This window comes from Methylobacillus pratensis (assembly GCF_054072455.1).
This window is the reverse complement of sequence record NZ_JBSUSR010000008.1, coordinates 54,924-112,594: the sequence shown is the minus strand read 5'-3', so window position 1 is coordinate 112,594 and position 57,671 is coordinate 54,924. Positions and strand designations below refer to the sequence as shown.

Here is a 57,671-nt window from a genome sequence, read left to right as displayed (position 1 = left end):
TCGAACCTCCACAGTGTTTCCACCACTAGGACCTGAACCTAGCGCGTCTACCAATTCCGCCATCTGGGCATCGAATATCGATGAGCCGCGCATTTTATAGGAAAGCTATACTTTGTCAACGAAAAAAAAGCAGATTAAAAAAACAAATGTGAAAAAAGCCGCTCCCCAGCGTAAGTCCAAAGGGGCTAGGGCTAACGATCCTTATGCCGAGCGGGAGCTGGCGAAATATGCCAACCCCTTGCCCAGTCGGGAATTTATCTTATCCGTGATGGAGGAGCAGGGCGTTCCTGTCACCGTGGAACAGCTCTATCAGTTAGTCGGCATCAAGAAATCCGAACAGGAAATTTTTGCGCGCCGCTTGGGGGCGATGGAGCGCGATGGGCAGATTATCCAGAATCGCAAGGGTGCCTTGTGTATCACTGGGAAGGTGAATCTTTTGGCCGGCAGGGTGCAGGGGCATCCTGACGGGTTTGGCTTCTTCATTCCCGATGGCGGGGGCGACGACTTATTCCTTTCTCCACGCGAGATGGGGCAGGTGATGCATGGCGACCGCGTAATGGTGCGTCCCGCCGGGACGGACAGGCGGGGAAGGCCGGAGGGCCGGATTGTCGAGGTGTTGGAGCGTTCGACCAAGACCCTGGTGGGGCGTGTGATCAGCAGCCACGGGGTGACCATCGTCGCGGCAGAAGATAAGCGTGTAAACCAGGATATCCTGATTCCTTACCATCTCGACATGGGGGCGAAGGACGGACAGGTGGTGACGGTGGAGCTGACGGAGCAGCCGTCGCCGCATGCCAAGCCGGTGGGCAAGGTGATCGAGGTGCTCGGTAATTATGCCGACTCGGGCATGGAAATCGAGATTGCCCTGCGCAAGCATCACCTGCCATATGAGTTTTCCGAGGCTGCGCTCAAGCAGGCGCAGAAGTATCCCAAGCAGGTGCGCGCGGCGGACTGGAAAGGGCGCATCGACTTGCGCGAATTGCCCTTGGTCACGATAGACGGGGAAACCGCACGCGACTTCGATGATGCAGTCTACTGTGAGCCCCAAGGGACAGGCTGGCGCCTGGTGGTGGCGATTGCGGATGTCAGTTTCTATGTCAAGCCGGGCGACGGTCTCGATAAGGATGCGTATGAGCGCGGCAATTCCGTCTATTTCCCGCGCCGTGTGATCCCCATGCTGCCTGAGGCCTTGTCGAACGGGCTTTGCTCGCTCAACCCCGATGTGGACCGGTTGTGCATGATCTGCGATATGCAGGTCAGCAATACCGGGCGCATCAAGCAATACAAGTTCTATCCTTCCGTGATGCGCTCCAAGGCGCGGATGACGTACACCAAGGTCTTCGACATGATCAGCAACCCGGAGGGCGAGGTTGCGCGCGAATATGACTGGCTGGTGCCTCATGTGCAGCATTTATATAAGTTGTACAAGGTCATGCTGGCGGCGCGCGAGAAGCGTGGGGCGATTGAGTTCGAAAGCAATGAAACCCTGATGGTGTTCAACGACAACGGCAAGATCGAGCGCATCGAGGCTACTTCGCGCAATGAGGCGCACCGCCTGATCGAGGAGTGTATGCTGGCTGCCAATGTCTGTGCCGCGGATTTCCTTGGCAAGCAGGAGCATCCTGCCTTGTATCGTATCCATGACGGACCGACCGAGGAAAAGCTGGAAGCCTTGCGTACCTTCATGGGCGAGTTCGGCTTTACCCTGGGCGGCGGTGACACCCCGCATGCCAAGGACTATGGCAAATTGCTGGCGCAGATCAAGGGGCGCCCCGATGAGCAGCTGTTGCAAACCGTATTGCTGCGCTCCATGCAGCAGGCGGTGTATAGCCCCGACAATATCGGCCATTTCGGTTTGGCATATGAGGCCTATGCGCACTTTACCTCGCCAATTCGCCGTTATCCTGACTTGCTCATCCATCGCGCCATCAAGGCGGCGCTGAATGGTGAAACCTACAAGGCTGGAGACTGGCAGGAGCTGGGCAAGCATTGCTCCATGACCGAGCGACGCGCCGATGATGCGACCCGGGATGTCGAGGCCTGGCTCAAGTGCTATTACATGCAGGACAAGATTGGCGAGGAATTCGACGGCACCGTGGCTGGGGTCACCAGCTTCGGCCTGTTCGTGGCCTTGGATGGCGTTTATGTGGAAGGCCTGCTTCATGTCACCGAGTTGGGGAACGATTACTTCAACTACGACAAAGTCAGGCATGAAATGCTTGGGGAGAGGACTGGCGTCCGCTTCCGTTTGGGGGACAGGCTGCGCGTCAAGGTGAACCGCGTGGACCTTGAAACCAGCCGTGTGGACTTCGGACTAGTTGCCAGGGAGGACCAAATACAGGCATCATCCGCTCCCGAAGCATCGCCCAGGCGCCGCCGTGGCAAGCCGGCTGCGGCTGTTGAGGCAGTCAAGGCAACGGCGGAACCTGTGGCGGAAAAGATCAGACGCCGCCAGCCTGCCGCTGCCAAGGTGATAGAGCCGCTGATCGAGGCATTGGTGCAGGATGTGGTGAGCAAGCCCAAGGCGCGTAGGGCCGCTGCAAAGCCGGCGGTGAAAAAGGCAAGGACGAAACCGCCTCGCGCAAGCAGCGGACAATCCCTCGCCAAAGTGACAACCAAGAAGAAAGCTAGTTGATTGAATGAGTGATGTACGTATTTTGTTCGGTTTTCATGCCGTATTAAGCCGTTTACGCCAGCATGGGGCGAGCATTCAGGAAATCCTGATCGACAAGGACAGGGTGGATGCGCGGATGAAGGATTTGCTGCATATGGCGGAACAGGCCAATGTGCGCATCATGCAGGTCGAGCGAGCCCGGCTTGACGGCATGGCCGGCGGTAATGCCCGCCATCAGGGCGTGATCGCCCGCGTGGTGGATACCCCAATCCCCTACAAGGATATCCACGACATCCTGGAATCCGACCTCAAGGAGCCGCCATTCTTCCTGGTGCTGGACGGAGTGGAAGACCCGCATAACCTCGGCGCCTGCCTGCGGGTTGCCGATGCGATGGGCGTGCATGCGGTGATTGCGCCCAAGGACCGTGCGGCAGGCTTGAATGCCACAGTGCGCAAGGTGGCTTGCGGTGCGGCGGAAACGGTGCCGTTCATCGCAGTGACTAACCTAGCGCGTACGTTACGCGAACTCCAGGAGGCCGGGGTGTTTATTGTCGGGGCTGCCGCAGAAGCCAATACGGACCTGCCATCTACTGACTTGTCGGGCCCTTTGGCATTGGTGCTGGGGGCGGAGGGTGCAGGTTTGCGCAGGCTGACCCAGGAAACCTGCGACAGTTTGATCAGCATCCCGATGTTCGGATCGGTAGAGAGCCTGAACGTCTCGGTGGCCAGCGGCATCTGCCTATACGAGGCGCGCAGGCAGCGTAGTCTGCAGCAGGTTTGACCAGGCCCGCCAATGGCGGGTTTTTTGTAAGAACGTCGATTATTCTCTTTGCAAACATGAGTGTCGCGAATCTGTCACCATGCATGCCGATACTAGATAGTGTAAGTGCCTGGTTTTGGCAGTTAAATACGCGGCAAATATTGTGCCCCAGCTTTATTTTAAGCCGCTAAAATGTTATTTTATCGGTCTTTCCGTAAGTTGTTTTCATCAAATAATTATCTTTGGAGTCATCATGGCTGTTGAACGTACCCTATCCATTATCAAACCCGATGCAGTTGCCAAGAACGTGATCGGCAAGATCTACACCCGTTTTGAAGATGCCGGCCTCAAGATCATCGCTTCCAAGCTGGTGCAACTGTCTCAGGCTGATGCTGAGGGTTTCTACGCTGTTCACAAAGAGCGTCCTTTCTTTAACGATCTGGTCAAGTTCATGATCTCCGGCCCTGTCGTTGTGCAAGTGCTGGAAGGCGAAAATGCCGTGCTCAAGCACCGTGTGCTGATGGGCGCTACCGACCCGAAGAAGGCCGATGCTGGCACTATCCGCGCCGACTTTGCCGACAGCATCGACGCCAACGCCGTGCACGGTTCCGACTCCCTGGAAAACGCTGCGAACGAAATTGCATATTTCTTCGCACAATCCAACGTTTACAGCCGCTAAGGTATAGCGCATGACGGTCAATCTCCTCAATCTCAACCAGGCAGCGCTCGCTGAATACTTCCAGAGTATTGGCGAGAAGCCGTTTCGCGCCAAACAGATGATGCGCTGGATGCATCATTTTGGCGTGAACGAGTTCGGGGATATGACCGATATTGCCAAGGCGTTGCGTGAAAAGCTCGCCAAGGAGGCCGTGATTACGCCTCCGTCAGTTCATCTCGAGCAAATATCGGAAGACGGTACGCGCAAGTGGTTGATTGACGTAGGCGCAGGCAATGGCGTTGAAACCGTGTTCATCCCCGAGGACGAGCGCGGCACGTTGTGCGTTTCCTCGCAGGTCGGGTGTGCGCTGGATTGCACGTTCTGCTCGACAGGACGCCAGGGTTTCAACCGCAACCTCAGCGTATCCGAGATCATCGGGCAGCTATGGGTGGCAAACAAGGCGCTTGGGCGCGATCCCAAGGGGGAACGCATCATCAGCAATGTGGTGATGATGGGCATGGGCGAGCCGCTTGCCAATTTCGACAATGTAGTGACGGCCATGAACATCATGCTGGACGACTCGGCCTACGGCTTGAGTCGCCGCCGCGTGACCTTGTCCACCTCGGGCATGGTGCCGGCGATGGACAGGTTGCGTGATGAATGCCCCGTGGCGCTGGCCGTTTCCCTGCATGCTCCCAATGACGCATTGCGTGACGAGATCGTGCCGATCAACCGCAAATACCCGATTGCACAGCTGATGGCGGCTTGCCAGCGCTACCTGGAAAAAGCGCCGCGCGATTTCGTCACCTTCGAATATGTGATGTTGGATGGCGTCAACGATACGGTCGAGCATGCCAAGCAGTTGCTGGATATCGTCAAGGACGTGCCATGCAAGTTCAACCTGATCCCGTTCAATCCATTCCCCAATAGCGGCTACGGCACTTCCAAGCCGGACAATATCCGCCGCTTCCGCGATATCCTCATGCAGGCGGGCTATATTGTCACGACACGCAAGACGCGCGGCGAGGATATCGACGCAGCCTGCGGCCAGCTGGCCGGCAAGGTGCACGACAAGACCAAGCGCTCGTTGCGCCGCATCAAGGTGGAGGCCATTGCGTGAGGAAATGCCTGGTGATGGCCGCCGGGTTGCTGCTTGTTGCATGTGCTGCCACTGAAACCAAGCAGGATAACGAGGCAAGCCGCGAGCGTGCCCGTGTGCATACCGAGCTGGGTGCGGGTTATTATGCCCAGAACCAGATTGCGGTAGCACTGGAGGAGTTCGAGCTTGCCGCGCAGATCAATCCTTTCTATGCCCCTGCGTACAACGGGCTGGGCCTGGTTTACGGCACCCTGCGGGAAGACGAGAAGGCCGACACGGCATTCCGCAAGGCGTTGCAGCTTGATCCGAAAAGCTCGGAAACCCGCAATAACTACGGCAGCTTTCTCTGCGCGCGCAACCGTATCGACGAATCCATTACCCAGTTTACCGAAGCGGTAAAGAACCCGCTCTACGTCACGCCAGGCGTGGCCTACATGAACGCCGGCACCTGCCTATTGCGCAAGAATGATATCAAGCAGGCCGAGCTTTATTTGCAGCATGCCTTGCAACTACAGCCGCAACTATTCCAGGCTGGCTATCAATTGGCGGTAATTGCCCACAGCCGGGGAGAATATGAAGCTGCGCGCAATTACTTGAATCCGGCATTGGAGAGCAATAGTCCCACCGCCGATATGCTTTGGTTGGGCATCAAGCTCGCGCGTAAAGCCAGGGACCGTGACAGCGAAGCCAGCTATGCCTTGCAGCTGAGGAGGAAGTTCCCCAACTCCGAGCAGACAAAACAATTATTGTCAGGACAGTAATAATGAGCGAGCAAAATTCTCCTGAACAGGAATTACAAGCAGCGCCATCCTATATCGACCGTATCGGGCCAGCCTTGGTCGCCGCGCGGGAAAACCTCGCTCTGGGGGCGGAGGATATCGCCACCCGCCTGCGTCTCAGCCTCCGTCAGGTCCATGCACTGGAAAATGACGACTTCGCTGCGCTGCCTGAAGCTGTGATCACGCGGGGCTTCATTCGCAACTACGCTCGCCTGGTCAATATCGACGCGGCTCCTCTGTTGCGCGTTTACAGCCAATATGTGCCCGTGCAGGATAGCCAGGCGATCAGTATTCCCTCGGCGAATATCGTGATTTCCGGGGAAGCCGGCATGTCATGGCGGCCCTATGTCTGGTTTGGGATACTGCTTGTCGTGTTACTGGCGGGCTGGGTGCTCTACGTCGACTTTTTCCAGAAGCACGATCCCAGCGCCGGATTGCCAGAAGCGCCTGTTGCCGACATGCTGGGTAACGAGGACGTAGCTTCTGACGAGCGTGTAGTGGAAAACCTTGCCGTGCCTGATCCTGTACCGCCAACCTCGCCAGAAGCGCCTGCAGCGCCGCTGCAACCTGTGCCCGCGCCGTCTACTGGGGCACAATCCCAGGCAGAATCATCGGCTCCTACAACCCCGCCTACTCCGGCTCCGCAGACAGCAGCGAGTGAGAATGCCCAAGCTCAGCCAGCCGCAGGGGAGGCACGCCTCAAGTTTTCAGTCAATGAAGCGACTTGGATCAGCATTGCGGATGGTAGCGGCAAGCAAATCGTGAACAAGACCTTGGCCGCCAACAGTGAGGAAGTCATTGCTGGCAGGCCGCCGTTCAGGATCGTGATCGGCAATATCACCGGCACCAAGCTTGAATACAACAACAACCCGGTTGACCTTGGGCCATATACCAAGGTCAACGTGGCCCGTCTGACACTGGAGTAGAGCTTGGATTATCAGACTCTCAGCCGGCGCGCCACCAAGACCGTGATGATCGGCCATGTCCCGGTGGGCAGCAGTGCCCCGGTGGTGGTGCAGTCCATGACCAATACCGATACCGCTGATGCCGCAGCCACGGTGCAGCAGGTGCATGAGCTCTGGCGCGCGGGCTCGGAGGTCGTGCGCATTACCGTGAACTCGCCGGAGGCCGCCGCGCAAGTGGGCACCATCCGGCGCCAGCTTGACGATATGGGCTGCAGCGTTCCATTGGTGGGCGATTTCCACTTCAATGGCCACCGCTTGCTGGCGCAGTATCCCGATTGCGCGGAAGCGTTGGCGAAATACCGCATCAACCCGGGCAACGTGGGCAAGGGCTCCAAGCGCGACGAGCAGTTTTCCGCCATGATCAAGGCGGCGATTGACTACAACAAGCCCGTGCGCATCGGCGTCAACTGGGGCAGCCTGGACCAGGCCAAGATGGCGCGCATGATGGATGAAAACTCAAAGCGTGCCGCCCCGTTGACGGCGGATGCCTTGATGCGCGAGATGCTGATCCAGTCAGCGCTGGAGAATGCAGCCGAAGCGGAAGAGCTCGGCTTGCCCAGCGACCGTATCATCATTTCCTGCAAGGTGAGCGCCGTGCAGGACCTGATCAAGGTATACCGCGACCTGGGCAGCCGCTGCGATTATCCATTGCACCTTGGGCTGACCGAGGCCGGCATGGGCTCCAAGGGGATTGTGGCGTCTACTGCCGCCTTGTCGGTGCTGTTGCAGGAAGGTATCGGCGACACCATCCGTGTTTCACTGACGCCGGAACCGGGCGAGCCACGCACCAAAGAAGTGGTGGTGGCGCAAGAGATCCTGCAAACCATGGGCATACGCTCATTTACTCCTTTGGTAACGGCTTGCCCCGGATGCGGGCGAACGACTTCCACGTTTTTCCAGGAGCTGGCGCAGAAAATCCAGCGCTACCTGCGTGACCAAATGCCGGTCTGGCGCAGCCAGTATCCCGGAGTGGAGAACATGAGCGTGGCCGTGATGGGCTGCGTTGTCAACGGCCCCGGCGAATCCAAGCTCGCAAACATCGGCATCAGCCTGCCGGGAACGGGGGAGGTGCCTGTCGCTCCCGTCTACGTCGATGGCGAGAAAACCGTGACCCTCAAGGGCGAGGGCATCGCCGACGACTTCAAGGTGATCGTGGAAGAATACGTGCGCGTCAACTATGCCGAGGGCGGGCGCTTGCGTCATCAGGATACGGGCAAGGGCCTGAAAACTATCCCGCTCAAGGCAATCTAGAAAATAACACTGAATCAAGCATCTATGTCCGATAAGTTTCAAAGCATCAAGGGTTTCTACGACATCCTGCCAGCGGATACCGCGCTTTGGCAGCGGCTGGAAGACGGTGCCAGGCGCGTCCTGGCGCAGTACGGCTACCGCAATATCCGCCTGCCTATCGTCGAGCCGACCGAGCTTTTCATCCGCGGCGTAGGCGAGCACACCGATATCGTCGAAAAGGAAATGTATTCCTGGGAGGACAAGCTCAACGGCGACCGCCTGACCTTGCGTCCCGAGGGCACGGCCGGATGCGTGCGTGCCGTGGTCGAGCACAGCCTGACTTACAATGGGCCGCAGCGCCTATGGTACATTGGGCCGATGTTCCGGCATGAGAACGTGCAGAAGGGCCGCCAGCGCCAGTTTCACCAGATCGGCGCCGAAGCGTTCGGCTATACTGGGCCGGATGTCGATGCCGAGCAGATTGCCATGCTGGCAAGGCTTTGGCGCGAACTCGGCGTGGCGGACGCGGTCGAGCTGCAACTGAACACCATTGGCGATGCATCGGAACGAGCCGAATATCGCCAGGTGCTGATCCGTTATTTCGAGCAGCATGCGGACATCCTGGATGATGACGCCAAGCGGCGCCTGCATGCCAATCCTTTGCGCATACTCGACAGCAAGAACCCGGCGATGCAGGCCATGATCGAAGCCGCTCCTAAATTGCTGGATAGCCTCGGCGAGGAAAGCCGTGCGCATTTCGACGGGGTCACCAGCCGGCTCGAGCAGCTCGGCGTCAAGTGGCTATTGAATACCCGCTTGGTGCGCGGCCTGGATTACTACAACCGTACCGTGTTCGAATGGGTTACGGACAAGCTGGGCAGCCAAGGCACCATTGCTGGCGGCGGCCGCTACGACACCCTGGTGCAGAGCCTGGGTGGCAAGGAAACCCCGGCGTGCGGCTTCGGTATCGGCCTGGAGCGCGTGTTCCTGCTGATGCAGGAGTGCGGCATTGAAGTGGTTCACAGCCCCGATGTCTACCTAGTGAATGTCGGCGATGCGGCGGGCAAGGCTGCCTTGCCTATTGCGGAAGCCTTGCGGGACAGCGGCTTGAACGTGAACCTGCATGCGGGGGGCGGCAGTTTCAAGTCGCAAATGAAGAAAGCCGACCAGAGTGGCGCCCCTTACGCCTTGATTCTGGGCGACGATGAGGTCGCCGCCGGCGAGGTTTGCCTGAAACCATTGCGCGAAAGTGGCGAGCAACGCAGAATGTCCCTGTCCCAGGCCATAGAGGCATTGCATACATGACCGAACTGCTGCGCATTGAAAATCTGACCATTGCTCCCAGGGCCGAGCCCGAGCGTTTGCTGGTCAAACATGTTTCCTTTGCGCTGGAAGCCGGCAAGACCACTTGCATCGTGGGCGAGTCCGGAAGCGGTAAAAGCCTGACGGCGTTGGCCGTCATGGGCTTGCTCTCGGATCAATTGCAGTTGAACAGCGGCAGCATCCATTTCAAGGGCCGCGATATTGCGCAGTCCAGTCATGCCCAGCTGCAGAAAATCCGCGGCAGGGAAATCGGCATGATTTTCCAGGAGCCCATGACTTCGCTCAATCCCGTCTTGACTGTCGGCTACCAGATAGGCGAAAGCCTGGCGCAGCACCTCAAGCTGAGTGGCGCAGCCCTCAAGGCGCGCGTTGCCGGCTTGTTGCAGCAGGTGGGTATCCCGCCCGAACGCGCCGGCAGTTATCCGGACGAATTGTCCGGCGGCCAGCGCCAACGCGTCATGATCGCCATGAGCATTGCGTGCGAGCCTGCCATGCTGATTGCCGATGAACCGACGACTGCACTCGATGTGACGGTGCAGGCGCAAATCCTCAAGTTGCTGGACGACCTCAAGACGCGCATGCACATGGGTATGCTGTTCATCACGCACGATTTCGGCGTGGTGGCCGATATTGCGGACAACGTCGTGGTCATGTTCCGCGGCGAGATCGTGGAATCAGGGCCGGTGCAGACAGTGCTGCAAAATCCGCAACACCCCTATACCCGCGCCTTGCTTGACTGCGTGCCCGATGCCGACGGCAAGAAGCCGCTCAAACCTATCGATTATGCCTGGTTGCAGGCAGGAGCCGCCTGATGAGCACCGCACCGGACCAATATATCCTGCTTGCCCGCGGACTCAACAAAACCTATACCCAGCGTAGCGGGCGTTTCGGTTTTGGCAGCACCAAGGTCAAGGCGCTGGATGACGTCAGCATTTCATTGCGTACTGGCAACACGCTGGCGGTCGTGGGTGAGTCCGGCAGCGGCAAATCCACTTTGGCGCGTTGTCTGTTACAATTGCAGCCCCTGGACAGCGGCGAAGTTATTTTTCAGGGCAATAACCTGGCAGGATTCTCGGGCAACGCCTTGCGGCGTGAACGCCGGCACTTGCAGATGATTTTCCAAGACCCGTTCGCCTCGCTCAACCCGCGCATGAAAGTGCGCGACATTGTGGCGGAAGGGCTGGTGATTCACGAAATCGGCACACCACAAGAGCAGCAGGACAAGGTCGTGCAGATGCTGGAGCGGGTAGGGCTGAGTGCTGCCGACATGAATAAATATCCCCACCAGTTTTCCGGCGGCCAGCGCCAGCGTATCGGGATTGCCCGGGCGCTCGTGCTGCAGCCCAAGGTCGTGGTGTGCGATGAGCCGGTTTCTGCGCTGGATGTATCGATCCAGGCGCAGATTTTGTTGTTGTTGCAAAGCCTGCAGCAGGAAATGGAGCTGAGCTATATCTTCATCAGCCATGACCTGCGCGTGGTGCGTCATATCGCGGATGATGTCGCCGTTATGTACAAGGGGCGCATCGTGGAACAGGGGAAGGTGGAGAGTATTTACGATTCGCCGACCCAGGACTATACCCGTAATTTGTTGAATTCTATCCCTGGACGCAAGTCCTTGGCTGCGTAATTTTAGGAAAGAGCATGGCATACGATTTGGAAGAACAGGATCAGCTGGATGCACTCAAGAGCTGGTGGAAGCGCAATGGCAATCTCGTGGCCGGCGTGGCGGCAATCGCCCTGGTCGGCTTTGGCGGCTATGAAGGCTGGAAGTACTACCAGCACCAGCAATCCGCGGCTGCTTCCGTGCAATACCAGAACATGGCCAATACCGATATCAAGGATGCCGCCAAGATCCGCGCGCTGTCTGCCGAGCTGATCGATAAATACTCCTCTACGCCATACGCGGGCCGCGCAGCCGTGGCCGTGGCCAAGCTCAACTACCAGGAGCAGGACCTCGAAAGCGCCAAGTCCCAGTTGACATGGGCTGCGAAGAATGCCAAGGAAGATGCGGTGCGGGCGATTGCATTGCTGCAGCTGGCTTCGATCCAGTACGAGGAAAAAGCCTACGACGAGGCGCTGAAGACTTTGTCTGAAAAGCATGACGAAGGCTATGCCGGATTGTTTGCCGACCTGAAGGGCGATGTACTCGTGGCGCAAGGCAAGACCGACGATGCCAAGGCCGCTTACAAGGATGCGCTTGCCAAGCTGGATATGCAAGGCGACTACTACAAATATACCGAGCACAAGCTGGAAGCACTCGGCAGCTAAGTGATTAAAGCTTAATAAGTGGAGCTAAGTTTGCGTTCAATTTCATTGCTGGTCGCCGCTACCCTGGTATTGGGCGGTTGCACTACGATTACCGACCTCAAGACCGATATATCCGAACGCATGTTCGGGCGTGACCAGGCGGATCCGCCAGCAGAGCTGGTCGATTTCAAGCCCACCTTGAAGCCGAGGATAGTCTGGTCTGCCAAACTGGGTGAGTCGGGCCTGGCGGATTTTATTCCGGCATCGTCTGAAGGCGCTGTCTATGCCGCAAGCGGCAATGGCGAAATTGCCAGGTTTGATGCCATCAGCGGCAAGCAGGTCTGGAAGATCAATGCCGGGGAACCCTTGACGGGTGGTGTCGGCGTGGGTAACCAATTGGTGTTGGTCGGGACGCCCAAGGGCTATGTATTGGCATATGACCTCGACGGCAAGCTGTTGTGGAAGTCCAAGGTCAGCAGCGAGGTCTTGAGCGCTCCGCAAGTGGATAACGGCGTGGTGGTGGTGCGTTGCGGCGATAGCCGGATATTTGGCCTGAACGCCAAGGACGGTGCGCGCAAATGGGTGTACGAGCGTGCCACACCTACTTTGACCCTGCGCAGCAGTGCGGGTGTGACCATCGCCGATGGCGCTGTCTATGCGGGTTTTGCGGGCGGCAAGCTTGTCGCATTGCGGGCCGATGATGGCAAGACGTTGTGGGAAGCCTCGGTAGCCCTGCCCAAGGGGACGACCGAGCTGGAGCGTATTGCCGACATTACCAGCCTGCCGGTCGTGGATGGCCCGCTAGTATACGCAGTGGCCTATCAAGGCCGGGTGGCGGCCGTCGAGCGTACCACCGGCCGGGTCACCTGGAACCGTGATATTTCGAGCTATACTGGCCTGGGCGCGGAAGAAGCCCGCGTCTATGTCTCGCATGCGTCCGGCGCCGTGTTTGCGCTTGATTATTCAAGCGGTCGTACTTTCTGGCGCCAGCCCGATCTCAAGAACCGCCTGCTGAGCGCGCCGCTGCCTATGGGCGGCGTGGTGGCCGTGGGCGATGTCGAGGGCTATATCCATTTCATGGACAGGGATGAAGGTAATTTCGTTGCCAGATTGCAAACGGAAAAAGGCGCCATCATGCCTCAGCCGGTTGCGATCGGCACCAATGGTTTCCTGGTCCAGACCCGCAAGGGCGGCCTGTATGCTGTTTCAGTAGTTCCGCAATGATGCTGCCGACCATCGTCCTCGTAGGCCGGCCCAATGTGGGCAAGTCGACCCTGTTCAACCGTCTGACCAAAACCCGCGATGCCCTGGTGGCAGACCTGCCGGGGCTGACGCGCGACCGGCACTATGGCCGCGGCGTGGTCGGAAGCAAACCCTACCTGGTCGTCGATACCGGCGGTTTCGAGCCATTGGTGGATAGCGGCATCCTCAAGGAAATGGCGCGCCAGACATTGCTGGCGATCGATGAGGCTGACGTGGTGATTTTCCTGGTGGACGGACGTAACGGCCTGGCGCCGCAAGACAAGGTGATTGCCGAGCGTCTGCGCAAGAGCCAGCGCCCTATCCTATTGGCCGTCAACAAGACGGAAGGCATGCAGCGCGCGATTGCCAGTGCCGAGTTCCACGAACTTGGCCTGGGCGATCCCTTGTCTATTTCCTCGGCCCATGGCGAGGGCGTGCGCGACCTTGTAGAGCTGGCCCTGGAAAACTTCCCTGAGCCGGATGAGGAAGAAGAAGCCAAGGCAAACCAGGTACCCAAGGTGGCGATCGTGGGCCGCCCGAATGTAGGCAAGTCCACCTTGGTCAATGCATTGCTCGGCGAGGAGCGCGTCATTGCATTCGACCAGCCCGGCACCACCCGCGACTCGATCTACCTGGACCTCGAGCGCAACGGCAAGCATTACACCATTATCGACACGGCAGGCGTGCGCAAGCGCGGCAAGGTGTTCGAGGCGGTGGAGAAATTTTCCGTGATCAAGACCATGCAGGCGATCGAGGAGGCGAATGTCGCCATTCTCGTCGTCGATGCGCAGGAAGGGATCACCGAGCAGGATGCGCACGTGTCGGCCTACATCCTGGACAGCGGCCGCGCCCTGGTGGTGGCCGTGAACAAGTGGGATGGCCTCGAAGAGGACAAGCGCGAGTGGATCAAGCGCGAGATCGACCGCAAGCTGCAATTCCTCGATTTTGCCAAGTTCCACTATATTTCCGCATTGCGCAAGAAAGGCTTGGGCGAACTGTTCAGCTCCGTCGATGGCGCCTATAAGGCTGCCATGGCCAAGCTTTCAACCCCGCAACTGACCCGCGTGCTCGAGGATGCGACCATGCAGCACCAGCCGCCGATCAGCAAGGGCATACGCCCTAAGCTGCGTTATGCGCACCAAGGGGGTAGCAACCCGCCTATCGTGGTCATCCACGGCAACCATGTGGATGGCATCAAGGACAGTTACAGGCGTTACCTTGCCGGTATATTCCGCAAGGCGTTCCAGTTGACCGGCACGCCGCTGCGGGTGCAGTTCAACCAAGGCAACAATCCTTTTGCCGAGCCGGAAGAGCGCAAGCAGGGGGAGGGCATCGTGAGCATGCGCAGGCGCAAGACTGCGGAACGTGCCGCCTTGAATGCACGGAAGAACGAGGATAAAGGGCGCAAGGTGAAGAAAAAGCCTGGCGTGGTGGCAAATGCACGGAATGTCAGAAAGCCGGCAGCAACCAAGAAGTAGATTGAACGTCTGCTAGGAAACAGAGTTAGCGAATCATTGGCCGGGCAATGCCCGGCCAAGTTTTTATGTGAACGTATTAAAAGCACCTGACAAAACTTAGCGAAGAGACTTGTCTAGGCGCTTTGCCGCAGGCAGTAAAAGCAGAGTGCGGCAAGGCAGGGAAACAACGCTGGGAGCGTTTTGTTAGCTGCCCTACAGCAGGCTTTCCCAGAACTTCCACCAGACGCGTTCGTCCTTGGGAACGTTGTTGCCGAGCATGGGACTGTTGGGGTAGTTCTGCGCCAGCACGCGCTTGGTGTCGTCGCGCAGGTCGTCCATGTTCATGGCGTCGTAGGCGCTGATCAGGATCACCAAGGCTTCCTCGATATGGGGCGTGTCGGGGTAGAACTCCATGACATATTTGCAGCGGTTGGCCGCAGCCACGTAGGCCTGGCGCTTCATATAGTAGCGGGCGACGTGCAGCTCATGCTGGGCGAGTGAATTCACCAGGTAGCTCATGCGCAAGGTGGCGTCCTTGACATAGCGGCTGTTGGGGAAGCGGTTCACCAGCTCCTTGAGGGCAAGGAAGGATTCGCGCAACGATTTCGGGTCGCGGTCGCTGATTTGCTGCTTGGTGAGTTTCTCGATGACGCCGCGTTCGTTGAAGGTGGCCAAGCCCTTCATGTAGTAGGCGTAGTCCACATTCGGGTGGTTGGGGTGCAGCTTGATGAAGCGGTCTGCCGCAGCCATCGTGGCGGCAGGATCGTTTTTCTTGTAATGCGCGTAAATCACTTCAAGCTGTGACTGGGTGGCATAGCGGCCATGCGGATAACGGGATTCCAGGATCTGGAAATACTTGATGGCTTTTTCATAGTCGCGGGTGGTCATGTTTTCCGTTGCAGCGGCATAGATACGCTGCACCGGCCAGCCCTTCGTTTCATCCAGCTCCGTCGGCGAGCCGAAAATCGCGCAGCCTGTGAGCCAGAGTACTGCAATTAACGCTAAACTATGCTTCATTTACAAAAATCCATGATTAAGGTTGTGGGTGCCGTTTAACACAATGCCGCCGCCTTGGCGCAGCGCATAATGATTGATTATAACCGATGAGCAACACCGCAACGCCTATTACTCTCACAATTACCCAGGAGCTTGGAGGCATGCGCCTGGACCAGGCGCTGCAACGCCTGATGCCTGAACATTCGCGTTCGCGCATACAGGGCTGGATCAAGGATGGGCTGGTCACCATCGCCGAAGAAACCCCCACAGCCAAATTCAAGGTGTGGGGCGGGGAGCAAGTGCAAATCACGCCGCAAGCGGCGCCGGAGGCATTGGCTTTCGAGCCCGAGAACATCCCCCTGGACGTGGTGTTCGAGGACGAGCATATTCTGGTGATCAACAAGCCTGCCGGGCTGGTGGTGCACCCCGCGGCAGGCAACTGGAGCGGCACCTTGCTCAATGCCTTGCTCTACCATGCGCCACAGCTTAAGGATGTGCCCAGGGCCGGCATCGTGCACCGATTGGACAAGGATACCAGCGGCCTGCTGGTCGTTGCCAAGACGCTGGCTGCGCAAACGAACCTGGTGAGGCAATTGCAGGCGCGCACCGTCAAGCGTGAGTATCGCACCATCGTCTGGGGGCAGGTGTGGCGCAACGGCAAGGTAGACCAGCCTATCGGCCGTCATCCGCACGCCCGTACCAAGATGGCCGTGAACCGCATGGGCAAGCCCGCAGTCACCCATTATGAAGTGCTGGACCGTTTTTCCGTGCATACCTATATGCGCTGCCTGCTCGAAACCGGACGCACGCACCAGATTCGCGTGCACATGCAGCACCTCAAGGCACCGATTGTCGGCGATCCGGTCTACGGCATACGCGGTATTCTGCCGCTACGCCATATCTCCGACAATCTCAGGAGCGTATTGCTCGATTTCAAGCGCCAGGCGTTGCATGCCATCCGGCTCGGGCTCAAGCATCCGGCGACCGGCGAACCGATGGAGTGGCAAGTCGAGCTTGCCGCCGACATGAAGGTGCTGCTGGAAGCGATCCGCGCCGAGAACGTGCCGCCGGAAGAGGCGGATGCGTTCTACGTCGATGACGACGAATTCGCCTATGAGTATGACGATGAAGAAGGGGATGACTGGTTCGAGGAGGACGAGGATGCTGAATGACCAAGAGCTGATCATTCCCGACTGGCCTGCACCGGCCAATGTCAAGGCGCTGCAAACCACGCGTGTGGGCGGTATCAGCAAGGCCCCTTACGATAGCCTGAACCTGGGGATGCATGTCGATGATGCTCCGCTGGACGTTGCGGCCAACCGCCAACGCCTGAATCGCTACGTGCCCACAGAGCCGGTATGGCTCAACCAGGTGCATGGCATCACGGTGGTGGATGCAGGCACTGCCAGCTGCGTGCCGGACGCCGATGCCGCTTTCGCCCGCACCCGCCACACTGTGTGTGCCGTCATGACGGCGGACTGCTTGCCCGTCCTGATCTGCGATAAGGCTGGCACCGTCGTGGCCGCCGTGCATGCGGGCTGGCGCAGCCTGCTGGATGGCGTGATAGAGGCGACGGTAGCCGAAATGGACAAGCCTGGCAGCGACTTGCTGGCCTGGCTGGGCCCAGCCATCGGGCCTGATGCCTTCGAGGTAGGTGACGAGGTGAGGGCGGCATTCATTGCGCGGGACGCAAAGGCTGAACAGGCTTTCAAGCCTGCATCTAACGGAAAATGGCTGGGCGATATTTTCCAGCTCGGGCGGCAGCGTTTGGCAAATGCTGGCGTGACAAAAACCTACGGCGGAGGCCTATGCACTTATCATGATGCCGGGCGTTTTTTCTCCTTCCGCCGCGACCAGGCTACAGGCCGCATGGCGAGCCTCATCTGGCTGGAATAGCGCTAGCGCCTAACAAAGCTCCCGGGGCTTGCATGACTGATTATTGCTCTTCCAGTAACGGAATGCCTTCGCCGCCCGCATAGAACACAATCAATACTGCAGGGCTATTGCCTGTATAACCACGGTGCACGGCATGCACCATTTCGGGGAGCGCCTGCCCTGGGCCAAGGTGCAATGTTTCGCCGGTGCCATGCTTTTCCACGGTGATTTCACCGGAAAGTATATAGGCGACGTTGGGCACGGGATTGCTATGCCATGGCAGGGAAGTGTTGGGCGGAATGGTAAAGCGCAGCACGCTCAGCTCCGGCTTGCCGCCCGGGTAATTGGCGTAGTTCTTGCCATCCCAGGCCTTGACGCTGCGCAGCACCGGCTCGACTTGCAGTTGTTGCTCGGAGGCGGCGATGGCCGATGTGCTGAGGAGATTGAGGCCGGCGATACAGCATAATGTCCAGAAGCTTTTCATGAGGCACCATTCCTTTCTTGCAGATTGCAATGTCACACATTGCTTATCAAGCAAGGAACAGGCCAGGAGAGTTGGCTAGATATTATGGCCGATGCGCCAGAGCACTCCGCTCGGGTCGGTGAAGACAAAATCGCGCATACGCCATGGCTGGTCGGTCACTTCTGAGATTTTACTGCCGTATTTCTCGGCTATGCCGGACTGCCGGATACGCTCATGCCAGGCATCCGCATCTTCCACCAGCAAATGCATCATGAAATTGTCTGCGTAAGGCTGTACGTAGAAATCCTGCAGCAGGAAAGCGCAATGTTCATAACAAAAATAGGCGATGCCGCCGCCTTCAGAACGCTTCTCGAAGCCGATATCTTGGTAGAACTGCTGGGAAAGCTTGAAATCCTTGGCTGGCACGAATGCCTTGATTTCAACGGTCTTGAGTGTGCTCATCTCGCTTCCTCCATTGGGAATGGTGCCGGCGTGCGGCGATCATGGGCGTGCCGCCATCCGGGTGGTTGAGCAGTATGCAGGGCAGATCGAAGCAGGCTTCGACCATGGCGGGCGTCATGATGGCTTCTACCCGGTCAATCGCTTGCAGTCTGCCGTCGCGCAGCAAGGCAATGCGGTCGGCATATTGTGCTGCGAGGTTGAGGTCGTGCACGATGGCGACTACTGCGACATCGCCCTTGTCCGCCCATTTGCGGGCGATCTCGAGGATGCGGTGCTGCTGGCGCGGATCCAGTGCAGCAGTGGGTTCGTCAAGCAGGAGCAGCCTGGGGCCTGCGCCTGGCTCCCATATCTGGGCCAGTACGCGCGCCATCTGTACGCGTGCCTGCTCCCCGCCCGAGAGGGTGGTATACACCTGTTCGGCCAGATGGGCCGCATCGACTTCCTGCATGGCCGCCATGGCGATGTGGTAATCCTGCGGGCGGTTTGCACCTTGATGGTGCGGATGACGCCCCAATAGGATGATTTCCAGTGCGGTGTAGGCAAAGCCCACTTCAGCCTGTTGCTGCATGAGCGCACGCTGGCGCGCCAGCTTGAGCAAATTCCATTCGGATAGGCGCTTGTCGTCCCAATGCACTTCGCCTTGGCTGGGCTTCAATTCCCCGGACAGCAGGCGGATGAGCGAACTCTTGCCGGCGCCGTTGGGGCCGCAGATCGCCACCAGCTCCCCCGGGGGAATCGTGAAGTTGATATCGCGCAGCAATGTCTTGCTGCCAATGTCGAGTCCGGTATTGATGACTTTCAGCATGGATATTCCTATACACCGATCTTACGGCGCATGCGGAACAGCAGCGCGAGGAAGAAGGGCACGCCGAGCAGGGCGGTGACGATGCCTACTGGCACTTCCGTCGGCACGGCAATCGTGCGCGCAAGCAAGTCCGACAGCAGCACCAGGATGGCGCCTACCAGTGCGGATGCCGGCATGACCAGGCGCTGGTCCGGGCCGATTGCCAGCCGTACTAGGTGCGGCGCCACCAGCCCGATAAAGCCGATGATGCCCGTCACCGACACTACGGCGCCCACGGCAAGCGCAATCGCGCCGATGCATACCTGGTTGAGGCGGCGTACGGAAACTCCCAATAGGCTGGCCTGCACTTCGCCGAGCGCAAGCGTATTGAGCGCGCTGGATTGCTTGAGCAGGATGAGGACGGAACTGCCGCTCAGGCAGGCCACCATGGTGACCATCGGCCAGGTGGCGGCGCCCAGGCTGCCCAAGGACCAGAAATTGAGCGAACGCATCTGCAGGTCCGAGGCGATAAACGTCATCAGGCCGATCAGCGCCCCGCAAAGCGAACTGATGGCAATCCCGGCCAACAGCATCAGGGCGATCGAGGTGCGTCCCTGGCGCGTTGAAATGACGAAAATCAGGATAGTGGCAATCAGGCTGCCGATAAAAGCGAAGATGGGGAGGGCGAACTCGCCGATCATATCGTGCAATGTCGCCATCCAGGCGCCGCCCAGCACGATGGCAAGCGCTGCAAACAGGGCCGCTCCACCCGAAACGCCTACCAAGCCGGGCTCTGCCAGCGGGTTGCGCAGCAAGGCCTGCATCGCAGCGCCGGATACCGCCAATGCCGCGCCGGTGAGTATGCCGAGGGCCAGACGGGGCAGGCGTATATTCCACAGCACCATGGCTTGCTGCATGTGCTCTTGCGGAATGGATTGCCATGCGGCAGACCCGGGCGGGCTGGTCAGCAGCTTGATGACGTTCAACGGCGCAATGCTGACCGCGCCTATGCCTGCCGCCAGTACGACGAGGATGAAAAGGGTCACGCCCAGACCGATCAATACACGGCTGCGTAATTGCAGGCTACGGCTTGCAGGCAAGGCCATTCGCAAGGAGGGTGCCGCTCCGTTCATTGCTTGCGAATGGCTTGCCCCAGCTCGACGAGCGCTGCGGGGAGGCGGGGAGTGAATCCGAGAATGTATTGCGTATCCATGCTGACAATCCGGTTGTTCTTGCCTGCGGGCGTCATATTGAGTCCCGGCGTTTTCAGGAAGTTCTGCAAACCGCCGCTGGCTTCGAGGCCCTCGTTGGTGGTGATGATCACGTCGGGCGCGGCTGCCACCAGCGCTTCGGCGGTCAGCGGCCTGTAGCCTTTGTATTGCGAAGCCATCACGTTCTCGGCATGCACCAGCTTGATGACGGCCGATGCTGCAGTATCGTCGCCGGCCGCCTGGGCGCCGCGCCCGGAATTGTTCATGACAAACAAGACGCGGGGATGGTCAGGCAGCTTCGCAAGCGTGGCTTCCGCCTCTTTCCATGCGGCCTCATATTGCTTGGCGAGTTGCTCCGTGCTGCTTGCGTTGAGCTGTTTGCCTATGGTACGGATATCCGCCGCCACTTGCTGTGGGGTATGCGAATTTTCCTGCAGCTGCAGCACCTTGATGCCGGCATTGCGCACCTGGTCGATCACGTTGCGGGGGCCTGCGCCAGCCTCGGCGATGATCAGCGTCGCACCGGTAGACACCAATCCTTCCGCGGACAAGGTCCGCATATAGCCTACCTTGGGTTTGCCGGCAGCCGCCTGGGGATAGACGCTGGTGATGTCATTGGCAATGACTTCGTCGCCCTTGCCCAGGGCATAGACAATCTCCGTCACGGCACCACCTATCGTCAGCAGCTTCTCAGCCGCAATAGCAACATGGCTACCGAACATCAAGCCGGTAGCAAGCAACAGGGCGCGGATTTTCATTACTTTCCTTTGATTATTTCAGTGTCGGCAGCTGAGCCACGATGTTGCGCCAAGCCTCGAGCTCGGGCTTGCCCGGCTTACGCTCGCCAAAGAACTGCGCCATGATTTCGCCATCCTTATTAAACACTTCCAGCGAAGTCACGATACCGTCTTCAGTCGGCTTTTTGACAACCCAGGTTTCCAAGATCAGGTCGGTGCGCAAGTGCAGGTTGAACGTCTCGTCCAGCACGTTGATCCAGGGGCCGAGTTCCTTCACGTTCTTGATCGGGCCGGTATGGATCTGGATATTGCCCGGATTGCCGACAAAGCACATGATGCTGGTGCCGTCTGCCGCGGCAGCTTCCAGCATTTGCTTGGTGGCATTGTTATCCACCTTGTATGCATGGTCTTTAGGCGCCAAGCGCAAACCTTGGGTACGGCCAACGCCGAATTTGCGCAACAGCATGAAGAAATCGTGCGTATCTTTCATGGCCAGCCAGGCAGCCTTGAAGCCTTCCTGGTCGATTTCACTGTCGGACTTCTCAGCGGAAGCAGGCTTGGCCGCCTCGACTTCCTGGCCCGGCGTCTGGTCGTCGCTGCGGTATTTTTGTACCAAGTCGTTCCAGGCATCCACATTGCTGAAATCCTTGAGGTGGATCTTGTGGATCGCCGTGCCGGTAGCGTCGTAGAACTGCAGGCTGCGCTGGGTGCCTTTTTCGGTTTCTTCGGTCACGGCGTAGCCATGCTTCCATTGCGAATAGAAAATGCGCAAGTCGATATCAGGACCAACTACCAAGCCGACATGGTCGAACGATACATTTTCATAGGCGCCGACTTTCTCATGCACGGTGCTTTCATTGCGGGTAAGCGCCATCACGCGGCCAAGCTTGGGCACATCAGCAATGATCTCGTTGAACGGCCCCTTGAGGCGTACGGTTTCACGACCAATTGCATTGGCGATGGCCTGGCCTTCGCTGATGCCGATAGCTTGCGCCGCTTCACGGTTGCGCAGCTTCTGTTCCTTCTTGGCATTGTGGAAGGCTTGGTATTGTTGTTCTGATATTGCTAATTGGTTCATCATGCATCTCCTAGGGGATTGAGATTAATAAGTCATTTCAACAATGAAGCGGATATTGCGCCCCGCTGCAGGCAAGCCCATTTGGTCAGCAAAATCGCCACCACCGTTGTAATTGTAGGCTTTATTCATTAGGTTCTCGCCAATCAGGCGTAAGCCTAGATACTGGCTGATAGTGTAATGTATGCCAGCGTTGAAGATTTCATAACCATCCTGCTTGAGGCCGCCTGCGATCAAACGCTCTCCGACTTTACGGTAGCTTACGTAAGTATCGATATTCTTTATTGCACCTGTTCCTAATGTAATGTTCAAGGTGTTGCCCGGGATTGTAGTGATTGAATGTTCCCACATATAAGCATTTGTAGGGTTGCCAACACTATTAGTATCATATGCAACACTTGACATTTTTCCCGAGTTGCGTGAATAGCCAATCCTGGCGTAGTTTTTTTTGAATTCAACGGCAGTCTCTACTTCCACACCGTTTCTTCTTTCCCAGCCATCTTGACGGATTTCACCATCACTTGTTTCCATCAGGGATCTCAAAGTATTTTTTGTAAAAATATGGAAAAAAGTCAGTTTGGAAACAACTTCTGCGGCAGTCCCCAGAAAACGAGGGGATCTATAACTAAATCCTGCTTCAGTCGATTCTGAAAGCTGAGGTTTATAAAGAGAACCACAAACCGGAGCTATACCAGCTGGGCGGTTGATTGGCATATAGTCTTCATTACAGGTAGTACCTGATGTTGAAAAGTAATGTGCCATCATTGGTGCGCGGAAGCCTTGACTATAATTTGCAAAGAACGAAAATTGATTGGGAATAAAATCGAAGTTAATCCCTAAGCTGTAACTACGCTGACGAAATTTTATCTCATCTTTTAAACCATCTAAGCGCATTTGCGTTTGCAAAATATCACCGGCCTCAGTTGTGTAATGATCGTAACGGACTCCAGGAATGATGCTAAGTCTGCCCCACTCGACTCTTGGCTGTACATATATTGCATTAAAAGATTGTGTTCCACTGGGAATTGAGTCAATTGCTGTGGCTGCAGGGTTATCAAAATATGCTTCGGCCACACGCTTATTTTTATTGTGTTGGAATCCAGCTAATAACTCTAATCCAAAATCGTTATGTCTGTAGAGCGTTGCATTATTAGAAAACTCTAATGCTGTATTAGTAAAGCTATAGTCTTCATATTTATTTCCGCGGCATTGTGTGCCAAAGCCACTATTAAGACTGGGAGTAGTATTTATTGTTTCATTTGCGTTATAAAGAGTAAACCCATCACACCGCCTACCGGCTGATGGATTAACATTTCCTCTCCATCCCTGTGGAATCGTGTCAATTACATTGGTCTTACTTTTACCAAGAACTACTTTGAAATCAATCCAGTCAATATTTTCTGGGTTGAATCTAATATTTTCAGTAAAATTTGTATCGTCAACGTCTCTATATACTTGATTGTAAGTGCCAGGCAATGTTGTGATTTGATCCCATAACACTAACGCACTATCTTTATATGATATGAATGCCGTTGTAAATTGCAGACTGTCAGTGGGATAAATACTGAATTTAACAAGTTGTGTTTCCAAGGATGTTTCTGAAAAATTTAGCTCTTGTTCACGGGAGATAGGTTCAGTTCCAACACTGAGAATGCTGCCTTTTGGCAGCATAAAGTTGTTGGAATTTCGATTGGTATAGTTGTACAGAATATCAATACGCTCATGCGGGCGAGCATAGGCTGTATACGAACGCATGTATTCATCATTATTGTTGCCATAGCCAAATTTGATCCTGGCTCCAACTGATTGTCCTGGACGGAGCAAATCTGCAGCATCCTTTGTTTCCATCAATACTGTGCCGCCTATCGAGCCCGAGCCGCTGGCAATCTGTGGGCCGCGCTGTACTTCAATGGATTTGAGCAGTTCCGGGTCGACAAAGGTGCCGCCCATACGATATTTCTCGAAGCTTTTGCGTACGCCGTCAACCTTGATCATGACATCGGCATTGTCCTGAAAACCACGGACGTTGAATGACATCCCAGCAATACGGGGGCCGCCAGATATTTCAACGCCAGGAACATCCCTTACAGCCTCGAAAATTGTCGCTGCTTGTGTTCTCTCCAGATCACGCGATGTGACGGTGGTAATGGATTGGGTTTTGTTGATGCGCTGGTCACGGATTCTCCCGGCGCTGACTCCGATTTCAGGCAACACGGTAGTTCCGGCTGGCAGGGGAGTGGACGCGCGAGGCAATTGAGATGGCGCGGAGTCTGTTGCTTTATTCTCATTGATGTCATTTTCTTCGACATCATGCGTTTCGTTATTTTCTTCCTCTGCAATTACAGCAGGCTCCTCCTGTAAGGCATTATGCTGTTCTTGCTCCTGTGCAAACAGGTGCTGGCTCAATGCCAGTAGGCATAGGCAAGATGCCAGCCTGGAGGAAGTGGAGAAAATGGCCATATTTAATAGTCAAGATATAAAATCCCCCGGCAATCAGGCTTTTTAATGGTTCTGTAGCCTGATTACCCCGTGGGGGAGCTATGATCACATCAATAGTAAGTTAAGCGATACTTTGCTTACGGCTACGACGGGCAGCAAAGCCCAGAACACCCAGGCCCATAGCCAGCATGCCGTAGGTGCTTGGCTCAGGAACGGCTGTCACTACGGCCAATGCCAGTTGATCTAGGCTCAGATGAGTTTCGGCAGCTCCGAAGTTGAAAACATAAATACCGGAAGCGGAAACATCGCTCCATTTCCAATAGGCTTCCTGTTCAATGCCACGGTCAGTGTTGATGTAAGTTTCGACCAAGGTTGCTGCAACACCATTCAGAGTCGCTTCTGTCTTCAACAATGTACCTGTGGTGGCTGTACGCAGATATACGTCGAATGTGCCTGTGACTGTAGCGTCTCCAAGCAGGGTAGCGATGAAGTTGCTGGGAGCAAGATAGTTATAAATATTCTTGGTGGTGGTGACCGAGGACAGCGTGCTGGTTTCGGTTAGGGTGGCATTTGTGCCGTATTCGGGAGATGCATTGTGAATAGCGAATGCAAAGTTATCCCAGGCAGCGTATTGTGCTACCAGAGCGTCATCCCATGGAGTCGCGGAATCCCACACGTTGCTGGTTGCAAATGCAGAAGTGGCAAAAGTAGTACTTGCTGCCAAGGCAATGGCAGCCATTTTGCTGGAAAAAGACATGATTTTGTTACCCCGATAGATATGAAAAGCGCTAACCCGCTATGAGCGCGGGTTAGCAATTTCTTGCTTCAGTTTTTGATGCAAGGTTAGTTGCTATATTTGCTTTTGCGTGAGCGGCGACCTGTATAGGCCAGTATGCCCAAGCCTAAAGCTAACATGGCATAAGTGCTGGGCTCAGGTACTGGAACTGTCGGATTGACAAGTACCGTTGCCAGTTGAATTTGGTCCAGGCTGACATGCGCCAGTGTGTTGGTCCATACGAAAGTATAAAGGTCGGCACTGCTCACATTTTCCCAGAGCCAGTAAACTTCCTGCTCTGCCGAAGGCTGGAGAATGCCTCGTTCGTCGGCGATGAAGCCCTGCGTATTGTAATAAAGTACACTGCTTGTGGCCGCAACACCATTAAGCGTCATGGTAGTGGTGGGTAGTAAACCTACCGTTGACATGCGGACATACACATCGAATACATCGCCGACACTGCCTGTCCCTGTCAATGTTGCGGTAAAGCTGCCTGGGCCTGTCCAACTGTAAATGTTGCCGCCATAGCCACCGCCTGTGAACAGCGAGTGGTTATTATTAGAAATCAGGGTAGCTTGCCCGCTGCCTTCATCATCCGGCGCGGAAATGCCGGTTCGTGGTGTGCTGACTCTGCCATTGATTATGGTATTTGTGATAAAAGTCCACCCAGCAAAATCATAGAGCTCTTGGCCGGCCCATGGCGCTGCAGTATCCCAAACATCGGTAGTGGCTGGGAAAATTTCATGTACATCGGCGTAAGCAGAAGGGGCAGCCAAAATACACAGAGCAAGGGAGATTCCGGAAATGCCTTTTGAAGAATACATAATTCAAAAACCTTTATGTTAGAAATGCCTTTAACCCTTCCCCGAGAAGGCGTTGGCATTCAACATCCTAAGTTACATCCACGGACCCTCACCGTCGGATAACCAAGAAATTGTTTATAAGCAACAATCCCTTAATAGCTGATTCTATTAATCAACTCTAATCTAAAAATTACTGGCTATTCTTTGCAGTATCTTGCGCTGGCTGGAAATCTACGACAAAGCGGTATTGTTTGCCGCAATCAATGATGATTTCTTTTTGCCCGCGACGCAGTAGGCGTATGTCCACCTTGAGGCTACCGAAGCCATCATGTTCAACCAACTCGTCTAGTAGGTTGATTAGGCAGGTCTTTACAGGCGCTTTTGCGGGCAGCATAGGGTTAAATCTATTCCAGTATTGTTAATGATACTTGCATACTAATAGCAACATTAAAACAAATGATAACAATTATCATTGGTTTATGCAATGGTAGCGACACATTTTTACATTTGAATTTAGAAGGTTATCTCGGTAATAAAGCGGATGTTGCGGCCAGCGGCGCGGTTGCCTTGGAATCCGCCAAGGTCCCCGCTTGCATTTAGGTAATAGTCCTTGTTTTTGATATTTTCACCAACCAAGCGAAAAGCAAGATTCGGGGCGGCGATCCAATATAGTCCTGCATTGAATATTTCGTATCCGTCCTGAATATTAAGCCCGGAAGTGCCTATATATGCCATGCGGGGAGATACTTTTCTATAGCTGATATTGAAACCCAGATTTTTTAGTATCTGAGTGCCCATGGTCAAATTGAAGGTTTTTGCGGGAATGCGATAAAGTTTTGCCGATTGATCTTCATTGTTGATTTCTGTGCCCCAGGTATTGGAAAAGGAAGCCCGGGCATAGAAGTCGCGGTATAGCAGACTCCCTTCGAACTCATTGCCTTTTCTTTTTTCCTTACCGTCTTGCGTTGCAATGCCTGTCGTTGGATCCATGCTGAATGAGCGTAACAGGTGATCAGTGTCTATCTCGAAATAAGTCAGTTTTGAAATCAATTGCACTTCACTATTGAATAGGCGTGGGTTTTCATAGCTCAAGCCAATTTCACGTGATTCGCTCTTCTGTAGTTTGTATACGTCTCCGCAGATATAGTTGGTAGATGGGGTGGCGCAGTTTCCTTCGCCGCCATCGTAGCCATTGTAAGGAAAGTCAGCTGCACTCGAATATGAGAAGTATTCGTTGGTGGATGGCGGACGGAATCCTTGGGCATAGTTTCCAAACAATGTCAGCTGCCTGGGAATCAAGTCAAAAGTCAGGCCAAGGCTGTAAGTTTTATGGGTAAAGCTGATGCTGTCGGACAGGCCTTTTTCTGCCAAGTGGTTTTTGACGCGAGGCTCCAGCGTTTTCATTTCATACCAGTCGATGCGAACACCGGGAATGATGCCCAGCCGGTCGATTTGCAGTCTTGGTTGGAGGTAAAAGGCGGAGTAGGTATTTTTACCGGAAACGCTCGCAGCCCAGAATCCGTCATTGCAAGAGTAGTTAGGATCGCGAAGGGGGTCACGGCAGCTGCTGTTCTGTGAATAGGTCCTGCTGATTTCCTTGCTGATGCTACGGTGTTGCAATCCGGTCAATAATGATAGGCTGAGCGTGTCTTGCTTGAAAATGGCAGCAGTATTGGCAATGTCAATCGTCGTACTTTTAAACTTTAAGTGATCATATCTCGTGCCTAAATTCCTTGTGCATTTTACATTGATCGCATAGTAGCAATTGTCGTCCATTTTTGTATGGCCTTTGCCCACGGTAGCGACGAGATTGATCCAAGGGTGGTTGGGATTCCAACGGATGGTTTCAGAGATACTGTAGTCTTCTATCGTGCGAACCACGTTGCCGAATAAGTCGGGATTTGCCCCTATTGCATCGTATTGTTGCAATCCGGACTCTTCCAGTAATACGGCTGATGTGGAAAGCTCGAGCGTATCCGTAGGGAAAATACTGATTTTCAGGAGTTGGGATATTGAGTCGACATTGGACGCTTCAAGCTTGCTGCCGTCAGCATGGGTAATGTCGTTGGAATTTCGATAGGCACGGTTATACAAAATATCAATCGCATCGTGAGGGCGTGCATACACAAGATAGGATTTCTGGAATTCATCGTTATTGCTGGCGTATCCAAATTTCAGGCGCGCCCCATAGCGTTGACCGGGCTTCAGCAGGTCGGCAGCGTCTTTTGTCCTAAGCAGGACGGTTCCGCCTATGGAGCCTGATCCACTTGAGATTTGCGGGCCTCTTTGCACCTCAATGGATTTCAATAGCTCCGGCTCGGCAAAGGTGCCGCCAAACCGGTATTTTTCAAAGCTTTTCGGGATGCCGTCCACGCGGACTTGAACGTCTTCATTATCTGCAAAGCCTCGCACGTTGAAAGACATGCCGCTTGGTCGAGGCCCGCCTTCAAATGTTACACCGGGCACATTTTGGACAGCCTCGAAAATAGTGGCTGGTTGCGCTCTTTCCAGTTCCTTGGCCTCTATGGTCGTAATGGTTTGAGTTCTGTCGATAGTGACGGCATCCTGCTTAATGCGGCTGGCACTGACGCCGACTTCCGGCAGTACTGTGGCTTCAGGAGGGAGGGGTTTTGAAGAGGAGTGCGCGGTGGATGGCTTTCCCTCATCCTCGTTGAATGTTGATTTATTTTCTGACGATTCCACTGCAGGGGTGGTTTGCTGTTGATCGGCAGCTAGTGCCGGCAAGCCTGTTAACACTGGCAAAAACAGCATGACTGCGCAGGCGATGCGAAAATAGCCAGGTTTTTGGAAGGTTTTCATGATGGGCTGCATTGAACTGAGGCATGGACGAGAAAAACCGGCAACTGACATTATGTCCAGTTGCCGGTACCGGTGAATGCCGGAAGTGTTATGACGATCAGGCGATGTTCTTGCGGCGGGAGCGGCTGCCCATGAAGCCCAGGATGCCTAGACCGATTGCCATCATGCCGTAGGCGCTTGGCTCAGGCACGGCAGCAACAGCTACAGTAGCAAGGGCCAGTTGATCCAGGCCTACGTGGGATTTTGCAATGGCATTGAAGTTGAATACCTGGTTTACACTGGTAATCGTGACATCTTGCCAAACCCAGTAGGCTTCTTCCACGTAGCCAGAACCCATGCCTTCAAATTCCACAACATCAAAGAATTGAGTGACTTTAGTCGCTGATACACCGTCAAGCGTGGCTGTAGGCAGGAAGGTGGAGCCATTGGTCTTGACCTTGAGATACACGTCAAAAACATCGCCAACGGCGCCAATGTTGGTCAACTGGAAGTTGTAAGTCGCATCGTTGTTGGTGAAGTGATAGAGATTTCCAGTGCTGGTAACAAATACTCCAGCTTGCGCATTGACGTAGCCGTTGCTGCCGTATTGCGGTGTTGCATCACGTCTGCCAACGAATGTATTCCATTCGGCATAATCGATAGCATCTGCAACGTCACCCCATGGATAGTTTTCGTACCAAACATTGTCGGCAGCGAAAGTATGGCTGCTGAAAAATGCGCTACCAGCCAAAGCCAAGGCAGCAAATGTGGTTGTCATTTTCATTGATTTATTCCTCGCTTGAGAGCACCTGACAGTCCCTTCCCCGAGAAGGCGCTAGTACTCAACTACATACAAAAAACCCCACGGACTCTCACCGTCGGGGCAAATGGATAACCTTCTTTATGAGCAAGACGATTATCCGGAGTCATGGCAGTTTCCTAGTAGGGGGGAGTTAAGGAATCTACCTGCAACTACAAATAATAATTATTAACATTAACATTATATAGGTTTTATAAAAAAAGCAAGGCTATGCACATAAAAATTGAGGGTGTCCCTTATAATTCATTCTTATGTCCATATTGCTCATGATTATTTTGGTGAGTGTCGCCGGCGGGGTGTTGAGCGTGCTCGCTGCGGCATTTTTTGCACTCAAGGCCAAGGCCGCCTGGGTGCCCATGTTGATCAGTTATGCAATTGGCGCGCTGCTGGGGGCGGTATTTCTCGAAATCCTGCCGCATGCATTTCAGATATCAAGCAGCCTTGAGGTGATGTCCGCCACCGTGCTGCTGGGTATCCTGCTGTTTTTCATGCTGGAGAAGCTGGTGCTGTGGCGTCATTGCCATGGTGAAGCATGCGAGATGCATGCGTCTGACGCGCATCAACATGACGGACATGATCATGGCCGTAGCGGCCTGATGATCATGATCGGCGACACTTTCCATAATTTCGTCGACGGAGTGTTGATCGCAGCTGCGTTCCTGGCGGATGTGCGGCTGGGATTCGTCACCGCAGTTGCCATTATTGCCCACGAGATTCCCCAGGAGGTGGGTGATTTCCTGATTTTGCTGCACTCGGGGTATAGCAAGCAGCAGGCATTGCTGTTCAATCTGGTCTCAAGCATGGCGACCCTGGTTGGGGCTGTGGGGGCTTATTTCGCGCTTGGCTTGGTGCAAGGCTGGATTCCCACCATTCTCGGCCTGGCTGCCGCCAGCATGATTTATGTGGCGGTCGCGGATTTGATTCCAGGCTTGCACAAGCGTACCGAATTGCGTGCGACTCTGCAGCAGGTGTGCCTCATCGGCTTGGGTGTGTCATCCATATGGCTTGCGGGTGAGTTGGTGCACTGATTGAGCAGTTTCTTCAATATCTAAGAAAGCACGTCCGGGCTTAATTTTTACTGAGTTGATATATGAGTTTGCAAAGCCCCAAGGTTGGTTTCGTGTCCCTGGGTTGCTCCAAGGCATCTTCTGATTCGGAGCGTATCCTGACCCAGTTCAGGGCTGAAGGCTATGCTATTTCCGGCAGTTATGACGATGCAGATCTCGTGGTCGTGAACACCTGCGGGTTTATCGACCGTGCGGTGGAAGAGTCCCTGGATGCCATTGGCGAAGCATTGGCGGAAAACGGCAAGGTCATCGTGACGGGGTGCCTGGGAGCAAAGAGCGAGGTGGCCAAGGCTGTACATCCGGGAGTGCTTGCGGTAACTGGGCCGCATGCCCTCGAAGAAGTCATGACGGCTGTACATGCCAATTTGCCCAAGCTGCATGACACCCGTACACCGACTTGGTGCCGCCGCAGGGGATACTCCTGACACCGCAGCATTATGCCTACCTGAAAATTTCAGAGGGATGCAATCATCGATGCAGCTTTTGCATCATTCCGTCCATGCGCGGCGACCTGGTAAGCCACCCGATAGGGGAGGTGATGACAGAAGCGGAAAATCTCGTGAACGCTGGCGTCGCCGAATTGTTAGTGATTTTCCAGGACACCAGCGCTTACAGCGTGGATGTCAAATACCGCACCGGCTTTTGGAACGGCCGTCCGGTCAAGACCCGCATGACGGAGTTGGCGCGTGCACTGGGAGATTTGGGCGCCTGGCTGCGCATGCATTATGTCTATCCCTATCCCCATGTGGATGAAATCATCCCGTTGATGGCGGATGGGCTGATCCTGCCTTATCTTGACGTGCCATTGCAGCACTCCAGTCCGCGCATCCTCAAGGCGATGAAACGGCCGGCCAGTAGCGAGAATAACTTGGTGCGTATCAAGGCCTGGCGGGACATTTGCCCTGACATCACTATCCGCAGCACTTTTATCGTCGGCTTTCCCGGTGAAACGGATGAGGATTTTGAACACCTGCTGGAATTTCTGCAGGAAGCCCAGCTTGATCGGGTAGGGTGCTTTGCTTATTCTGCAGTGGATGGCGCTGCAGCGAATGCGCTGGGCAATCATGTGCCGGAGCCGTTGAAGCAGGAGCGCTTGGCGCGATTCATGGAAGTGCAGGAGGCCATCAGTGCTGAAAAGCAAAAGCGCAAGATTGGGCGCATTGAAACTGTGCTGGTTGATGAGGTGGATGGTGACCAGGCGATCGGTCGTACGGCAGCGGATGCGCCTGAGATTGATGGGGTGGTTTATCTTTCGGGTGCCGATTGCTTACAGCCGGGCGACTTGGTGGAGGTGCAGATCGTCAATTCGGATGGACATGACTTGTGGGCAACTCCTCCCACACACTGAGTTAACTGATTCAATGCCTGAGTAAAAATGAGCTGATTTTCCTAAAGAGGTCATAAAAAAACGTGGCGCCATTTTCGTAGGCGCCACGTTTTAACTTCTGATTATGAGCGGCAATTTATGCAGCGTATGCAGTTCTACGGCGCCGTACTGCAAAACCTAATAAGCCCATGCCTCCCAGTAGCATGGCATAGGTTGAAGGTTCAGGAACGGCTGCAATAGCGGTAAAGCCTAATCCTGAGAGGATAAAGGCTGTGTTGGCGGGCCCCACGACACCGGTAAGCGGATCGGTATACCTGCCATAGCCAATAATATTTCCATTGTCGGAAATAGCCTGGGCCAGCAGCAATTCCCAGCCGGAGTTTTTAGGTAGGAAGTCATTTAGATCAAGGATGCCAGTTTCTTTTGAATACAAGAAGGCATGGGTCGCGTTGGTAGCAGCGTCAATATCTGAAACTCCGACAACCCATCCATGGTTATTGATGCCATAGCTGCTGCTGCCGTTGCCGCCGAGTGTGCCAATATCAGTAAGGGTGCCATCTTCATAAAAAAATGCGTGGTAGGAAGTATTGCCTGCATGCAATGAGCGACCGGCAATCTGGCCTGCATCATTAATAGCGCGCGCTTCAGACACACCAGTTTGCGTGCGTTCTGTACCACCAGGCAGGGCGCCCAGGCTGGTTATCTGGCCGTTTTCCCAGACATAGGCATAACTTTTGCCATCAGCAGCTACCGATTGGCCGACGATTTGCGCCTTGTTGTTGATATCGTAGGCGTAGGTAGTATGGAGAGCATTGTCTCCACCTAATGTTCCAAGGTTGGTAATTTCGCCATCAGAATAGATAAATGCATTGTAGCGACCTCTGCCGTTGGTACTTGAGCCTGCAACCTGTCCAGCATCGTTGATTGCGCGGCCAAGCGCCTGGGTGCCACCCAGGGTTGGGATGATCTGGAAGGCACCGTTGCTATAGATAAAGCCGGAGGTGGGGGTGGCGGCACCGGTGGTTGTGGTCTGGCCGGTAATAACGCCTGAGCTGTTAATGCCATAGGCATGGCTGGTTGCGCCCGCCAGGGTGCCGATATCTGTCTGGACATTGTCAGAAATCACAAAACCATGGCGCTGAACAGTATTGTTGCCGTAGTAATAGGTACCCACGACTTCTCCGGTTGCATTGATATTATGAAGCGTAGTGGGATGGTTATTGCTGAAAGCTTCTATTCTCGTAACGGTGGCTTGTGGGGCAGTCGCCTCTGCTACAGCTTGACCGGCCGCAAACAGCGACGCAAGAGCGATACTGATGCACGTTGCACGTGATATTAAATTCATAGTTAATTCCCCTCCAATAGATGGATATTCACTAAATGTCTTGCGGATAATGCTGCAAGCGTTTCATAGCCGATGCTTCTTATGAGCAGAAGGTCAGCCATACATTTATTATGCCACATTAAAAATAATAATTCTCATTTGTACTTTTATTCAATAATACGTCTGTTGATACGTAGAGAGGGGTTGGCAATATAGCGGAGTTATTTTAATTGGCTACTGGTGATTCTGTGGTGGGGTACTAAGGAGGAGTGAGTTGTAATGAGAATTCTGGGAGGGTGGCTATGAATTCGGCTGGTACGCGAGTGGGAAGATGGAGACAGTAAATAAAAAAACGTGGCACCATCCTCACAATGGTTGCCACGTTTTTGGGTCAAGAAGCTATATAGCTTGCTTTTTAGGCGTTCTTACGACGGCGGGCAACAAACCCCATCAGGCCAAGACCTGCCAGCAACATGGCATAGGTTTCTGGCTCAGGAACAGCTGCAACAGCAACAACCTGGTTGAATACATCGCTTTGAGTCAGGCGTGTAGCATAAGTTTGGGAATGCTCAACCACATCAAAGGTAATATTGAACGCAGTGATGTCGGAATAACTGCTCAGATCCCACTGGAAGGCATATAAATTGATATAAATAGGTTCGTCAACCAGTTCGCCGCCAGGGCCTGTCGGCATTTCAATCGAGCCATTGTAACCTTGAGCGGTCAGTTCGGCCCAGTTTGCTGTAATGGAGGCTGTTGTATTATCAGCAAATGTCAGGTTGAGAATAGGGGAGTATTCAATATTCTCTAATGCACCTATCTGGCGATTGGCTGCGTCGCCCCATGTGCTTGTCCCTGCAAGACTGGGCTGATAAAAATCATAACCATTGGCACTACCGATTTCAACCTGGAACACCACATTTGCTAAGTTATTGACAGGGGTAGGGTCAAATACAGCTAAAGTACCGCCTTTAGCATTGTAGTTATTGGAGAAAGAAAGCGCGTAAAGTGAGCCGCCAGCTGGGTATGGACCAAAACCGCTGCCTCCCCATGTAGTTGAGTTCCGAGTGCCGTCAGCATTGAACTTGCTCAGGCCACCAGTACCATTGTTGTTTGCTACCTTATTGAAGTAAGCGGCATTGCCATTGTTAACTTGAGAGGTAATCGGATTCGGCCATGCAGCACTGGATGATGTTGCGCCAGGATAGCCAGGATTACCGGGAAGAGATGTTGTTACACCATCTACTACAACGGTTTGTGGACCAATTCCAAAATTATACCAACCATTGTCTTTGGAGTTGCCAGCCAAAGTTTTTGAAACAGGAATAGCGTCCTGAATGCCTGTTGGGTCATCTGCATGAGCAGTTAGGGCAGACGTACCAAAGGCAACGAAAGCGGCAATAATGTATGACTTCAATTTGAAATTAGCTTGCATATCAAAAATCTCCCAAAAATAAGGCTAAAGAAAAGCCTTATCGGTGTCAGAAATCCGACACCCTCCCTCGCGGAGGCGTGGTCGATATAATGTCTAGAAAGCCACTAATACTCTATGAGCAAGCATTAATGGTTAACAACATTCATAAGGTTTATCATTAAGAGGATGATAACCATTATCATTATGGAATTGTGTTATGGAGAAGTCAACAGATTCTCCATGAAAATTTAATTGGCTTGTTGAAATAAATCGGGAATGATCGGGGCTGGGCGCTCCGAATCAGCGCGCTCTTCCAGGAAATCCAGGGTATGAGGGCATCGCGTGGGGTTGCGGATGGATTTGCGCTTCTTGCCGGTGGCGTGAATGTTGACGTAGGGCGTCTGGCTGATGCGCACATAGCCGGATGCTTGCAGCTTTGCCAGCGTGGTTTCAAACAGGCTGAGCGGATTGTCTATGTTCTGCAGGGTAATGGAACTCTTGCCGACTTTGAGCACGTTATACATGACAAACTTGTTGCCCGTCTGTTTGCCATAGATTTCGCCGCTGTGAATATCCACAATTTACCTTTCCCAATACTTTTCCAATCATATCGTTATGGCTGGAACTTTACAAGGTTGGTGAATTCAGCGGCCGGTTTGCGTCATCCTGCGGAACTGGATGTGTTGCTTGATGAAATCAATGGCCTGGGAACGGTAGCCTAAATTGGAGTTATCCTTGATCCACATGTGCATCACACCGCCGAAGAATAGCTGGGTATCCATGGCCAATGTGGCGGGATCAAGTTCGGGATGGATCAGGCCTTTTTGTTTGGCTTTTTCGTAAAGCAGTTGCGTTTTGTCTATGAAGCTTTGGCAGGTGATGAGTACTTGTTGCAGTACTTCATTGAACTCATCGACATATTCGCACTTTGCCATCATGATTTCGTAGGTTTGCCTGGTTGATGCGTCTGTTTCCAGCGTTTTAATCGTATTGCAAAAGAATTGCTCTATAGATGCCAAGGGGTCTTCTGATTGATCATCCAGTACGACAGCGTCCAATTGTTCAATGAAGGGCAGCATGGCCTGGTCGCGCATGGCTTGAAACAGCTCGATCTTGTTGGCGAAGTGCCAGTAGACGGCACCCCGGGTGACTTGTGCATGCGTGGCGATATGCTCCATGGTGGTGTGGCTCACACCCCGCTTGGCGAATACTTCGCGCGCAGCGGTAATAATACGCTGGCGGGTGAGTTCGGCGTCTTCCTTAGTTTTACGTGCCATGTGCTTTAAGATATCCCTAGCGAGAAAACAGTTTTACATACAAACATGATTGTATATAATATACATTCGTTAGTGAATGTAAGCAAGTAATTTGTTTATAAGACATGGGGTTATATATGAGGGTGCGCGTGATGAATCCAGTTCATACCAATGCAAGAGGGTTGAATTCCAGTAAAAAAATCGTGCTGGCCATGATGGCGGCTTTTGCCTTGGCCTCCTGTAGCAAGGGCGAGCAGCAGGCTGGACAGGCAGGCCCACAGGCCTTGCCCGTCAGTGTCGTCGAGCTGCAGCCCGCCAGCGTGCCTGTCTCTGCCGAGGCTGTGGCTCAAACCGAAGGCGCGCGCGAAGTGGAGATTCGTCCTCGCGTTGGCGGCATTCTGTTGAAGCGGTTGTATGAAGAGGGCGCGCCCGTCAAGGAAGGTCAGGTGTTGTTCCAGATCGATCCCGAGCCATACCAGATTGCGCTTGAGCAGGCAAAGGCTCAGTTGGCCCAGGCCCAAGCCAAGATTGCCCAGACCAAGCGTGAGGCAGATCGGCTAAAAGGGCTGTTGGAGTCGAATTCGATCAGTCAGCGGGAATATGACAATGCCGTCTCCGACGACGACGTGGCAAAAGCATCTTTGCTGCAATACCAGGCCAGCGTGCGCGAGGCGGAGCTGAACCTATCCTATACCAAGGTGACGGCGCCAGTCAGCGGCATTTCCGGCCGCTTCCAGTTCTCTGAGGGCGCACTGGTGTCTGCCAACGATAGTCTGCTGACCACTGTGGTGCAGCTGTCTCCTATCTGGGTGCGCTTCAGCCTTTCCGACAATGAGATTCAACAGCTTGGCGGCGCCGTCACGGAAAAAACGGTAAAGAAGATCACCTTGAAATTGCCGGACGGTTCCGAATATGACGAAGGCGGCAAGCTTAACTTCGCCGCAAGCCAGATTGATCCGGCCCTGGGCACGCAGCAACTGCGTGCGACATTCGCCAATGCGGATAAAAAGCTGCTGCCGGGCCAGTTCGTTCGCGCCAAGGTCGTGGTAGGGGAGCGTGATGGCGTCTTCCTGGTGCCGCAAGTGGCGGTGATGAATTCGCAGCAAGGCCGTTTTGTATATGTCGTGGATGAAAACAATCATGCCGCAGTGCGCCCTGTTGTGACCGGCGACTGGAGCGGCCGTGACTGGGTGATCCTCAAGGGCTTGAATGCTGGCGAAAAGGTGGTGATCGACAATCTGATCAAGATTCGTCCCGGCGCGCCTTTGCAGCCGCATCCTCCTGCCCAGGAAGGTGCGCCGACCCAAGGTGAGCCGCAGAAGTCCGCAGCCAACACCAGCGGCAAGCTGGCTTAAAAGAGGGCAATCATGACGAGATTCTTTATTACGAGGCCGATTTTTGCGTCGGTCGTATCGATCATTATTGTGCTTGCAGGCTTGGCCGCCGCCTTCCAGTTGCCTATCGCACAATATCCGCAAATTGCCCCGCCCACAGTCATGGTGACTGCCACTTATCCAGGGGCCAGCGCCGAAACCCTTGCCAAGACCGTGGCTGCGCCGATCGAGGAGCAGTTGAGCGGCATCGAAGGGCTGCTTTACTATCAATCCAGCGCTGACTCCAGCGGCACCTTGACCATTACCGTCACCTTTGAGACGGGAACGGATGTGGACCAGGCGACCTTCAACGTCAGCAACCGTGTCAATATTGCCACGCCGCGGTTGCCTGAAGATGTACGCCGGACCGGCTTGATCGTGCAAAAGCGGTCGAATGACATCTTGATGGCATTGATGCTGGTTTCGCCGAAGAAAACCTATGACCCGCTCTACCTGAGCAATTACGCCACGCTCAATGTGCTGGACGAGTTGAAGCGTATCAAGGGCGTGGGGGATGTGACCGTGTTCGGTACGCAGGATTACTCCATGCGTATCTGGCTGCGCCCGGACAAGATGGCGCAATTGGGCGTGACCACCAGCGATATTGCAGCGGCGATTGCCGCACAGAATGCGCAATACGCCGCTGGACGGATCGGCCAGGACCCTGCGCCGGATGACCAGCAGATCGTCTATACCGTGACAGCCAAGGGCCGCTTGATCGAGCCCGAGCAGTTTGCCAATATCATCGTCAAGGCCAATGGTCCGCGCGGTGTGCTTTACCTCAAGGATGTGGCGCGGATCGAGCTGGGCGCGCAGAATTACAATATCCGCACGACCTTGCAAGGCCAGCCTGGGGTAGGTATCCCGGTGTTCCTGCAGACAGGGGCGAATGCGCTGGATACCGCCGAGGCGATCAAGGCCAAGATGGAGGAGCTCAAGCAGCGCTTCCCCGAGGACATGGATTACCGCATTCCTTATGACACCAGCGATTTCGTCAAGGCTTCGATAGGCGAGGTGGTGCATACGCTGGGCGAGGCCATGATCCTGGTAGTGCTGGTGGTGTTCGTGTTCCTGCAGAGCTGGCGCGCTACCTTGATCCCGATCATCGCGGTGCCTATCTCTCTGATCGGTACGTTTGCCGGGTTGTGGTTGTTCGGCTTCTCGATCAACACACTAACGCTTTTTGCCATGGTGCTGGCGATTGGTATCGTGGTGGATGATGCGATCGTGGTGCTGGAAAACATCGAACGCCTAATGAGCCAGGAAAAGCTTTCCCCGTTGAATGCCGCCATCAAGTCGATGCAGCAGGTATCCAGCGCGGTGGTGGCCATCGTGCTGGTATTGTGCGCCGTGTTCATTCCCGTGGCTTTCATGGGTGGCATCGCGGGCGAACTGTACCGCCAATTTGCCGTGACGGTCGCTGTTGCTGTGGTGATTTCCGGTATCGTCGCGCTGACATTGACGCCGGCGCTCTGTGCGATCCTGCTCAAGCACGTTCATGGAGAGTCGAAGCTGTTCAGGCCTTTCAACCGCGGCTTCGATAAGCTGACCAACTTCTACACTTCCGTGGTCGGCTTGACCTTGCGTCACCGGATTATCGGGGCGATCGTGTTTGTTGGCATCATCGCGGCCGGGGTCTACCTGTTCCGCATCGTGCCGACCAGCTTCGTCCCTCCAGAGGACCAAGGTTATGTGGTGACTGCGGCCATCATGCCTGACGGCGCAAGCCTCACCCGCACCAGCAGGACCATGGAAAACGTACGCAAGGCGATTGCAGAGGACCCTGCGGTGGCCAGCCAGTTCGTGATCAATGGCTTCGACCTGATCGGCGGCGGCAACAAGACCAGTGCCGCGACCATGTTCGTGCGGATGAAGGACTGGGATGAGCGTACCACCACTGCCGAGCAGATTGTGCAGCGCCTGTTTGGCATTGGCATGATGCAGCCGGACGGCATGGCGATCGCGTTCAACCCGCCTGCCATTCGCGGGCTTGGTAGTTCCGGCAGCATGGAAATGTATATCCAGAGCCGCGAGGATACCGACCCGATTCACCTTTCCGAGGTGGTGAATAACTTCATGGACGCCTTGCGCAAGGAATCGCGCCTGTCCGGCATCAACACCTTCTTCCGTCCGACGGTGCCACAGCTGTCGATCGAGGTGGACGAGGCGAAGGCCTTGTCCCTGGGAGTGCCGATTGCGGATGTTTACGCCACCTTGCAAAGCACGATGGGGACTTTGTATGTCAATGACTTCAATCGTTCCGGCCGTACCTATCGCGTGCAATTGCAGGCGGAGCCAGCCTACCGCATGAAGCCTGAGGATATCGGGCGCGTGTATGTGCGGGCCGCCGGTGGGGAAATGATCCCGATGTCGGCGCTGAGCAAGGTGAAGGAAATCATTGGTGCCGAGCAGTTGGAGCGTTACCAGGGCCTGTTGGCTGCCAAGGTTATGGGCGGCGGCGCTTATGGCGTCAGCTCCGGCGATGCCATCAGGCTGATCGAGCAGATCGCCAACGATACCCTGCCTGACGGTTACCAGCTTGCCTGGACCAGCCAGGCTTACCAGGAAAAGCTCACCGGCAATGCGGCGATCTTTGCGTTCAGCTTCGCCATTATCATGGTGTTCCTGATCCTGGCCGCGCAGTTTGAAACCTGGGCGTTGCCGCTCGCGGTCATCATGGCGGTACCGTTCGCCTTGGTGGGCGCCTTGTTGGCGGTATTGTTCCGCGGCATGCCGAACGACATCTACTTCCAGATCGGCCTGGTGACATTGGTCGGCCTGGCGGCGAAGAACGCCATCCTGATCGTCGAGTTCGCGAGCCAGAAGCTGGAAGAGGGCTTGCCAATCAAACAGGCTGCCATCGAAGCCGCGCGCTTGCGTTTCCGCCCGATTGTCATGACCTCGATGGCGTTTGTGCTGGGTATCGTGCCGTTGGTGATTGCAACAGGCGCAGGTGCTGCCGCACGCCGCTCCATGGGGACGGGCGTGTTCGGCGGCATGCTGCTGGCAACCTTTGTTGCCACGATCTTTATCCCGATGTTTTTTACCTGGTTGTCTGGCCAGACCAGCAGCCGCGTGCATCACGATGACCAAAAGGAAACAGCATGATGGTACGTCACAACATAATTTATGCTGCCGTTACATTGGCTTTGGCCGGCTGTATGGTAGGGCCGGATTACCATCGGCCCGATACGAAGCTGCCAGCCAGTTTCAATGCGTCTGAAGCTACGCAGGCGGATACTCAGGCCGCATTGAATCTGGATAAATGGTGGGAAACATTCCAGGATCCGGTCTTGAACGAGCTGATGGACAAGGCATTTGCCGATAACCTGGATATCGTCAAGGCGGTGGCCAGGATTGAAGAGGCCGATGCCGCCATGCGCGAAGCGGGCGCTGCCTTGTTTCCGCAGATTGACCTGAGCGGAAACGGCGTGCGCCAGAAGGTTACAGAAACCGGCGCCTTCCCGTTGCCATCCTATGTGCCTGCGATTCGTGAGAATTACAACCTGCAGCTGGGAACCAACTTTGAGTTGGATTTCTGGGGCAGGTTGCGCCGTGCGCGTGAGGCTGCAAGGGCCCAGGCCTTGGGCACATATTTTGCCAAGGATACGGTCAGCCTTTCACTTTCCGGACTGGTGGCCAGCAACTATCTCTTGCTGCGCAGCCTGGAGGCGCAGATTGCCGTGTCGCGGGACAGCTTGAAGAGCCGCGAGGAAAGCTTGGCGTTGACCAAGCGGCGTCTCGAGGGAGGCGTTGCCTCCATTCTTGACGTGCATCAGGCCGACGTAGCCAACTCCAACCTGGTGGCGCAGATTGCCGACCTGGTGCGCCAACGCGAAATCGTGCAGCACCAGCTTGCCGTGCTGACGGGAGACCTTGAGCTAAAGGTGCCGGAAGGGGATATTCACCAGTTGCCAGCGCCTCCGATCCCTCCGGCAAACCTGCCTTCCAGCTTGCTGGAGGCACGTCCCGATATCCGCGAGGCCGAGCAGACCCTGATCTCTGAAAATGCCCAAATCGGGGTTGCCAAGGCAGCCTTGTTTCCAACCATCAGCCTGACGGCGACCTATGGTGGCGAAAGTGCGGCATTGAATGAAATCATGCATGCGCCGTCGCGTATCTGGTCTGCAGGGCTGGGTTTGAGCCTGCCTATTTTCAGTGCGGGCAAATTGTCTGCCCGCGTTGACCAGGCAACCGCAAGGCAAAAGCAGGCACTGGCAACATACCAAAGCTCTATCCAGACTGCGTTCAAGGAAGTGAACGATGCCTTGGTGACGGTCCGCCAGAGCCGCGAGCGCGAAGACGCCTTGAATATCAGCCAGGATGCAGCGAAGAAGGCATTGCAGGTATCTGAAAACCGCTATAAGTCGGGATATTCGGCGTACCTTGATGTGCTCGACTCGCAGCGGGTTTACAACGATGCCGCATTGGCGTTCATCCAAAGCCGCCAGGCAAGATTGACCGCGACCGTCGATCTTTTCAAGGCCCTGGGCGGAGGGTGGAAAACCGCCCAATACGATCAGCCTGAAAAGCAGGCAAGTAGATAGCGACGCAATATCAAGCGCTATAAATCACGGAAAACCGGGCATGTCCCGGTTTTCTCTTTTCAAGCGATTGAATTCCGCTGTCGCCTTGGCGCCATGTTAAAATTCCCCGTTTATATCCATTGCGATTCCCCATGACAGTTCGTACCCGTTTTGCCCCCAGTCCTACCGGTTTCCTGCATATCGGCGGCGCCCGTACCGCCTTGTTTTCATGGGCTTATGCCCGCAAGCATGCAGGTCAGTTTGTGTTGCGCATCGAGGATACCGATGTGGCGCGCTCGACGCCGGAGGCCGTGCAAGCCATTCTCGACGGCATGAACTGGTTGGGGCTGAGTTGGGATGAAGGCCCGTTCTACCAGATGCAGCGCATGGACCGCTACAAGGAGGTCATCCAGAAGCTGCTGGATGAAGGCAGCGCGTATTACTGCTATTGTAGCCGGGAAGAGTTGGACGAAATGCGCGAACGGCAGATGCAGGAAGGCAAGAAGCCACGTTACGATGGACGCTGGCGGCCGGAGGCCGGTAAGGCATTGCCCGCGGTGCCGGCGGATATTCCGCCCGTCGTGCGGTTCAAGAATCCGCTCACGGGCAACGTGGTCTGGGACGACCTGGTCAAAGGGCAGATCAGCATTGCGAATGAGGAGCTGGACGATTTGATCATTGCGCGGGCGGATGGCACGCCCACTTATAATTTCTGCGTGGTGGTCGATGATTGGGATATGGGGATCACCCAGGTGATACGCGGCGATGACCACGTCAACAACACGCCGCGCCAGATCAACCTGTTGCAGGCCCTTGGCGCTTTCATCCCGCAATATGCCCATCTTTCCATGATCCTCGGCGATGACGGCCAGAAGCTGTCCAAGCGCCATGGCGCCGTGAGCGTGATGCAATATCATGAAGACGGCTATTTGCCGGAGGCCGTGTTGAATTACCTGGCGCGCCTTGGCTGGTCGCATGGCGATGACGAGATTTTCAGCATGGCCCAGTTCTGCGAGTGGTTCGGGCTGGACCATGTGACGCCTTCTGCCGCCCAGTTCAACACTGAAAAGCTCAATTGGCTCAATGCCCACTATATCAAGCAGGCAGACTTGCAGCGTTTGGCGGAGGACATTGCCGAGCGCCTGGCGAAAGCTGAAATTGCCGTCAATGCAAACGTGGACTTGCAGGCGGTAATCGCGCTATACCGCGATCGCGCCAATACGCTTAACCAGCTTGCCAGCAGCATTGCCTATTTCTACCGCAAGCCCGAGATTGATACAGCCGCATCGGAAAAGCATGTGACTGCCGAAATACTGCCGGTCATGAATGCCTTGTTCGAGCAGCTGCAGTCGGTGGAGTGGACGCAGGAAAAGCTGCATGAGGCGATTGAGGCCGCCGTTACCAGCAATGCGCTCAAGTTTCCCAAGGTGGCGATGCCGTTGCGCGTGATGCTGACCGGTGGCGCCCAGTCGCCCAGCATCGATGCGGTGATGGCGTTGCTGGGCAGGGATGAAAGCCTGGCGCGCATGTATGCAGTCTTGCAGGCATAGCGGTCAAATAGAAAAAGCCTGTAAAGAGTAGAACAATTTGGTTTCTATATAGTCCTAGTGTCAAGTTGATGACGCTGTCTCTGGATTGAATTGACAACAGGGCACTTGTTTTTCAGCTTGCAGGCCCCACTAATTGAAAGGCAGGGAATTGCCGGCTATTGGTGGCAGGCGCTAGCTTGGGGAAAGTTTTTCACGTAAAGTTACCTTTAAGAATAAAACTCCCTATATATACAACTACAAGGTAAAGGAGCATCAAAATGAGCGTTAAAGGGCAGATGTTACAAGACCCCTTTCTGAACACGTTGCGCAAGGAGCACGTGCCTGTTTCGATTTATCTCGTCAATGGGATCAAGCTGCAGGGGCAAGTGGATTCCTTTGACCAATACGTCATCCTGCTCAAGAATACCGTCACCCAGATGGTATACAAGCACGCTATTTCAACCATTGTGCCAGGTCGTGCGGTTTCTATTCCTCATGGGCCTTCTTCCTCGTCCGAGAGTTAATTTTTGCTAAGTATTTGTTCATATGTTTGACCGGCCAGTCGGTGGAGATGCTTCCGTACTGGTAAGCGTGGATTTTGGCGATCCTGGATATGAGGAAAGCCTGCAGGAGTTGCGGCAGCTCGTCATTAGCGCGGGCATGTCGATTGCAGGGGCGGTGGAAAGCCGCCGTCCCAAACCCGACCCCAAGTTCTTTGTCGGCAGCGGCAAGGCGGATGAATTGCTCGCCATGATGAAGGCTGTGGATGCCAAGGTCGCAGTATTCAATCATGACCTAAGCCCCTCCCAGCAACGCAATCTTGAGCAGCTGCTTGAGGCTCGCGTCATCGACAGGACGGGTTTAATCCTCGATATTTTTGCCCAGCGCGCGCAAAGCCATGAAGGCAAGCTGCAGGTGGAACTTGCCCAGCTTGAGCATTTGTCCACGCGCTTGGTGCGCGGCTGGACCCACCTTGAACGCCAAAAGGGCGGTATCGGCGTTCGCGGCGGCCCTGGCGAAACCCAGCTCGAGCTCGACAGGCGGATGCTGCGCATACGCGTCAAGCAATTGCGCGAAAAGCTTGCCAAGCTGAAGCAGCAGCGCGGCATGCAGCGGCGCGCTCGCCGGCGTTCCCAGGTCCTGTCCGTATCCCTAGTAGGCTATACCAATGCTGGCAAGTCCACATTGTTCAACCGGCTGACCCAGTCCGGCGTCTATGCGGCCGACCAGCTGTTCGCCACTCTGGACACCACTTCTCGCAAGCTCTACATTCCCGACGGCGGCCCGGTCGTGATGTCGGATACGGTCGGGTTCATCAAGCATTTGCCGCATGCGTTGGTCGAAGCCTTCGGTGCGACGCTGGAAGAGGCGGTGCAGGCCGATTTGCTCTTTCATGTTGTCGACGTGGCCAGCGATAGCCGTGATGAGCAGATTGAACAAGTCAATCTTGTCCTGTCCGAGATCGGCGCCCAGGATGTGCCCCAAGTATTGGTGCTGAACCAGATTGATCGTGTTGGAATCCAGCCGGGGCTTGATCGCGACGAATATGGTAGAATCTCGAAAGTGCGTGTTTCTGCCAAGACAGGGGAAGGGCTTGACCTCTTGCGTCAAGCTTTGCTCGAACATCAGCAGGGATTGCAGGAAAAGCTGGCGCAATCCTATCTAAACGCATAATTTTTTGATTTTTCGGAGTGATGCATGGCTAACGATCCCGGTTGGGGCAATCGTAACAACGATGGTCCGCCCGATTTGGATGAAGTATTCCGGCAGTTCAGCCGCAAGCTGAATGGCTTGTTCGGCAAGAATGGCGGGACGGGCGGCGAACCTAATCCCGAGGCAAGGACAATCCCGGTATTGCCTGTACTGGGTCTGGTGGCCGTTATCTGGTTCGCGACTGGCTTCTATATCGTGGACCAGGGGTCCCGCGGTGTCGTGTTGCGTTTTGGCAAGCATGTGGAAACCACCATGCCCGGCCCGCGCTGGCACCTGCCGTACCCAGTCGAAAGCGTCACCGTGGTGAATATGGAGCAGGTACGCACCATAGAAGTGGGCTACCGCTCTGCCGAGGGCGGCTCCGGCCGTGGCCGAGAACTGAGGGAATCCCTGATGCTGACGGACGATGAAAACATCATCGATCTGCAGTTCGCCGTGCAGTACAACCTGAAGAACGTAGAAGAAACCTTGTTCAACAACCGCTTTGCAGAAGAGTCCGTGCGTGGCATTGCCGAAACGGCAATTCGCGAGATCGTGGGCAAGAGCAAGATGGACTTCGCGCTATACGAAGGGCGCGAGGAAATTGCTGTGTTGGCCAAGCAATTGATGCAGGAAATCCTGGACCGTTACTCCACGGGTGTGAATATCGTCAATGTCACGATGCAGAACGCGCAGCCGCCAGAGCAGGTGCAGGCGGCGTTTGACGATGCTGTGAAGGCTGGCCAGGATCTTGAGCGCCAGAAGAATGAAGGCTACGCCTACGCCAATGACGTGATTCCGCGTGCGCGCGGTACTGCTTCCCGCCTGCTGGAAGAGGCTGCGGGTTACAAGCTGCGTGTCGAGAACGAGGCCAAGGGTAATGCCAGCCGGTTTGAGCAAGTGTTGGCGCAATACCAGCGTGCTCCTGAAGTCACGCGCCAGCGTCTATACCTCGATGCGCAAGAGCAGATCATGTCCAGCGTCAGCAAGGTCGTGGTTGACCAGAGGGGCAACAACAGCCTGCTCTACCTGCCGCTCGACAAGCTGCTGTCAGCTTCCGGTGCGAATCCCGCTGCCGCATCCAGCGTGCAGCCCGTGGTGCCGAGCAGCACTTCCGAGCTTGACGTCAATATCCAGCGTTCACGGGACTCATTCCGTAGCCGAGACAGGGAGAGCCGATAATGCGAAATCTTGGAACAGTGCTCTTGGGCCTGATTGCAGCCTTGCTGCTGCTGAGCCTGTCTGCCTTCAGCGTAGACCAGCGCGAATATGCATTGGTGTTCCGCCTGGGCGAAATTGTATCGGTGAAAAAGGAGCCGGGGCTTTACTTCAAGGTGCCATTGGTAGATAACGTGCGCTATTTTGACAAGCGTATCCTGACCTTGAACTGGGTGGAGCCAGATCGCTTCCTGACCAGCGAAAAGAAGAACGTGTTGGTGGATTCGTTCATCAAATGGCGTATTGTCGATCCTGCAAAATACTATGTTTCCGTGAAGGGCGATGAGCTGCAGGCGGAGCGCCGCTTATCTCAGACTGTCAATGACGGCCTGCGTGCCGAGTTCGGTAAACGCACCATTCATGAAGTGGTGTCCGGCGAGCGTAGCAAGATCATGGAAATCCTGCGCCAGCGCGCGGACCGTGATTCACGCCAGATGGGCATCCAGGTGCTGGACGTGCGCTTGCGCCGCGTGGACCTGCCTCAGGAAGTGAGCGAATCCGTCTACCAGCGTATGGAAGCCGAGCGTAAGCGGGTTGCCAATGAGCTGCGCTCCAGGGGCGCCGGCGAGGCGGAAAAGATTCGCGCCGATGCGGACAAGCAGCGTGAAGTAATCATTGCCGAAGCCTTCAGCGAAGCGCAGAAGATCAAGGGTGAGGGCGATGCCAAGGCTGCGGAAGTCTATTCCCAGGCGTATAGCAAGAACCCTGAATTCTATGCGTTCTACCGTAGCCTCGATGCGTACCGCAATAGCTTCAAGAGCAAGAGCGACGTCATGGTGCTTGATCCGGGTTCGGATTTCTTCAAATACATGCGTAACTCCGGCCGCGCGGGTAGCGCCGCCAAGTAAGCAGGAACGCCCATCTTGACTTCCAGCTTGCTGCTTGCCTTTGGTTTGGTGCTGGTGATCGAGGGTATATTGCCCTTGATCGCCCCGCAAACCTGGAGGCAGACCTTTCAGCGCATGGTGGAAATGAAGGATGGGCAGTTGCGTTTCGTCGGACTGGCATCCATGCTGGCAGGCCTGTTGATCGTGCTATTGGTGCACTAGCCCTAAACCTTATAGAAAATAATGCGTAACTGGTTACTTCCTGAATACATCGAAGATGTACTCCCGGCCGAGGCTGCCCGCGTCGAGCAATTGCGCCGCAGCTTGCTAGACTTGTTCAAAGTGCACGGTTATCAATACGTGATTCCTCCCATGATGGAATATATGGAATCGCTGACGACCGGTATCGGCCATGACCTTGATATCGCCACCTTCAAGGTGGTCGATCAATTGACCGGTAAGCTCATGGGCATCCGGGCGGATATTACGCCGCAAACGGCCCGTATTGACGCCCATATGCTGAACAACCAGGGCGTGACGCGCCTGTGTTATGCCGGCAGCGTCCTGCGCACCTCGCCAGACGGCCTCGCGCGCAGCCGCGAGCCCTTGCACGTCGGAGCTGAGCTCTATGGACATGCAGGCGTCGAGAGCGATATCGAAATCCAGAGGCTGATGATCAAGGCTTTGCATGCGGTTGGTTTGGATACCTTATATATCGATGTCAGTCATGTCGGCATCTTTGCCAGCTTGCTTGAAAATGCCGGGATTGGCGAAGCACAGGAGCAGGAGCTGTACGCGGCCTTGCAAAGCAAGGACCAGTCGGCGGTACGCGAGCTGGGACGTGATTTAAACCCGGATACCCTGGAAGCCTTGTCCAGCCTGACCGAGCTGAGCGGCGATATCAGCGTGCTTGAGCAAGCTGCCAAGCGTTTGCCGCAGACAGCAAGAATCCAGCAGGCGCTGCGTGACCTCAAGGCGGTCGGCGCAGGGTTGGCCGATTTGGACGTCAAGGTATGCTTCGACCTCGCTGAGTTGCGCGGCTACCACTACCATAGCGGCATCGTCTTTGCTGCCTACGCGCAAGGATATGCCGGGCCGTTGGCGCGGGGCGGCCGCTACGACGAGGTCGGCGCTATTTTTGGTCGGGCCCGGCCAGCGACCGGGTTCAGCCTGGACTTGCGCGGCGTGGTCAGCTCATTGCCTGTTGCCGAAGCGGCGGGCGCCATTTTTGCGCCGGATGTTGCAGATGCTGCGCTGGCCTTGGCGGTAGAGGGTTTGCGCGCGCAAGGGCAGGTGGTCATTCAAGATTTGCCAGGGCAGGAGCCCTATCGTGCGGAGCTGGGTTGCGATCGCATCCTGGTCCAGCAAAATGGAGAGTGGGTCGTAGTGGCCGCTCCCGAGTTATAAATCTATCTATTGGATCTATTCATGAGTAAGAACGTCGTTGTTATCGGTACCCAGTGGGGGGATGAGGGTAAAGGTAAGATCGTAGACTGGTTGACAGACCATGCGCAGGGTGTCGTGCGTTTTCAGGGCGGCCACAACGCGGGCCATACCCTGGTTATCGGTCAAGGTGCCTCGCAGAAGGAATACAAGCTCAACCTGGTTCCTTCCGGCATTGTGCGCGAAGGCGTCAATTGCTATATCGGCAACGGCGTGGTACTCGATGCCAACCATCTTTTGTTCGAGATTGACGGCCTGGAAAAGGCCGGCCTGGAAGTGCGCAACCGCTTGAAGGTCAGTCCAGGCTGCCCATTGATCCTGGATTACCACGTGCGCCTCGATAAGGCGCGCGAGGCTGCGCGCGAACCTGGCCGCAAGATCGGCACCACAGGCAAGGGCATAGGCCCGACTTACGAAGACAAGGTCGCCCGTCGCGCCTTGCGCGTTTACGACCTGTTCTATCCCGAGCGTTTTGCGGAAAAGCTCAGGGAAGTGCTGGACTACCATAACTTCGTATTGACCAAATACCTCAACACCGAGGCAGTGGACTATCAACAGCAACTGGACGACGCCTTGTCCAAGGCACCTTTGCTGCAGCCGTTAGTAACGGATATTTCGGCTGCGCTCTACGAGGCCAACAAGGCCGGGCAGAACCTCTTGTTCGAGGGCGCGCAAGGCACATTGCTCGATGTCGATCACGGTACCTATCCGTACGTGACGTCCTCCAATTGTATCTCGGGCCAGGCTGCGGCTGGCACCGGCGTCGGCCCAAGCATGCTGCATTATGTGCTCGGTATCACCAAGGCCTATACCACCCGTGTTGGTGGCGGTCCTTTCCCAAGCGAGCTCGACATCGAAACCGAGGATTCGCCAGGATTCCAGATGTCCGACAAGGGCCGTGAGATCGGTACCGTGACCAAGCGCAAGCGCCGTTGCGGCTGGTTCGATGCGGCCGCCTTGCGCCGTTCCGCGCGCATCAACGGACTGACGGGTTTGTGCATTACCAAGCTCGACGTGCTGGATGGCATCAAGGAACTGAATATCTGTACCGGTTATGAACTGGACGGCAAGCCTGTCGATTTGCTGCCGGTGGGAGCAGACGATGTAGCACGTTGCCAACCGGTTTACGAGACATTGCCGGGCTGGGACGAGAACACCTTCGGCATCAGCCGCTGGGAAGACCTGCCGCAGAATGCCCGCAACTACCTCAAGCGCCTGGAAGCATTGTGCGAGGTTCCCGTGGATATCGTCTCCACAGGTCCTGAGCGCGATGAAACCATTGTGTTGCGCCATCCTTTCGGAGCTTAAGGCAGGCGTGAAAACGGTAGAAAAGCCAAGGCTGGCCTGGGCAATCACTGGCTCAGGCCATTACCTGCGGGAGTGCCTGGAGATTATAGATGGCCTAGAGGACGTGGATTTATTCCTGAGCCGTGCGGCGGCCGAGGTGCTCCAGCAGTACGGTTTCAAGCACCGCGTCGCCAAGGTGTTCCAGGACAAGACGGCCAGTTCGGTACCGGTGGAGATGTTCTATTACGGCAGTTACCATAGCGTCGTCATCGCACCGGCAACCTCCAACACCATTGCCAAGATGGTATATGGAATTTCTGATACCCTTGTGACCAATGTATATGCCCAGGCGGGCAAGTGCGGTGTGCCAAGTATCGTGTTCGCATGCGATACCGCGCCCGAAGTGGAGTCGGAGGCGCCCCGGGAGAATATGGTCAAGGTATTCCCGCGCCGTATTGATCTGGACAATATCGCAAGGCTCCAGACCTATGAAGACACCTCGGTGGTCAGTGATATGCAGCAATTGCAAGCAGCAATTCAGGCTAGGCTCGCATGTCTGAAAACATCCTATTCCTGACAGGAAAGCTCGCAGAAAAAAGCCTGCACAAAGTGCTTGAAGACATGCAGCCTACCGAGTTCAGCTATCGCATAGCACAGCTCGGCGTCTCGGTTGCTGCCTTGTTGACGCCCCAGCTGATCATGCGGCGCTTACCCGATGCGGGAGATGCCGACCGCATTATTGTGCCAGGGCTGTGCAAGGGCGATTTGGAGCTGCTTGTGGAAAAATACGGCGTTCCCGTTGTACGCGGGCCTGATGACCTCAAGGATTTGCCGCAGTTTTTTGGCCGGGGAGGGCGCGAAGTGGATTTATCCAGATTCGATGTCAAGATTTTTGCCGAGATTGTCGAAGCGCCACAATTGACCGTGGATGGCGTAGTGGCGCGTGCGCGGGAGTTTCGCCGCCAGGGCGCCGATGTGGTCGATCTCGGGTGCCTGCCCAACACACCTTTCCCTCACCTCAAGGATTCCATCCAAGCGTTGAAACAGGAAGGTTTCAAGGTCAGCGTGGACTCGTTGAACACAGACGATCTGCTGTTGGCCGGCAAAGCGGGTGCGGACTACTTGTTGAGCCTGACGGAAAAAACCTTGTGGATTGCCGACGAGGTGGCGTCCACGCCCATCCTGATCCCCACCACGCCAACCAACCAAAGGTCGCTTTACCGCGCCATAGAAGGCATGCTGAAGCGCGGCAATCCCTTCATTGCGGATGCGATCCTGGACCCCATTCCGTTTGGCTTCACCGATTCCATCGTGCGCTACCAGCGGCTCAGGAAACGCTATCCAGACATCGAGATCATGATGGGGGTAGGGAACCTGACCGAGTTGACCGATGCCGACACCACAGGCATCAATGCGATGCTGTTCGGCATCATTACCGAGCTCAAGGTCAATGCCGTGCTGGCGACCTCCGTCAGTTCCCATGCCGTGTATGCGGTGGCCGAGGCAGACGTCGCACGCCGCATCATGTATGCGGCGCGGGAGGAGAACCGCCTGCCGAGGGATTACAGCGACGGCCTGTTGGGGCTGCACGATAAGCGCCCTTTTACCTACACGCCTGAAGAAGTGCAGGAGCTCGCCTCCCAGATCAAGGACCCGAGTTTCCGCATCATCATCAGCCGGGACGGCATGCATGTCTTCAATCGCGATGGCATCCATTGCGATACCGACCCTTTCAAGCTCTATCCCTACCTCAACGTGGACCAGGATGGTTCCCATGCCTTTTACCTTGGCGTGGAACTGGCGCGCGCGCAGATCGCCTGGCAGTTGAAGAAACGCTATAGCCAGGACGAGGAGCTGGAATGGGGCTGCGCCACGTTGGCGAAAGATCCGGACGGCAGGGTGGAGCACCGGGATGCCGCCCTGAAGGAAAAAAGAGAGAAGCGGGCCGAGCAAGGCAATGAAGATGCAACTTGCGGACCGCGCAAGGTTGAAAAAGAAGTCAAAGCCGAACAGCCTGCTGAGGAGGTCACTTGCGGGCCTCGTAGAATAGGGAAAGCGCCTGAAGCATGATTTATGAAAGCATATTGACCTCGCTCAGTAGTGCGGGGGAAGCGCATATTGCCCCTTTCGGGGTGAGGGAGCGCAACGGATTGATATTGATTGCGCCATTCAGGCCTTCCGTGACTTTGGAAAACCTCTTGTCGACGCGACATGCCGTCTTGAATTTCACCGATGACGTCCGGGCTTTTGCCGGCGGTATGACTGGACGCCATGATTGGCCGCTTACTAAGGCCAGCAAGGTCAACGGCGTAGTATTGGTATCCGCGTTGACGCACCGTGAGCTGGAATTGGTGGAAATCAAGGACGATGAGACGCGCCCCGAACTCTATTTCCGCGTGGTGCATGAAGAAATCCACGCGCCATTTCGCGGCTTCAACCGCGCGCAAGCTGCCGTTATCGAATTGGCGGTACTGGTAAGCCGACTGCATATGCTGTCCGTGGAAAAGATCGAGGCTGAAATTAATTATTTGAAAATTGCGATTGAAAAGACGGCTGGCGAGCGTGAACTGGAGGCCTGGCAATGGCTTGTCGACAAGGTCGAGAACCACAAGGCGGCAATGACGGGAGAAAACCAGGCATGAGCAAGCTGCTGGTAAGCGTGACTTCCGCAGAAGAGGCTTTGCTGGCCTTGGCAGGAGGAGCGGACATCATCGACATGAAAAACCCTTCACAAGGCGCGCTCGGAGCCTTGCCCTTGTCGGTCGTCGCTGAGGCGGTGGCTGCTGTTGATGGCAGAAAGATCACCAGTGCGACGACTGGCGACTTGCCCATGGAGCCTGCGGTGATTTGCGAGGCTGTCGTGCAAATGGCGGAAACAGGCGTCGACATTATCAAGGTAGGCTTTTTTGGCAATGAGCATGACAACATCGCCTGCCTCAATGCCTTGCAGCCCTTGATTGCCGAACGCAAACTGGCGGTGGTCGCAGTATTGATGGCCGACCTTGCGCCCCAGTTCGCCTTGGTGCCTTTGTTGCGGGAGGCAGGTTTCTGGGGCGTAATGCTGGATACCGCCAACAAGGATGGCCGCAATTTGCTTGCCCATTTGGATATGGGAAGCCTGGCGGTTTTCCTACAAATAGCCGAAGGTATGCAAACAGGTCTCGCTGGGTCATTGAAAATTGAAAATATTGAAAATATAATTAAAGTGAAACCTTCGTACATAGGGGTGCGTGGTGCGGTGTGCGTAGGGTTCGATCGTGTTGCAAAACTCTGTAAAGACAGGGTGTCTGCCTTAAGTGTGTTGTTGTATAATTGCAACAAATCGGTTGAAAGTGCCGATCTAGCTTGATTTCCTCGACTAGACCCATTGCGTGGCTTTTATGCATTGAGTATAGTCAAGTCGTCCGTTAGTCATCAGGAGTTAAATCGAATGAAAAAAAATCTGATTGGTCTTGCAGTTGCTAGCGCATTCGCGTTTGCGGCATCGGTAGCGAGTGCTGACGATGTAGCATACAGCGGTGCTTGGTATGCATTGCCAGGTGTTAATGTGTTGAATGCTGATAGCGATGCTAGGGCTGAAAACCAAAGTGTTGGCGGTTTCCTGAAGTTTGGTAAGGAAATCAGCGAGCACTGGGATGTTCAAATCGGCTTGAGCCACAACCGTGCCGACGAAAACCGTGCTGAATTCAGCGATGGCAAATATAGGCAGACTCTGTTCGGTGTTGACGCACTGTACTTCTTCAGCCGTGACAAGTTCCGTCCTTTCCTCCTTGCCGGTGTGGGTGCAGCGCGTAACAAGATCGACTACACTGAAACTGTTGGTGGTGGCGACTGGGGTGGCAAGAAGACCTCTTGGATGGCTAACGTTGGTTTCGGTGCACAATACTTGTTCAACGAATCCTTCGGTTTGCAAGCTGACGTACGTCAAGTATGGAGCCGTGGCGAGACAGGTCCTGTAGGCGATCGTGATACTACTACTCTGAGCAATACCTACCTGAATCTTGGTGCCATCTTCCGTTTTGGCGCTCCTAAGCCAGCTCCAGTAGTTGAGCCAACTCCAGAGCCAGTTGCAGTTGCTCCTGAGCCAGCTCCAGAGCCGGCTCCTGAGCCAGCTCCAGCTCCAGTCGGCCCTGCAGAGCCAGCTTTCGAGAAGGTGACATTGTCTTCTGAAGTTCTCTTCGGTTTCGACAAGGACAACCTGAAGGAAGAAGGCAAGGCAGCACTGAATGCTGACGTTGTTGAAAAGATGAAAGCTCACCCAGAAGTCGAGCTGGTTCTGATCACTGGCCATACTGACCGTATCGGTGATGACGCTTACAACCAAAAGCTGTCCGAGCGTCGTGCCAACACTGTCAAGAAGTACCTGGTTTCCCAAGGTATTGAAGAGAGCCGCCTGCATGCAGTCGGTAAGGGCGAGTCCGAGCCAGTTGCCGAGTGCGCTGGCGTACGCGGCAAGAAGGCGATCGAGTGCTTGCAGCCTAACCGTCGTGTGATCGTTGAAATTGAAGTACAACGCGCTAGCGAGTAATCTAGCTTAAGCGTTGAAAAAGCCCCGCCTAGCGGGGCTTTTTCATATATGGCCATTATGAATCAGAATTCCCAATCCTTTTCCGCTGAGCAATCGGCATTGCACGCCCTAGAGGCGCGATGGGTCTTGCCCGGCCTTCCCTTGGGCAAGGTGCTGGAGCATCACAGCGTAATTGTCGAGGGTCAACGCATCCTGGATATCCTGCCGACCGAGCAGGCTAGGGAGCGCTATCCGCTGGCACAAGCCGTGTTGCTGGATGAGCATGTGTTGATACCCGGTTTGATCAACCTGCATACCCACGCAGCAATGAGCCTGATGAGAGGACTGGCGGACGATCTGCCTTTGATGCAGTGGTTGCAAGATCATATCTGGCCTGCGGAGAAACGGTTTGTTTCGGAGCGTTTCGTGCGCCAGGGCACTTTGCTTGGGTGTGCCGAAATGCTTGCAGGCGGGACGACCTGTTTCAATGATATGTATTTTTTTCCGCAGGCCGTGGCAGGGGCCGCTGTCCAGTCAGGCATGCGTGCGAATATCGGCTTGGTGGTCATGGAGTTTCCCACCAGTTATGCGCATGATGCGGAAGATTATTTGCAGAAAGGCCTGCAGGCAAGGGACGATTGGCGCGATAACGAGCTATTGAACGCCAGCCTGGCACCACATGCGCCTTATACAGTCAGTGACAACACCTTTGAGAGCATCCTGACTTATGCTGAGCAGCTGGGATTGAACATCCATACGCATCTGCATGAGACGCAAACGGAAATTGAAGACAGTATTAAGCAATATGGGGTAAGGCCGTTACAGCGATTGGAAGCGCTCGGTTTGCTGGGGCCCAACTTAGTGGCTGCGCACGGGGTTCACTTGAGCGAGGCCGAGATGGCTTCCCTGGCTGCCCATGGCTGCAATATCGCGCATTGCCCAGCATCAAACCTCAAGCTTGCCAGTGGCATTGCTCCTGTGCATGCACTCTTGAAAGCAGGGGTGAATGTCGCGATAGGCACAGATGGCGCGGCAAGCAATAACCGCCAGGACATGTTTGCAGAAATGCGCTTGGCTGCATTGCTGGCTAAGGGCTCAAGCGGGGATGCTGCCAGCGTTCCGGCGGCTGAAGCGCTGGCAATGGCGACGATCAATGCAGCGAAGGCTTTGGGCCAGGAAGCGGATCTAGGCTCGTTGGAGCCTGGAAAATATGCGGACATGGTGGCGGTCAATCTTGCCGCGATCGAGCTGCAGCCTTGCTTCAATGTGATTTCCCACCTCGTGTACAGTGCCGGACGTGAGCACGTGAGCCATGTATGGGTGGCGGGAGAGTTGAAGTACCAGAAATTGCAAGGGCAGGCGGGCGTGTATGCCAATATCGAGCCTGCTGAGTTAAAGGAGATCAGTACCGAATGGCAAACCCAACTGAATCAGTATCTGGCGTGAACGTAGACCAGGCGGAGTTGCAGAAATTTGCCGAGCTTGCCCATAAATGGTGGGACAAGAATAGCGAATTCAAGCCATTGCACGAAATCAACCCGTTGCGCCTCAACTATATAGACGAGCATGCAGGCTTGGCAGGCAAGCGTGTGCTGGATGTCGGTTGCGGCGGCGGCATCCTGTCCGAGTCTATGAGCGAGCGTGGCGCCGACGTGACGGGTATCGACCTGGGAGAAAAGGCGCTCAAGGTAGCGCAGCTGCACCAATACGAAAGCGGTGCCAAGGTCGACTATCGCCTGATCTCGGTTGAGGATCTGGCGCAAGAGGAGCCAGAGAGCTTTGATGTAGTGACCTGCATGGAGATGTTGGAGCATGTGCCGGACCCTGCGGCCGTGGTGCTGGCATGCGCGCGCTTGGTCAAACCTGGAGGCAAGGTATTCTTTTCGACGATCAACCGCAATCCCAAGGCTTACCTTTTTGCGGTGCTGGGCGCCGAATATGTGCTGAACCTCTTGCCGCGCGGCACCCATGAATATGAGAAATTCATCAAGCCCTCCGAGTTGGCTGGCTGGGCGCGTGCCGCTGGCCTCGACGTCATTGCTTCGAAAGGAATGGGCTACAACCCGTTGACCAAGCATTACAAGTTGAACGACGATATTTCCGTCAATTACATTCTGCAAACGGTCAAGTAGCCATGAAAAACCTTGTATTGTTCGACCTTGATGGCACCTTGGCCGATACGGCGCCCGATCTCGGGCTCGCGCTCAATTTGCAGCGCAAACGCCACGGACTGCCTTTCCTCGACCAAGACATTATCCGTCCTTATGCATCCCATGGCTCCCGGGGGCTGTTGGGTGTCGGGTTCGACATCACGCCTGAGGATGCGAATTTTGCAGCCATGCGCGACGAATACCTGGCACTGTATGATGAAGTGTATACGCGGACGCCCATCTTGTTCGATGGCATGGAAACGTTGTTGCAGAATATTGAAGCGGCCGGAATCCGCTGGGGCGTCGTGACCAATAAGCCTAGGCGCTTTTCCGCCCCCCTGCTTGCCGCGCTGAAGCTGGACCAGCGCCTGGCTTGCCTGGTATGCGCAGATGATGCGCCGCGACCCAAGCCCCATCCCGACTCGTTGTGGATGGCTTGCGAGCAGGGCGGCGCACAGCCAAGCGATTGTATTTATATTGGGGATGCGCAGCGCGACATTGCCGCGGGAGTCGCAGCGGGCATGCCTACCGTGGTGGCGCTCTATGGGTATCTTGACGAGGCGGACCGCCCGCTCGAATGGGGCGCGGATTATGCCGTGCACGATGTAGCCGAGATAGAAACCTGTTTGGCTGACTGGCAGCAGCGGCTAGCTAACCGCACTCTAGAGGCGGAGCCCAGCCAGTTTTAACGTACGTTGCGGCGCTCCAGCATGGCTTGCGCGAGGGTGCCGCTATCCACATGCTCGATTTCTCCGCCCATCGGCAGGCCCCGCGCAATACGGCTGACCTTGATGCCGCGGGCACGCAGCAGTTCGCTGACATAATGCGCAGTCGCTTCGCCTTCCACAGTGTAGTTCGTGGCCAGGATGACTTCTTCCACTTCGCCATCCTGCGCGCGCTTGAGCAGCTTGTCCAGGTGGATGTCGCGCGGACCGATGCCATCTAATGGCGATAGCCTGCCCATGAGGACAAAATACATGCCTTGATACGACTGGGTTTGCTCCAGCATCATGAGGTCACTCGGCATTTCCACGATGCACAGCAACGAATGATCGCGCGCAGGGGAGGCGCAAAGCGGGCAGATTTCCTGTTCGCTGAAGTTGTTGCACAGGCTGCAG

The 57,671-nt window shown here is 55.3% G+C and carries 53 protein-coding genes, 1 tRNA gene and 1 pseudogene (2 of these 55 cut by a window edge); 36 read left to right on the top strand and 19 right to left on the bottom strand.

Annotated features, from left to right (window positions below; translation table 11 throughout):
* Window positions 1-69 (bottom strand) — tRNA-Leu (locus tag ACW4YW_RS14925); it reaches 18 nt to the left of the window's first position.
* Window positions 70-112: 43 nt separating this feature from the next.
* Between ACW4YW_RS14925 and rnr the strand changes: the two genes are divergently transcribed.
* The 13 genes from rnr to der all read left to right on the top strand — a co-directional run bounded on the left by rnr (window position 113) and on the right by der (window position 14,395).
* On the top strand, window positions 113-2,635 hold the full coding sequence (rnr, locus tag ACW4YW_RS14920; RefSeq protein ID WP_457138272.1) for a ribonuclease R: 2,523 nt from the start codon (window positions 113-115) through the stop codon (window positions 2,633-2,635).
* 4 nt (window positions 2,636-2,639) lie between these two features.
* The gene (gene rlmB, locus ACW4YW_RS14915; RefSeq protein ID WP_457138271.1) at window positions 2,640-3,395 is read left to right on the top strand and encodes a 23S rRNA (guanosine(2251)-2'-O)-methyltransferase RlmB; all 756 of its coding nucleotides are present in this window, start codon (window positions 2,640-2,642) and stop codon (window positions 3,393-3,395) included.
* 232 nt (window positions 3,396-3,627) lie between these two features.
* Window positions 3,628-4,053: a nucleoside-diphosphate kinase gene (gene ndk / locus ACW4YW_RS14910; RefSeq protein WP_457138270.1), complete on the top strand. Its 426-nt coding sequence runs from the start codon at window positions 3,628-3,630 to the stop codon at window positions 4,051-4,053.
* A gap of 10 nt (window positions 4,054-4,063) precedes the next feature.
* Entirely contained in the window at window positions 4,064-5,152 is a 1,089-nt protein-coding gene (gene rlmN, locus ACW4YW_RS14905) for a 23S rRNA (adenine(2503)-C(2))-methyltransferase RlmN (RefSeq protein ID WP_457138269.1), read from the top strand.
* On the top strand, window positions 5,149-5,892 hold the full coding sequence (gene pilW / locus ACW4YW_RS14900; RefSeq protein ID WP_457138268.1) for a type IV pilus biogenesis/stability protein PilW: 744 nt from the start codon (window positions 5,149-5,151) through the stop codon (window positions 5,890-5,892). The genes rlmN and pilW overlap by 4 nt, the downstream gene beginning before the upstream one ends.
* Window positions 5,893-5,894: 2 nt before the next feature.
* Window positions 5,895-6,836, top strand: coding sequence for a helix-turn-helix domain-containing protein (locus tag ACW4YW_RS14895; protein ID WP_457138267.1), 942 nt, complete (start codon window positions 5,895-5,897; stop codon window positions 6,834-6,836).
* A gap of 3 nt (window positions 6,837-6,839) precedes the next feature.
* The gene (gene ispG, locus ACW4YW_RS14890; protein WP_457138266.1) at window positions 6,840-8,126 is read left to right on the top strand and encodes a flavodoxin-dependent (E)-4-hydroxy-3-methylbut-2-enyl-diphosphate synthase; all 1,287 of its coding nucleotides are present in this window, start codon (window positions 6,840-6,842) and stop codon (window positions 8,124-8,126) included.
* Window positions 8,127-8,150: 24 nt separating this feature from the next.
* On the top strand, window positions 8,151-9,410 hold the full coding sequence (hisS, locus tag ACW4YW_RS14885) for a histidine--tRNA ligase (RefSeq protein ID WP_457138265.1): 1,260 nt from the start codon (window positions 8,151-8,153) through the stop codon (window positions 9,408-9,410).
* Window positions 9,407-10,240: an ATP-binding cassette domain-containing protein gene (locus tag ACW4YW_RS14880; protein ID WP_457138264.1), complete on the top strand. Its 834-nt coding sequence runs from the start codon at window positions 9,407-9,409 to the stop codon at window positions 10,238-10,240. Before hisS ends, ACW4YW_RS14880 begins: the two co-directional genes overlap by 4 nt.
* Window positions 10,240-11,055, top strand: a complete 816-nt coding sequence (locus ACW4YW_RS14875; protein WP_457138263.1) for an ATP-binding cassette domain-containing protein — start codon at window positions 10,240-10,242, stop codon at window positions 11,053-11,055. Before ACW4YW_RS14880 ends, ACW4YW_RS14875 begins: the two co-directional genes overlap by 1 nt.
* Window positions 11,056-11,069: 14 nt before the next feature.
* Window positions 11,070-11,696: a YfgM family protein gene (locus ACW4YW_RS14870; protein ID WP_457138262.1), complete on the top strand. Its 627-nt coding sequence runs from the start codon at window positions 11,070-11,072 to the stop codon at window positions 11,694-11,696.
* Window positions 11,697-11,726: 30 nt separating this feature from the next.
* Window positions 11,727-12,899: an outer membrane protein assembly factor BamB gene (bamB, locus tag ACW4YW_RS14865; protein WP_457138261.1), complete on the top strand. Its 1,173-nt coding sequence runs from the start codon at window positions 11,727-11,729 to the stop codon at window positions 12,897-12,899.
* Window positions 12,899-14,395 (top strand): ribosome biogenesis GTPase Der, encoded by a 1,497-nt coding sequence (der, locus tag ACW4YW_RS14860; protein WP_457138378.1) that lies wholly within the window; start codon window positions 12,899-12,901, stop codon window positions 14,393-14,395. The genes bamB and der overlap by 1 nt, the downstream gene beginning before the upstream one ends.
* Before the next feature lie 192 nt (window positions 14,396-14,587).
* Here the strand turns inward: der and ACW4YW_RS14855 are convergent, their stop codons facing one another.
* Window positions 14,588-15,391, bottom strand: a complete 804-nt coding sequence (locus tag ACW4YW_RS14855) for an outer membrane protein assembly factor BamD (protein ID WP_457138260.1) — start codon at window positions 15,389-15,391, stop codon at window positions 14,588-14,590.
* 86 nt (window positions 15,392-15,477) lie between these two features.
* On the opposite strand from ACW4YW_RS14855, the gene rluD reads away from it, so the two are divergent.
* The gene (gene rluD / locus ACW4YW_RS14850; protein ID WP_457138259.1) at window positions 15,478-16,542 is read left to right on the top strand and encodes a 23S rRNA pseudouridine(1911/1915/1917) synthase RluD; all 1,065 of its coding nucleotides are present in this window, start codon (window positions 15,478-15,480) and stop codon (window positions 16,540-16,542) included.
* A complete protein-coding gene (gene pgeF / locus ACW4YW_RS14845) occupies window positions 16,532-17,266 on the top strand; it encodes a peptidoglycan editing factor PgeF (RefSeq protein WP_457138258.1) in 735 nt (244 codons plus the stop codon). The genes rluD and pgeF overlap by 11 nt, the downstream gene beginning before the upstream one ends.
* 40 nt (window positions 17,267-17,306) lie before the next feature.
* Here pgeF and ACW4YW_RS14840 read toward each other — a convergent pair whose 3' ends face one another.
* The 12 genes from ACW4YW_RS14840 to ACW4YW_RS14785 all read right to left on the bottom strand — a co-directional run bounded on the left by ACW4YW_RS14840 (window position 17,307) and on the right by ACW4YW_RS14785 (window position 29,577).
* Complete coding sequence (locus ACW4YW_RS14840; RefSeq protein WP_457138257.1) at window positions 17,307-17,729, bottom strand: cupin domain-containing protein; 423 nt, start codon at window positions 17,727-17,729, stop codon at window positions 17,307-17,309.
* Window positions 17,730-17,804: 75 nt separating this feature from the next.
* Window positions 17,805-18,170 (bottom strand): VOC family protein, encoded by a 366-nt coding sequence (locus ACW4YW_RS14835; protein ID WP_309565419.1) that lies wholly within the window; start codon window positions 18,168-18,170, stop codon window positions 17,805-17,807.
* A complete protein-coding gene (locus tag ACW4YW_RS14830; RefSeq protein WP_457138377.1) occupies window positions 18,148-18,963 on the bottom strand; it encodes a heme ABC transporter ATP-binding protein in 816 nt (271 codons plus the stop codon). Before ACW4YW_RS14830 ends, ACW4YW_RS14835 begins: the two co-directional genes overlap by 23 nt.
* 20 nt (window positions 18,964-18,983) lie before the next feature.
* Window positions 18,984-20,060: a FecCD family ABC transporter permease gene (locus ACW4YW_RS14825; protein WP_457138256.1), complete on the bottom strand. Its 1,077-nt coding sequence runs from the start codon at window positions 20,058-20,060 to the stop codon at window positions 18,984-18,986.
* Window positions 20,061-20,083: 23 nt separating this feature from the next.
* Window positions 20,084-20,923 (bottom strand): heme/hemin ABC transporter substrate-binding protein, encoded by an 840-nt coding sequence (locus tag ACW4YW_RS14820; RefSeq protein ID WP_457138255.1) that lies wholly within the window; start codon window positions 20,921-20,923, stop codon window positions 20,084-20,086.
* Window positions 20,924-20,936: 13 nt separating this feature from the next.
* Window positions 20,937-21,983, bottom strand: a complete 1,047-nt coding sequence (locus ACW4YW_RS14815; RefSeq protein WP_457138254.1) for a hemin-degrading factor — start codon at window positions 21,981-21,983, stop codon at window positions 20,937-20,939.
* A gap of 21 nt (window positions 21,984-22,004) precedes the next feature.
* Window positions 22,005-24,383 (bottom strand): TonB-dependent receptor domain-containing protein, encoded by a 2,379-nt coding sequence (locus ACW4YW_RS14810; protein WP_457138253.1) that lies wholly within the window; start codon window positions 24,381-24,383, stop codon window positions 22,005-22,007.
* A gap of 154 nt (window positions 24,384-24,537) precedes the next feature.
* Window positions 24,538-25,173 carry a PEP-CTERM sorting domain-containing protein gene (locus ACW4YW_RS14805; protein WP_457138252.1) on the bottom strand — a complete coding sequence of 212 codons (636 nt, stop codon included), beginning with the start codon at window positions 25,171-25,173 and terminating at the stop codon, window positions 24,538-24,540.
* A gap of 86 nt (window positions 25,174-25,259) precedes the next feature.
* A complete protein-coding gene (locus ACW4YW_RS14800; protein ID WP_457138251.1) occupies window positions 25,260-26,015 on the bottom strand; it encodes a PEP-CTERM sorting domain-containing protein in 756 nt (251 codons plus the stop codon).
* Between the two features lie 169 nt (window positions 26,016-26,184).
* Window positions 26,185-26,388 (bottom strand): hypothetical protein, encoded by a 204-nt coding sequence (locus ACW4YW_RS14795; protein WP_457138250.1) that lies wholly within the window; start codon window positions 26,386-26,388, stop codon window positions 26,185-26,187.
* 119 nt (window positions 26,389-26,507) lie between these two features.
* On the bottom strand, window positions 26,508-28,814 hold the full coding sequence (locus ACW4YW_RS14790; protein WP_457138249.1) for a TonB-dependent receptor domain-containing protein: 2,307 nt from the start codon (window positions 28,812-28,814) through the stop codon (window positions 26,508-26,510).
* A gap of 97 nt (window positions 28,815-28,911) precedes the next feature.
* Entirely contained in the window at window positions 28,912-29,577 is a 666-nt protein-coding gene (locus ACW4YW_RS14785; protein ID WP_457138248.1) for a PEP-CTERM sorting domain-containing protein, read from the bottom strand.
* 287 nt (window positions 29,578-29,864) lie between these two features.
* Here ACW4YW_RS14785 and ACW4YW_RS14780 point away from each other — a divergent pair, with 287 nt between their 5' ends.
* A complete protein-coding gene (locus ACW4YW_RS14780; protein WP_457138247.1) occupies window positions 29,865-30,641 on the top strand; it encodes a ZIP family metal transporter in 777 nt (258 codons plus the stop codon).
* Window positions 30,642-30,703: 62 nt separating this feature from the next.
* Window positions 30,704-32,028, top strand: a pseudogene (gene rimO / locus ACW4YW_RS14775) (30S ribosomal protein S12 methylthiotransferase RimO).
* A 115-nt stretch (window positions 32,029-32,143) separates the two neighbouring features.
* Here the strand turns inward: rimO and ACW4YW_RS14770 are convergent.
* The 4 genes from ACW4YW_RS14770 to ACW4YW_RS14755 form a co-directional block, all read right to left on the bottom strand.
* On the bottom strand, window positions 32,144-33,352 hold the full coding sequence (locus ACW4YW_RS14770) for a DUF3466 family protein (protein WP_457138246.1): 1,209 nt from the start codon (window positions 33,350-33,352) through the stop codon (window positions 32,144-32,146).
* A gap of 394 nt (window positions 33,353-33,746) precedes the next feature.
* Window positions 33,747-34,766, bottom strand: a complete 1,020-nt coding sequence (locus tag ACW4YW_RS14765) for a PEP-CTERM sorting domain-containing protein (RefSeq protein WP_457138245.1) — start codon at window positions 34,764-34,766, stop codon at window positions 33,747-33,749.
* A 227-nt stretch (window positions 34,767-34,993) separates the two neighbouring features.
* Window positions 34,994-35,323: a hypothetical protein gene (locus tag ACW4YW_RS14760; RefSeq protein ID WP_457138244.1), complete on the bottom strand. Its 330-nt coding sequence runs from the start codon at window positions 35,321-35,323 to the stop codon at window positions 34,994-34,996.
* 66 nt (window positions 35,324-35,389) lie between these two features.
* Complete coding sequence (locus tag ACW4YW_RS14755) at window positions 35,390-36,022, bottom strand: TetR family transcriptional regulator (protein WP_457138243.1); 633 nt, start codon at window positions 36,020-36,022, stop codon at window positions 35,390-35,392.
* 131 nt (window positions 36,023-36,153) lie between these two features.
* Between ACW4YW_RS14755 and ACW4YW_RS14750 the strand changes: the two genes are divergently transcribed.
* The 19 genes from ACW4YW_RS14750 (at window position 36,154) to ACW4YW_RS14660 (ending at window position 57,242) form a co-directional block, all read left to right on the top strand.
* Complete coding sequence (locus ACW4YW_RS14750; protein WP_457138242.1) at window positions 36,154-37,356, top strand: efflux RND transporter periplasmic adaptor subunit; 1,203 nt, start codon at window positions 36,154-36,156, stop codon at window positions 37,354-37,356.
* A gap of 12 nt (window positions 37,357-37,368) precedes the next feature.
* Window positions 37,369-40,482 carry an efflux RND transporter permease subunit gene (locus ACW4YW_RS14745; RefSeq protein WP_457138241.1) on the top strand — a complete coding sequence of 1,038 codons (3,114 nt, stop codon included), beginning with the start codon at window positions 37,369-37,371 and terminating at the stop codon, window positions 40,480-40,482.
* Window positions 40,479-41,921 carry an efflux transporter outer membrane subunit gene (locus ACW4YW_RS14740; RefSeq protein WP_457138240.1) on the top strand — a complete coding sequence of 481 codons (1,443 nt, stop codon included), beginning with the start codon at window positions 40,479-40,481 and terminating at the stop codon, window positions 41,919-41,921. Before ACW4YW_RS14745 ends, ACW4YW_RS14740 begins: the two co-directional genes overlap by 4 nt.
* A 131-nt stretch (window positions 41,922-42,052) precedes the next feature.
* Window positions 42,053-43,450: a glutamate--tRNA ligase gene (gltX, locus tag ACW4YW_RS14735; protein ID WP_457138239.1), complete on the top strand. Its 1,398-nt coding sequence runs from the start codon at window positions 42,053-42,055 to the stop codon at window positions 43,448-43,450.
* Between the two features lie 257 nt (window positions 43,451-43,707).
* Window positions 43,708-43,953, top strand: a complete 246-nt coding sequence (gene hfq / locus ACW4YW_RS14730; protein ID WP_457138238.1) for an RNA chaperone Hfq — start codon at window positions 43,708-43,710, stop codon at window positions 43,951-43,953.
* A gap of 22 nt (window positions 43,954-43,975) precedes the next feature.
* Window positions 43,976-45,103 carry a GTPase HflX gene (hflX, locus tag ACW4YW_RS14725; protein WP_457138237.1) on the top strand — a complete coding sequence of 376 codons (1,128 nt, stop codon included), beginning with the start codon at window positions 43,976-43,978 and terminating at the stop codon, window positions 45,101-45,103.
* A gap of 24 nt (window positions 45,104-45,127) precedes the next feature.
* Window positions 45,128-46,303 (top strand): FtsH protease activity modulator HflK, encoded by a 1,176-nt coding sequence (gene hflK / locus ACW4YW_RS14720; RefSeq protein WP_457138236.1) that lies wholly within the window; start codon window positions 45,128-45,130, stop codon window positions 46,301-46,303.
* Window positions 46,303-47,187, top strand: coding sequence for a protease modulator HflC (gene hflC / locus ACW4YW_RS14715; RefSeq protein ID WP_457138235.1), 885 nt, complete (start codon window positions 46,303-46,305; stop codon window positions 47,185-47,187). The genes hflK and hflC overlap by 1 nt, the downstream gene beginning before the upstream one ends.
* A 15-nt stretch (window positions 47,188-47,202) precedes the next feature.
* Window positions 47,203-47,388 (top strand): DUF2065 domain-containing protein, encoded by a 186-nt coding sequence (locus ACW4YW_RS14710; RefSeq protein WP_457138234.1) that lies wholly within the window; start codon window positions 47,203-47,205, stop codon window positions 47,386-47,388.
* 21 nt (window positions 47,389-47,409) lie between these two features.
* On the top strand, window positions 47,410-48,573 hold the full coding sequence (locus ACW4YW_RS14705) for an ATP phosphoribosyltransferase regulatory subunit (protein ID WP_457138233.1): 1,164 nt from the start codon (window positions 47,410-47,412) through the stop codon (window positions 48,571-48,573).
* A 21-nt stretch (window positions 48,574-48,594) separates the two neighbouring features.
* On the top strand, window positions 48,595-49,917 hold the full coding sequence (locus ACW4YW_RS14700; RefSeq protein WP_457138232.1) for an adenylosuccinate synthase: 1,323 nt from the start codon (window positions 48,595-48,597) through the stop codon (window positions 49,915-49,917).
* Window positions 49,918-49,924: 7 nt separating this feature from the next.
* Window positions 49,925-50,473 (top strand): flavoprotein, encoded by a 549-nt coding sequence (locus ACW4YW_RS14695; protein ID WP_457138231.1) that lies wholly within the window; start codon window positions 49,925-49,927, stop codon window positions 50,471-50,473.
* Window positions 50,449-51,966 (top strand): DUF6513 domain-containing protein, encoded by a 1,518-nt coding sequence (locus ACW4YW_RS14690; protein WP_457138230.1) that lies wholly within the window; start codon window positions 50,449-50,451, stop codon window positions 51,964-51,966. The genes ACW4YW_RS14695 and ACW4YW_RS14690 overlap by 25 nt, the downstream gene beginning before the upstream one ends.
* Window positions 51,963-52,538: a DUF447 domain-containing protein gene (locus tag ACW4YW_RS14685; protein ID WP_457138229.1), complete on the top strand. Its 576-nt coding sequence runs from the start codon at window positions 51,963-51,965 to the stop codon at window positions 52,536-52,538. The genes ACW4YW_RS14690 and ACW4YW_RS14685 overlap by 4 nt, the downstream gene beginning before the upstream one ends.
* The gene (locus tag ACW4YW_RS14680; protein WP_457138228.1) at window positions 52,535-53,245 is read left to right on the top strand and encodes a (5-formylfuran-3-yl)methyl phosphate synthase; all 711 of its coding nucleotides are present in this window, start codon (window positions 52,535-52,537) and stop codon (window positions 53,243-53,245) included. The genes ACW4YW_RS14685 and ACW4YW_RS14680 overlap by 4 nt, the downstream gene beginning before the upstream one ends.
* A gap of 81 nt (window positions 53,246-53,326) precedes the next feature.
* A complete protein-coding gene (locus ACW4YW_RS14675; protein ID WP_457138227.1) occupies window positions 53,327-54,424 on the top strand; it encodes an OmpA family protein in 1,098 nt (365 codons plus the stop codon).
* Between the two features lie 57 nt (window positions 54,425-54,481).
* The gene (locus tag ACW4YW_RS14670; RefSeq protein WP_457138226.1) at window positions 54,482-55,849 is read left to right on the top strand and encodes a TRZ/ATZ family hydrolase; all 1,368 of its coding nucleotides are present in this window, start codon (window positions 54,482-54,484) and stop codon (window positions 55,847-55,849) included.
* Window positions 55,816-56,535: a bifunctional 2-polyprenyl-6-hydroxyphenol methylase/3-demethylubiquinol 3-O-methyltransferase UbiG gene (gene ubiG, locus ACW4YW_RS14665; RefSeq protein ID WP_457138225.1), complete on the top strand. Its 720-nt coding sequence runs from the start codon at window positions 55,816-55,818 to the stop codon at window positions 56,533-56,535. Before ACW4YW_RS14670 ends, ubiG begins: the two co-directional genes overlap by 34 nt.
* Before the next feature lie 2 nt (window positions 56,536-56,537).
* On the top strand, window positions 56,538-57,242 hold the full coding sequence (locus ACW4YW_RS14660; RefSeq protein WP_457138224.1) for an HAD family hydrolase: 705 nt from the start codon (window positions 56,538-56,540) through the stop codon (window positions 57,240-57,242).
* Here the strand turns inward: ACW4YW_RS14660 and recR are convergent.
* Window positions 57,239-57,671, bottom strand: the 3' portion of a protein-coding gene (gene recR, locus ACW4YW_RS14655; protein ID WP_457138223.1) for a recombination mediator RecR. Its footprint extends 167 nt past the window's final position; the window shows 433 of its 600 coding nt (coding positions 168-600); its start codon lies beyond the right edge, outside the window; its stop codon occupies window positions 57,239-57,241. The genes ACW4YW_RS14660 and recR overlap by 4 nt on opposite strands.

Coding starts and splice junctions, on each gene's coding strand:
- ACW4YW_RS14875 (WP_457138263.1), top strand. CDS start 10,240: ATGAGCACCGCACCGGACCAATATATCCTGCTTGCCCGCGGACTCAAC.
- ACW4YW_RS14755 (WP_457138243.1), bottom strand. CDS start 36,022: ATGGCACGTAAAACTAAGGAAGACGCCGAACTCACCCGCCAGCGTATT.
- ACW4YW_RS14835 (WP_309565419.1), bottom strand. CDS start 18,170: ATGAGCACACTCAAGACCGTTGAAATCAAGGCATTCGTGCCAGCCAAG.
- ACW4YW_RS14685 (WP_457138229.1), top strand. CDS start 51,963: ATGATTTATGAAAGCATATTGACCTCGCTCAGTAGTGCGGGGGAAGCG.
- ACW4YW_RS14805 (WP_457138252.1), bottom strand. CDS start 25,173: ATGTCTTTTTCCAGCAAAATGGCTGCCATTGCCTTGGCAGCAAGTACT.
- ACW4YW_RS14800 (WP_457138251.1), bottom strand. CDS start 26,015: ATGTATTCTTCAAAAGGCATTTCCGGAATCTCCCTTGCTCTGTGTATT.
- ACW4YW_RS14795 (WP_457138250.1), bottom strand. CDS start 26,388: ATGCTGCCCGCAAAAGCGCCTGTAAAGACCTGCCTAATCAACCTACTA.
- ACW4YW_RS14825 (WP_457138256.1), bottom strand. CDS start 20,060: ATGGCCTTGCCTGCAAGCCGTAGCCTGCAATTACGCAGCCGTGTATTG.
- ACW4YW_RS14675 (WP_457138227.1), top strand. CDS start 53,327: ATGAAAAAAAATCTGATTGGTCTTGCAGTTGCTAGCGCATTCGCGTTT.
- ACW4YW_RS14690 (WP_457138230.1), top strand. CDS start 50,449: ATGTCTGAAAACATCCTATTCCTGACAGGAAAGCTCGCAGAAAAAAGC.
- ACW4YW_RS14870 (WP_457138262.1), top strand. CDS start 11,070: ATGGCATACGATTTGGAAGAACAGGATCAGCTGGATGCACTCAAGAGC.
- ACW4YW_RS14790 (WP_457138249.1), bottom strand. CDS start 28,814: ATGAAAACCTTCCAAAAACCTGGCTATTTTCGCATCGCCTGCGCAGTC.
- ACW4YW_RS14765 (WP_457138245.1), bottom strand. CDS start 34,766: ATGCAAGCTAATTTCAAATTGAAGTCATACATTATTGCCGCTTTCGTT.
- ndk (WP_457138270.1), top strand. CDS start 3,628: ATGGCTGTTGAACGTACCCTATCCATTATCAAACCCGATGCAGTTGCC.
- ACW4YW_RS14840 (WP_457138257.1), bottom strand. CDS start 17,729: ATGAAAAGCTTCTGGACATTATGCTGTATCGCCGGCCTCAATCTCCTC.
- hflK (WP_457138236.1), top strand. CDS start 45,128: ATGGCTAACGATCCCGGTTGGGGCAATCGTAACAACGATGGTCCGCCC.
- rlmN (WP_457138269.1), top strand. CDS start 4,064: ATGACGGTCAATCTCCTCAATCTCAACCAGGCAGCGCTCGCTGAATAC.
- ACW4YW_RS14680 (WP_457138228.1), top strand. CDS start 52,535: ATGAGCAAGCTGCTGGTAAGCGTGACTTCCGCAGAAGAGGCTTTGCTG.
- ACW4YW_RS14785 (WP_457138248.1), bottom strand. CDS start 29,577: ATGAAAATGACAACCACATTTGCTGCCTTGGCTTTGGCTGGTAGCGCA.
- ACW4YW_RS14880 (WP_457138264.1), top strand. CDS start 9,407: ATGACCGAACTGCTGCGCATTGAAAATCTGACCATTGCTCCCAGGGCC.
- ACW4YW_RS14780 (WP_457138247.1), top strand. CDS start 29,865: ATGTCCATATTGCTCATGATTATTTTGGTGAGTGTCGCCGGCGGGGTG.
- hflC (WP_457138235.1), top strand. CDS start 46,303: ATGCGAAATCTTGGAACAGTGCTCTTGGGCCTGATTGCAGCCTTGCTG.
- der (WP_457138378.1), top strand. CDS start 12,899: ATGCTGCCGACCATCGTCCTCGTAGGCCGGCCCAATGTGGGCAAGTCG.
- ACW4YW_RS14660 (WP_457138224.1), top strand. CDS start 56,538: ATGAAAAACCTTGTATTGTTCGACCTTGATGGCACCTTGGCCGATACG.
- hisS (WP_457138265.1), top strand. CDS start 8,151: ATGTCCGATAAGTTTCAAAGCATCAAGGGTTTCTACGACATCCTGCCA.
- pgeF (WP_457138258.1), top strand. CDS start 16,532: ATGCTGAATGACCAAGAGCTGATCATTCCCGACTGGCCTGCACCGGCC.
- rluD (WP_457138259.1), top strand. CDS start 15,478: ATGAGCAACACCGCAACGCCTATTACTCTCACAATTACCCAGGAGCTT.
- ubiG (WP_457138225.1), top strand. CDS start 55,816: ATGGCAAACCCAACTGAATCAGTATCTGGCGTGAACGTAGACCAGGCG.
- ACW4YW_RS14770 (WP_457138246.1), bottom strand. CDS start 33,352: ATGAATTTAATATCACGTGCAACGTGCATCAGTATCGCTCTTGCGTCG.
- ACW4YW_RS14745 (WP_457138241.1), top strand. CDS start 37,369: ATGACGAGATTCTTTATTACGAGGCCGATTTTTGCGTCGGTCGTATCG.
- ACW4YW_RS14700 (WP_457138232.1), top strand. CDS start 48,595: ATGAGTAAGAACGTCGTTGTTATCGGTACCCAGTGGGGGGATGAGGGT.
- ACW4YW_RS14705 (WP_457138233.1), top strand. CDS start 47,410: ATGCGTAACTGGTTACTTCCTGAATACATCGAAGATGTACTCCCGGCC.
- rlmB (WP_457138271.1), top strand. CDS start 2,640: ATGAGTGATGTACGTATTTTGTTCGGTTTTCATGCCGTATTAAGCCGT.
- ACW4YW_RS14855 (WP_457138260.1), bottom strand. CDS start 15,391: ATGAAGCATAGTTTAGCGTTAATTGCAGTACTCTGGCTCACAGGCTGC.
- hfq (WP_457138238.1), top strand. CDS start 43,708: ATGAGCGTTAAAGGGCAGATGTTACAAGACCCCTTTCTGAACACGTTG.
- hflX (WP_457138237.1), top strand. CDS start 43,976: ATGTTTGACCGGCCAGTCGGTGGAGATGCTTCCGTACTGGTAAGCGTG.
- ACW4YW_RS14740 (WP_457138240.1), top strand. CDS start 40,479: ATGATGGTACGTCACAACATAATTTATGCTGCCGTTACATTGGCTTTG.
- ACW4YW_RS14670 (WP_457138226.1), top strand. CDS start 54,482: ATGAATCAGAATTCCCAATCCTTTTCCGCTGAGCAATCGGCATTGCAC.
- ACW4YW_RS14820 (WP_457138255.1), bottom strand. CDS start 20,923: ATGAAAATCCGCGCCCTGTTGCTTGCTACCGGCTTGATGTTCGGTAGC.
- ACW4YW_RS14815 (WP_457138254.1), bottom strand. CDS start 21,983: ATGATGAACCAATTAGCAATATCAGAACAACAATACCAAGCCTTCCAC.
- gltX (WP_457138239.1), top strand. CDS start 42,053: ATGACAGTTCGTACCCGTTTTGCCCCCAGTCCTACCGGTTTCCTGCAT.
- ACW4YW_RS14895 (WP_457138267.1), top strand. CDS start 5,895: ATGAGCGAGCAAAATTCTCCTGAACAGGAATTACAAGCAGCGCCATCC.
- ACW4YW_RS14750 (WP_457138242.1), top strand. CDS start 36,154: ATGAATCCAGTTCATACCAATGCAAGAGGGTTGAATTCCAGTAAAAAA.